Annotated in this window: 52 protein-coding genes (1 of these 52 running past the window's edge); 29 read left to right on the forward strand and 23 right to left on the reverse strand. The window is 63.5% G+C overall.

Annotation, left to right across the window (positions count from 1 at the left end; all coding sequences use genetic code 11):
- Positions 1–41 carry the final stretch of a hypothetical protein gene (locus A3AI_RS0113735; RefSeq protein ID WP_024516133.1) on the forward strand. Its footprint begins 139 nt before the window's first position, so the window shows 41 of its 180 coding nt (coding positions 140–180); its start codon lies beyond the left edge, outside the window; the stop codon is at positions 39–41.
- A 1,192-nt stretch (positions 42–1,233) separates the two neighbouring features.
- On the opposite strand, the gene A3AI_RS0113745 is transcribed toward A3AI_RS0113735, so the two are convergent.
- Positions 1,234–2,136, reverse strand: a complete 903-nt coding sequence (locus tag A3AI_RS0113745; RefSeq protein WP_024516135.1) for an alpha/beta hydrolase family protein — start codon at positions 2,134–2,136, stop codon at positions 1,234–1,236.
- Positions 2,137–2,340: 204 nt separating this feature from the next.
- Between A3AI_RS0113745 and A3AI_RS0113750 the strand changes: the two genes are divergently transcribed.
- The 3 genes from A3AI_RS0113750 to A3AI_RS0113760 are packed head-to-tail and all read left to right on the forward strand — an operon-like array spanning position 2,341 to position 5,886.
- Positions 2,341–3,729: a class II 3-deoxy-7-phosphoheptulonate synthase gene (locus A3AI_RS0113750; protein WP_024516136.1), complete on the forward strand. Its 1,389-nt coding sequence runs from the start codon at positions 2,341–2,343 to the stop codon at positions 3,727–3,729.
- Positions 3,730–3,732: 3 nt separating this feature from the next.
- Complete coding sequence (locus A3AI_RS0113755; protein WP_024516137.1) at positions 3,733–4,086, forward strand: diacylglycerol kinase; 354 nt, start codon at positions 3,733–3,735, stop codon at positions 4,084–4,086.
- Positions 4,087–4,128: 42 nt separating this feature from the next.
- Positions 4,129–5,886 carry an NAD+ synthase gene (locus A3AI_RS0113760; protein WP_024516138.1) on the forward strand — a complete coding sequence of 586 codons (1,758 nt, stop codon included), beginning with the start codon at positions 4,129–4,131 and terminating at the stop codon, positions 5,884–5,886.
- Positions 5,887–5,995: 109 nt separating this feature from the next.
- On the opposite strand, the gene A3AI_RS0113765 is transcribed toward A3AI_RS0113760, so the two are convergent.
- Both A3AI_RS0113765 and A3AI_RS0113770 read right to left on the reverse strand, forming a co-directional pair.
- The gene (locus tag A3AI_RS0113765) at positions 5,996–7,186 is read right to left on the reverse strand and encodes a DUF2865 domain-containing protein (protein WP_024516139.1); all 1,191 of its coding nucleotides are present in this window, start codon (positions 7,184–7,186) and stop codon (positions 5,996–5,998) included.
- Positions 7,187–7,311: 125 nt separating this feature from the next.
- Positions 7,312–7,617 (reverse strand): hypothetical protein, encoded by a 306-nt coding sequence (locus A3AI_RS0113770; protein WP_024516140.1) that lies wholly within the window; start codon positions 7,615–7,617, stop codon positions 7,312–7,314.
- Positions 7,618–7,895: 278 nt separating this feature from the next.
- On the opposite strand from A3AI_RS0113770, the gene cysS reads away from it, so the two are divergent.
- From cysS to A3AI_RS0113790, 4 genes are read left to right on the forward strand one after another with little or no spacing between them, the layout of a single operon-like run.
- The gene (gene cysS / locus A3AI_RS0113775) at positions 7,896–9,293 is read left to right on the forward strand and encodes a cysteine--tRNA ligase (RefSeq protein WP_024516141.1); all 1,398 of its coding nucleotides are present in this window, start codon (positions 7,896–7,898) and stop codon (positions 9,291–9,293) included.
- Positions 9,293–9,802 (forward strand): GNAT family N-acetyltransferase, encoded by a 510-nt coding sequence (locus A3AI_RS0113780; protein ID WP_024516142.1) that lies wholly within the window; start codon positions 9,293–9,295, stop codon positions 9,800–9,802. The genes cysS and A3AI_RS0113780 overlap by 1 nt, the downstream gene beginning before the upstream one ends.
- Positions 9,799–11,397, forward strand: coding sequence for a citramalate synthase (gene cimA, locus A3AI_RS0113785; RefSeq protein ID WP_024516143.1), 1,599 nt, complete (start codon positions 9,799–9,801; stop codon positions 11,395–11,397). The genes A3AI_RS0113780 and cimA overlap by 4 nt, the downstream gene beginning before the upstream one ends.
- A gap of 30 nt (positions 11,398–11,427) precedes the next feature.
- A complete protein-coding gene (locus tag A3AI_RS0113790) occupies positions 11,428–11,805 on the forward strand; it encodes a VOC family protein (protein ID WP_024516144.1) in 378 nt (125 codons plus the stop codon).
- Between the two features lie 41 nt (positions 11,806–11,846).
- Here the strand turns inward: A3AI_RS0113790 and A3AI_RS0113795 are convergent, their stop codons facing one another.
- The gene (locus A3AI_RS0113795) at positions 11,847–12,452 is read right to left on the reverse strand and encodes an LOG family protein (RefSeq protein ID WP_024516145.1); all 606 of its coding nucleotides are present in this window, start codon (positions 12,450–12,452) and stop codon (positions 11,847–11,849) included.
- 195 nt (positions 12,453–12,647) lie between these two features.
- Between A3AI_RS0113795 and A3AI_RS0113800 the strand changes: the two genes are divergently transcribed.
- The 7 genes from A3AI_RS0113800 (at position 12,648) to A3AI_RS0113830 (ending at position 22,391) form a co-directional block, all read left to right on the forward strand.
- Positions 12,648–14,600, forward strand: a complete 1,953-nt coding sequence (locus A3AI_RS0113800) for an ABCB family ABC transporter ATP-binding protein/permease (RefSeq protein ID WP_024516146.1) — start codon at positions 12,648–12,650, stop codon at positions 14,598–14,600.
- Positions 14,590–15,324, forward strand: a complete 735-nt coding sequence (locus tag A3AI_RS0113805) for a phosphatidylserine decarboxylase (RefSeq protein WP_283807234.1) — start codon at positions 14,590–14,592, stop codon at positions 15,322–15,324. Before A3AI_RS0113800 ends, A3AI_RS0113805 begins: the two co-directional genes overlap by 11 nt.
- A gap of 74 nt (positions 15,325–15,398) precedes the next feature.
- On the forward strand, positions 15,399–16,271 hold the full coding sequence (pssA, locus tag A3AI_RS0113810) for a CDP-diacylglycerol--serine O-phosphatidyltransferase (protein WP_024516148.1): 873 nt from the start codon (positions 15,399–15,401) through the stop codon (positions 16,269–16,271).
- Between the two features lie 144 nt (positions 16,272–16,415).
- Positions 16,416–17,135 (forward strand): RraA family protein, encoded by a 720-nt coding sequence (locus A3AI_RS0113815; protein WP_024516149.1) that lies wholly within the window; start codon positions 16,416–16,418, stop codon positions 17,133–17,135.
- Between the two features lie 17 nt (positions 17,136–17,152).
- Positions 17,153–17,977 (forward strand): SDR family NAD(P)-dependent oxidoreductase, encoded by an 825-nt coding sequence (locus tag A3AI_RS0113820; protein ID WP_024516150.1) that lies wholly within the window; start codon positions 17,153–17,155, stop codon positions 17,975–17,977.
- A 244-nt stretch (positions 17,978–18,221) separates the two neighbouring features.
- Entirely contained in the window at positions 18,222–21,296 is a 3,075-nt protein-coding gene (locus A3AI_RS42685) for a bifunctional diguanylate cyclase/phosphodiesterase (RefSeq protein WP_024516151.1), read from the forward strand.
- A 3-nt stretch (positions 21,297–21,299) separates the two neighbouring features.
- Positions 21,300–22,391, forward strand: coding sequence for a DUF2336 domain-containing protein (locus tag A3AI_RS0113830; protein WP_024516152.1), 1,092 nt, complete (start codon positions 21,300–21,302; stop codon positions 22,389–22,391).
- A gap of 86 nt (positions 22,392–22,477) precedes the next feature.
- Here the strand turns inward: A3AI_RS0113830 and lon are convergent, their stop codons facing one another.
- Together lon and A3AI_RS0113840 are read right to left on the reverse strand one after the other, a co-directional pair.
- Positions 22,478–24,835 (reverse strand): endopeptidase La, encoded by a 2,358-nt coding sequence (gene lon, locus A3AI_RS0113835; RefSeq protein WP_051382410.1) that lies wholly within the window; start codon positions 24,833–24,835, stop codon positions 22,478–22,480.
- A 67-nt stretch (positions 24,836–24,902) separates the two neighbouring features.
- Entirely contained in the window at positions 24,903–25,310 is a 408-nt protein-coding gene (locus tag A3AI_RS0113840; protein ID WP_024516154.1) for an Hsp20/alpha crystallin family protein, read from the reverse strand.
- 310 nt (positions 25,311–25,620) lie between these two features.
- Here A3AI_RS0113840 and A3AI_RS0113845 point away from each other — a divergent pair, with 310 nt between their 5' ends.
- The 6 genes from A3AI_RS0113845 to A3AI_RS0113870 all read left to right on the forward strand — a co-directional run bounded on the left by A3AI_RS0113845 (position 25,621) and on the right by A3AI_RS0113870 (position 32,179).
- Complete coding sequence (locus A3AI_RS0113845) at positions 25,621–26,394, forward strand: motility protein A (protein WP_024516155.1); 774 nt, start codon at positions 25,621–25,623, stop codon at positions 26,392–26,394.
- A 41-nt stretch (positions 26,395–26,435) separates the two neighbouring features.
- On the forward strand, positions 26,436–27,266 hold the full coding sequence (locus A3AI_RS0113850; RefSeq protein ID WP_024516156.1) for an OmpA/MotB family protein: 831 nt from the start codon (positions 26,436–26,438) through the stop codon (positions 27,264–27,266).
- A 247-nt stretch (positions 27,267–27,513) separates the two neighbouring features.
- Positions 27,514–29,436, forward strand: coding sequence for a potassium transporter Kup (locus tag A3AI_RS0113855; protein ID WP_024516157.1), 1,923 nt, complete (start codon positions 27,514–27,516; stop codon positions 29,434–29,436).
- A gap of 166 nt (positions 29,437–29,602) precedes the next feature.
- Positions 29,603–29,881 (forward strand): rhodanese-like domain-containing protein, encoded by a 279-nt coding sequence (locus tag A3AI_RS0113860; RefSeq protein WP_051382411.1) that lies wholly within the window; start codon positions 29,603–29,605, stop codon positions 29,879–29,881.
- 7 nt (positions 29,882–29,888) lie between these two features.
- Positions 29,889–31,067 (forward strand): aminotransferase, encoded by a 1,179-nt coding sequence (locus A3AI_RS0113865; RefSeq protein ID WP_024516159.1) that lies wholly within the window; start codon positions 29,889–29,891, stop codon positions 31,065–31,067.
- On the forward strand, positions 31,064–32,179 hold the full coding sequence (locus A3AI_RS0113870; protein ID WP_024516160.1) for a polyamine ABC transporter substrate-binding protein: 1,116 nt from the start codon (positions 31,064–31,066) through the stop codon (positions 32,177–32,179). The genes A3AI_RS0113865 and A3AI_RS0113870 overlap by 4 nt, the downstream gene beginning before the upstream one ends.
- A 44-nt stretch (positions 32,180–32,223) precedes the next feature.
- Here A3AI_RS0113870 and A3AI_RS0113875 read toward each other — a convergent pair whose 3' ends face one another.
- The 7 genes from A3AI_RS0113875 to A3AI_RS0113905 all read right to left on the reverse strand — a co-directional run bounded on the left by A3AI_RS0113875 (position 32,224) and on the right by A3AI_RS0113905 (position 37,975).
- Positions 32,224–33,156 (reverse strand): lipid A biosynthesis lauroyl acyltransferase, encoded by a 933-nt coding sequence (locus A3AI_RS0113875; protein ID WP_024516161.1) that lies wholly within the window; start codon positions 33,154–33,156, stop codon positions 32,224–32,226.
- Positions 33,157–33,166: 10 nt separating this feature from the next.
- Positions 33,167–34,444, reverse strand: coding sequence for a beta-ketoacyl-ACP synthase (locus A3AI_RS0113880; protein ID WP_024516162.1), 1,278 nt, complete (start codon positions 34,442–34,444; stop codon positions 33,167–33,169).
- Between the two features lie 19 nt (positions 34,445–34,463).
- Positions 34,464–35,672, reverse strand: coding sequence for a beta-ketoacyl-ACP synthase (locus A3AI_RS0113885; protein WP_024516163.1), 1,209 nt, complete (start codon positions 35,670–35,672; stop codon positions 34,464–34,466).
- Complete coding sequence (locus A3AI_RS0113890; protein WP_024516164.1) at positions 35,669–36,139, reverse strand: 3-hydroxyacyl-ACP dehydratase FabZ family protein; 471 nt, start codon at positions 36,137–36,139, stop codon at positions 35,669–35,671. Before A3AI_RS0113890 ends, A3AI_RS0113885 begins: the two co-directional genes overlap by 4 nt.
- Before the next feature lie 9 nt (positions 36,140–36,148).
- Positions 36,149–36,436, reverse strand: a complete 288-nt coding sequence (locus A3AI_RS0113895; protein WP_024516165.1) for an acyl carrier protein — start codon at positions 36,434–36,436, stop codon at positions 36,149–36,151.
- A gap of 217 nt (positions 36,437–36,653) precedes the next feature.
- Positions 36,654–37,019, reverse strand: a complete 366-nt coding sequence (locus tag A3AI_RS0113900) for a hypothetical protein (RefSeq protein ID WP_502685745.1) — start codon at positions 37,017–37,019, stop codon at positions 36,654–36,656.
- A 59-nt stretch (positions 37,020–37,078) separates the two neighbouring features.
- Positions 37,079–37,975: an ion channel gene (locus A3AI_RS0113905; protein WP_024516167.1), complete on the reverse strand. Its 897-nt coding sequence runs from the start codon at positions 37,973–37,975 to the stop codon at positions 37,079–37,081.
- Between the two features lie 132 nt (positions 37,976–38,107).
- On the opposite strand from A3AI_RS0113905, the gene A3AI_RS0113910 reads away from it, so the two are divergent.
- The 3 genes from A3AI_RS0113910 (at position 38,108) to A3AI_RS0113915 (ending at position 40,284) form a co-directional block, all read left to right on the forward strand.
- Positions 38,108–38,734, forward strand: a complete 627-nt coding sequence (locus A3AI_RS0113910) for a ParB-like protein (protein ID WP_024516168.1) — start codon at positions 38,108–38,110, stop codon at positions 38,732–38,734.
- Positions 38,735–39,096: 362 nt separating this feature from the next.
- Positions 39,097–39,348, forward strand: coding sequence for a hypothetical protein (locus tag A3AI_RS47510; RefSeq protein ID WP_156927773.1), 252 nt, complete (start codon positions 39,097–39,099; stop codon positions 39,346–39,348).
- A gap of 297 nt (positions 39,349–39,645) precedes the next feature.
- On the forward strand, positions 39,646–40,284 hold the full coding sequence (locus A3AI_RS0113915) for an HD domain-containing protein (protein ID WP_024516169.1): 639 nt from the start codon (positions 39,646–39,648) through the stop codon (positions 40,282–40,284).
- Positions 40,285–40,408: 124 nt separating this feature from the next.
- On the opposite strand, the gene A3AI_RS0113920 is transcribed toward A3AI_RS0113915, so the two are convergent.
- Positions 40,409–40,939: a DUF2380 domain-containing protein gene (locus A3AI_RS0113920; RefSeq protein ID WP_024516170.1), complete on the reverse strand. Its 531-nt coding sequence runs from the start codon at positions 40,937–40,939 to the stop codon at positions 40,409–40,411.
- A gap of 953 nt (positions 40,940–41,892) precedes the next feature.
- On the opposite strand from A3AI_RS0113920, the gene A3AI_RS0113930 reads away from it, so the two are divergent.
- Positions 41,893–43,065 (forward strand): patatin-like phospholipase family protein, encoded by a 1,173-nt coding sequence (locus tag A3AI_RS0113930; protein ID WP_036048359.1) that lies wholly within the window; start codon positions 41,893–41,895, stop codon positions 43,063–43,065.
- Positions 43,066–43,116: 51 nt separating this feature from the next.
- On the opposite strand, the gene A3AI_RS0113935 is transcribed toward A3AI_RS0113930, so the two are convergent.
- The gene (locus A3AI_RS0113935) at positions 43,117–44,814 is read right to left on the reverse strand and encodes a methyl-accepting chemotaxis protein (RefSeq protein WP_024516172.1); all 1,698 of its coding nucleotides are present in this window, start codon (positions 44,812–44,814) and stop codon (positions 43,117–43,119) included.
- A 237-nt stretch (positions 44,815–45,051) separates the two neighbouring features.
- Positions 45,052–45,276: a GDCCVxC domain-containing (seleno)protein gene (locus tag A3AI_RS49310; RefSeq protein ID WP_084800914.1), complete on the reverse strand. Its 225-nt coding sequence runs from the start codon at positions 45,274–45,276 to the stop codon at positions 45,052–45,054.
- Between the two features lie 35 nt (positions 45,277–45,311).
- Here A3AI_RS49310 and A3AI_RS0113940 point away from each other — a divergent pair, with 35 nt between their 5' ends.
- Together A3AI_RS0113940 and A3AI_RS0113945 are read left to right on the forward strand one after the other, a co-directional pair.
- Positions 45,312–45,593: a hypothetical protein gene (locus A3AI_RS0113940; RefSeq protein WP_024516173.1), complete on the forward strand. Its 282-nt coding sequence runs from the start codon at positions 45,312–45,314 to the stop codon at positions 45,591–45,593.
- Positions 45,594–45,847: 254 nt separating this feature from the next.
- Positions 45,848–47,287 (forward strand): caspase family protein, encoded by a 1,440-nt coding sequence (locus tag A3AI_RS0113945; protein ID WP_024516174.1) that lies wholly within the window; start codon positions 45,848–45,850, stop codon positions 47,285–47,287.
- Positions 47,288–47,336: 49 nt separating this feature from the next.
- Here the strand turns inward: A3AI_RS0113945 and A3AI_RS0113950 are convergent, their stop codons facing one another.
- The 6 genes from A3AI_RS0113950 to nagA form a co-directional block, all read right to left on the reverse strand.
- Positions 47,337–48,149: a carbohydrate ABC transporter permease gene (locus A3AI_RS0113950; RefSeq protein ID WP_024516175.1), complete on the reverse strand. Its 813-nt coding sequence runs from the start codon at positions 48,147–48,149 to the stop codon at positions 47,337–47,339.
- A gap of 15 nt (positions 48,150–48,164) precedes the next feature.
- A complete protein-coding gene (locus A3AI_RS0113955; protein WP_051382390.1) occupies positions 48,165–49,055 on the reverse strand; it encodes a carbohydrate ABC transporter permease in 891 nt (296 codons plus the stop codon).
- 48 nt (positions 49,056–49,103) lie between these two features.
- Positions 49,104–50,390, reverse strand: coding sequence for an ABC transporter substrate-binding protein (locus A3AI_RS0113960; RefSeq protein ID WP_024516177.1), 1,287 nt, complete (start codon positions 50,388–50,390; stop codon positions 49,104–49,106).
- Complete coding sequence (locus tag A3AI_RS0113965; protein ID WP_024516178.1) at positions 50,387–51,511, reverse strand: ABC transporter ATP-binding protein; 1,125 nt, start codon at positions 51,509–51,511, stop codon at positions 50,387–50,389. The genes A3AI_RS0113960 and A3AI_RS0113965 overlap by 4 nt, the downstream gene beginning before the upstream one ends.
- 173 nt (positions 51,512–51,684) lie before the next feature.
- Positions 51,685–52,047, reverse strand: coding sequence for a VOC family protein (locus A3AI_RS0113970; protein ID WP_024516179.1), 363 nt, complete (start codon positions 52,045–52,047; stop codon positions 51,685–51,687).
- Positions 52,044–53,252 carry an N-acetylglucosamine-6-phosphate deacetylase gene (gene nagA / locus A3AI_RS0113975; RefSeq protein WP_051382391.1) on the reverse strand — a complete coding sequence of 403 codons (1,209 nt, stop codon included), beginning with the start codon at positions 53,250–53,252 and terminating at the stop codon, positions 52,044–52,046. Before nagA ends, A3AI_RS0113970 begins: the two co-directional genes overlap by 4 nt.
- A 240-nt stretch (positions 53,253–53,492) precedes the next feature.
- On the opposite strand from nagA, the gene A3AI_RS0113980 reads away from it, so the two are divergent.
- Both A3AI_RS0113980 and A3AI_RS0113985 read left to right on the forward strand, forming a co-directional pair.
- Positions 53,493–54,389, forward strand: coding sequence for an N-acetylmuramic acid 6-phosphate etherase (locus A3AI_RS0113980; RefSeq protein WP_024516181.1), 897 nt, complete (start codon positions 53,493–53,495; stop codon positions 54,387–54,389).
- A gap of 20 nt (positions 54,390–54,409) precedes the next feature.
- Positions 54,410–55,432 (forward strand): SIS domain-containing protein, encoded by a 1,023-nt coding sequence (locus A3AI_RS0113985; RefSeq protein WP_024516182.1) that lies wholly within the window; start codon positions 54,410–54,412, stop codon positions 55,430–55,432.
- An 8-nt stretch (positions 55,433–55,440) separates the two neighbouring features.
- Here the strand turns inward: A3AI_RS0113985 and A3AI_RS0113990 are convergent, their stop codons facing one another.
- A complete protein-coding gene (locus tag A3AI_RS0113990; RefSeq protein ID WP_024516183.1) occupies positions 55,441–56,016 on the reverse strand; it encodes a peroxidase-related enzyme in 576 nt (191 codons plus the stop codon).
- Positions 56,017–56,028 lie beyond the last annotated feature (12 nt).

A 56,028-nucleotide genomic window follows, 5' to 3' on the forward strand; every position in this document is an offset into this window, starting at 1 on the left:
CGCGTTCTCTTTGGGCGGGCAGGGCGATGCCTAAGCCCTAGCACCGTTGGTTCAGCTGCGAATATCCGGCAGCTGTGCTGACGCTTGATTGCCCCGAAGGACAATTGCAACCTGCAGCCGGATTGCCTCAAATGGAATCGTGATGGTGGCTTGCGCATCACGCGCTTCCCTCACCGGTGCGGCGGCCCTCGACCCACCCCCTCGGGCCGCCGACGCCGCGTCTGCGGTCATGTACGCGAGCCGTGCAGGCATCGGGGTTCGCTTGGCCACGGCAACGACGGTTGATTTGGATCAATCAGCGGCACCAACAATTCCGTCCTTTTATCGAACATCGAGGGGAACACCGGCATCGCTCTTGGCGTCAGTGTTGACCGTCATTCGCACAGGACCGGCTTGAAACGCCAAAAGCTCGGTTGTGATGCTTCAATCGTTGGGTGAGCGATGCCGCACGTTTGGTACGTTAGTTTCGAAACACACAAACGCGGTCTTTTGCCCAAGCGACGAAATGCGCGCGTTACCAGGACATTTGAAACCGAGACTGAGGCCAAGGACTTCGCACGAGCGAAGTTCGATGAGGGATTGGTCGTCTTCGCCGGTACGCTCAATCCGCATTTGCCGAAACGGCTTATTCCATCGGGCAGCATCCCTCTGTGGCTCGAGGGTGCGCTGCAAGAGCCCAATGACGCTCGCGACGGCGAAAAATAACTCAATGACCTGCGCGGGGCCGAGCGGGCAGCGCTTTGTGCTCGCCGTTTGTTTAGCCCGGGCCGAACTCGGGGGCTTCCTTTTGCCGGATCACCATCCGCACTCATGCGCGCGCTCGCGCAAATTCCTTTTGCGCGGGAGCCCCGGGTGCAGCGGCCGCCACCCGGCCTTGCCTGTGCCCTCATCTTTTGAGGGTGACGATGATGCAAGACTCGGGCGGATGCCGTCGCGAGAACGCGAGCTGACGTCTCTTTCATTATTGCGAGGAGCAAAGCGACGACCGTGTCCGCCGAGGGCGCACTTGCGCGCAGATGGAAGCAATCCAGAGCCGCACGCAGTGCTCTGGATTGCTTCGCTTCGCTCGCAATGACGGACGACGCTGTTTTGAAATTTGAACCGAAATATCCCTGCGCGTCGTCCCGGCGAAGGCCCATAACCACAGGCCGGTGTTTTGCGAAGGTCGTCTGCCACCGGGCCCTACCGAAAGATTCCGCGGTATGGCTCACTGCCTACGCCGAAGCGCCGTTGCTATTCTCCCGCCAGCCATTCCGCCGCCCCACGCCACAGCGTGTCGCAGTGCTCGGGACGGAAAAAACCAAAATGACCGATCTTCTTGGCGCCAAGCTCGGCCGGATTGACCGGGACGATTTCTGCCGCGGCGCCGGAGAGGCCCCTGCAGAGCAGCTCGACCGCCGGCAGCGTCGCCCAGGGATCGTCGGTGAAGGTAAGCGCGCGCAACGCGCCCTTGAAGTTCGGAAAGTTTGGCAGTCCCGCGAGCGTGGCGTCGTCGAACAGATAGCGCGGGCTCATCACCCATCGGGTCCATTGCAGGAACACGCCCTTGGGCAGATCTTCGCCGATGCCGCTGCGGCCGGGCGCATAGCCGAGCAGATAGGTGAGGGGGACGCCGACGAGGCTCATCAGCGCAAACACGCGGTAGCGCTCGGGCGAGGCCATCAGCTTCCAGTAGGCCGCTTGCGCCGAGACGAACAGCGCGCGCGACACCTCGCCATTGTTGGGCAGAAGCCCGAGCGCCTGGCCGCCGAAGGAATGGCCGACATAGGAGAGCGGCAGATCCCGGTAGCGCTCACGCATCCAGCCCACCGCGGCGGTCGCATCGAGCGCGGCCCAGTCGGCCATCGAGGCCTTGAAGCCGGCCAGCGATTTCGGCCGCCTGTTGCCCTCGACCGCGAGGCCCCGGGAACCGCCGATGCCGCGATAATCGTAGGTCAGGACGGCGAACCCAGAATGCGCGAGGTAGCCGGCAAAGCCGCGATAGACCCGACGGGGCGTCGCGGTGGCCGAACTGATGACCACGGCATTGCGCCTGGCGGTGCGGGGCAGAAACAGCGTGGCCGCCAGCGGATAGCCGTCGGTTGCGGGAATGATGATGTCATCGCTTAAGACATCGTCCAGCGTGGCCGTGCTCATTGCGATTTCCCTGCCGGTCTCTCAAGGCGTCCCCGGTCCTGGGGCGTCTTTCGACGTTGCTTGAGCAAAGGAGAATTCAGCTTGTCTCGCAAGGGCTTGTCCCGAAATTTGAAATCGATGGTAGCGGCCCTGCAACAGCCCCTGTATAAGGCGGCGCCTGCAAGTTACGATTAAGTCGCGGTTTTTGCTTGAGGAGTTCACGTGATGTCCGAGCGCTGGTCCCCCGACAGCTGGCGGTCCAAGCCGGTGGTGCAGATCCCCGACTACCCCGACACCAAGGCGCTGGCCGATGTGGAGGCTCAGCTTGCGACGTTCCCGCCGCTGGTCTTTGCCGGTGAGGCCCGCAACCTGAAGAAGGCGCTGGCGCGGGTGGCGGCCGGCGAAGCCTTCCTGCTGCAGGGCGGCGATTGCGCCGAGAGCTTTGCCGAGCACGGCGCCAACAACATCCGCGATTTCTTCCGCGTGTTCCTGCAGATGGCGGTGGTGCTGACCTACGCCGGCGCGGTTCCGGTGGTGAAGATTGGCCGCATCGCCGGGCAATTTGCAAAGCCGCGCTCCTCGCCGACCGAGAAGCTGGACGGCGTCGAGCTGCCGAGCTACCGCGGCGACATCGTCAACGACATCGCTTTCACCGCCGAAGCTCGCGCGCCCGATCCGCAGCGCCAGTTGATGGCCTACCGGCAGTCGGCGGCGACACTCAACCTGCTGCGCGCCTTCGCGACCGGCGGCTATGCCAATTTGGCCAGCGTTCACCAGTGGATGCTGGGCTTTCTGAAGGATTCACCGCAGTCTCGCCGTTACAAAGAGCTGGCTGATCGCATCTCGGAGGCTCTGAACTTCATGCGTGCCTGCGGGCTCGACCTGGAAAGCCATCCCGAGCTCCGCGCGACCGATTTCTACACCAGCCACGAGGCGCTGCTGCTCGGCTATGAGCAGGCCATGACCCGCGTCGATTCCACGACCGGCGACTGGTACGCAACCTCCGGCCATTTCATCTGGATCGGCGACCGCACTCGTCAGCTCGACCACGGCCATATCGAATATTTCCGCGGCATCAGGAATCCGATCGGCCTCAAATGCGGGCCGTCGCTGAAGCCGGACGACCTCCTCAAGCTGATCGACGTCCTCAACCCCGACAACGAGCCGGGCCGGCTGACCCTGATCGGCCGCTTCGGCGCCGACAAGATCGGCGACCATCTGCCGGCCTTGATCCGCAGCGTTCAGCGCGAGGGCAAGGTCGTGATCTGGTCATGCGATCCCATGCACGGCAACACCATCACCTCGACATCAGGCTACAAGACGCGGCCGTTCGACCGCATCCTGGCGGAGGTGAAGAGCTTCTTCGCCATCCACGGCGCCGAAGGCACCCATGCCGGCGGCGTGCATCTGGAGATGACGGGCAAGGACGTCACCGAATGCATCGGCGGCGCCCGCGCCATCACGGATGAGGACCTCAACGACCGCTATCACACGGTCTGCGATCCGCGCCTCAATGCCGAACAGTCGATCGATATGGCCTTCCTGGTCGCCGAGCTGCTGAAGCAGGAGCGGGCAGGCAAGGTGAAGCCGGTGCCGGCGGCCGCGGGGTTTTGAGATTTGGTGCGGTTCTGGCGGGCGACCATCAACTCCTATAACGGCCTGGTCTTCGCGGTCCGCTCCGAGCAGGCCATTCGCGAGGAGCTCGTCGCGCTGATCCTGTCGCTGCCGGCCGCCTGGCTGGTCGGGGCGACGGTGATGCGCGCCGTCGAGCTCGTCGCCACGGTGGTGCTGGTGCTCACCGTGGAATTGCTCAACACCGCGATCGAGAAGCTCGCCGACCGCCTGACCATGGAGCACGACACCAAGATCAAGCATGTCAAGGACATGGGATCGGCGGCAGTCGGAGTCATCCTGATCATGGCCGGCATCTTCTGGCTGTTCGCCATCGCCGAGCGCTTAGGTGTGTTCTAATTCAGCATTGCAGAGGGGGCGGCGCAGCTACACCTTAATTCCATGACCGAACGCACCAACCAGTTCATCATCACGCTCGCCCAGCTCAATCCGACCGTGGGCGATGTCGAGGGCAATGCTGCGAAAGCGCGCGCGGCGCGGGCGAAGGCGGCTGCCGATGGCGCCGATCTTGTCGTCTTCTCCGAATTGTTCATCGCCGGCTACCCGCCGGAGGACCTCGTGCACAAGCCTGCCTTCCAGGCCGCGTGCCGGACAGCAATCGAGACGCTGGCGCGGGAGACCGCCGATGGCGGGCCGGCGATGCTGATCGGCACCCCCTGGGTCGACGACGGCAAGCTTTATAACGCCTGCGCGCTGCTCGACGGCGGCCGCATCGCGGCCATCCGCTACAAGGCGAACCTGCCGAACTACGGAGTGTTCGACGAAAAGCGCCTGTTCGCACGCGGGCCCGCTGCGGGGCCTGTGACCATCAAGGGTGTGCGGGTCGGTGTGCCCATCTGCGAGGACATCTGGCTCGAGGAGTCCGAAGACTACGAGAACGTCGTCGAGTGCCTGGCGGAGACAGGCGCGGAGATTCTTGTGGTGCCGAACGGCTCGCCCTACGCCCGCGACAAAAACGACGTGCGGCTGTCGGTTGCGGTGGCGCGTGTCACCGAGAGCGGGCTGCCGCTGATCTATCTGAATGAAGTGGGCGGCCAGGATGAGCTTGTGTTCGACGGCGCCTCCTTTGCGCTGAATGCCGATCTCTCGGTCGCAGCGCAACTGCCGGCCTTTGCCGAGAATATCACGACCCTGCGCTGGGTCCGCGACGGCGACAGCTGGCGCTGTAGCGCACCGATCACGCCGCTGCCCGAGGGCGACAAGGCCGATTATGCGGCCTGCGTGCTGGGCCTGCGCGACTATGTCCGCAAGAACGGCTTTCCGGGCGTGCTGCTCGGCATCTCCGGCGGCATCGACTCTGCGCTGTGCGCGGCGATCGCGGTGGACGCGCTCGGCGCCGACCAGGTGCGGGGCGTGATGCTGCCCTATCGCTTCACCGCGCAGGTGTCGCTGGACGATGCGGCGAAGCTCGCAGGGCAACTCGGCATCCGCTACGAGGTGCTGCCGATTGCGACAGCGGTGGAGGGATTCGAGGCGATCCTGTCGGACCCCTTTGCGGGGCTGCCGCGCGACATCACCGAGGAGAATCTGCAGGCGCGCGCCCGCGGCACGTTGTTGATGGCGATCTCCAACAAGACCGGCGCCATGGTGGTGACGACGGGCAACAAATCGGAAATGTCGGTCGGTTACGCCACGCTCTATGGCGACATGAACGGCGGCTTCAACCCGATCAAGGACATCTACAAGACCGAGGTGTTCCGCCTCTCGGCGTTGCGCAACGGCTGGAAGCCGCAGGGCGCGCTCGGTCCGTCGGGGGAGGTCATTCCGCCCAGCATCATCACGCGGCCGCCGACTGCGGAGCTGCGCGAGAACCAGACCGACCAGGATTCGCTGCCGCCTTACGACGTCCTGGACGGCATTCTGGAACGGCTGGTCGAGCGCGATGAGCCGCTGGCCGCGATCGTCGCGGCCGGTTTCGATCGCGAAATGGTGGCCCGCATCGACCGGCTTCTGAACATTGCCGAATACAAGCGGCGGCAGGCAGCGCCGGGCGTGAAGGTGACCGGCCGGAATTTCGGCCGCGACCGCCGCTATCCCATCACCAACCGGTTCCGCGACTCCGGCAAGGCGTTACCCGAGCCCGATCAGAGCTTGGTTGCGCGCGCGGGCCGCGCCTCCGCGGAGTCGTTCGACGGCTAGCTTCAACCAGCAGATGACCCTAAAGCATGATCCGGAAAAGTGTCCGAAGAGATCATGCTCAATCAAAGACCCAAAGCACGATGACGATTGAACTCAATCTCATCGCGCTTTAGCGCGCCGGGATAAAGGTCGGTCCCACCGTGCGGATCTGCTTGTTGTCGGAGGCGGGCGGCGTGGTATCGGCGGGCGCCTGCGCGGTCGTGTCGGGGCCGGTGGCCGGCGCGGTCGCCGTCGTCGCGCCCTTCTTGGCGGCAGAGGCAGGCGGCTGCCTGGTCAGCGGCCGCTGCATCTTCTTGGCGCTCTCTTCGGTGACGATGATGTCGCCCTGCTGCTGGGCCTCGGCCTTGTCGTCGACCGACTTCAACGCATCCGCCCAGCTCTGGCCCGGCGCACGGCAGGCGCAGGACGGGTTGAACTCGCTGCGGTAGCGGAAGGCGTTGGGCAGGGCGGTATAGGGCTGGCCATTGACGGACACCGCCTGGTTGATGTCCTCGCCCGGGTTGCGATAGGCGTAGAGGTTCGCTTCGGTGGCCGGGCACAGCGCCTTGCAGCTCTTTTCGTCGTCGGGGAATCGCGCAGGTACGGTTGCAAACGAGATCGGGAAATAACCGCCGTCGCAGGTGCGGACACAGACGGTGCGATAGGTCCCAGAGGGCGGGCCCATGTCGGGGCCGCCCGGCGGCGACATGATGCTGCCGCTCGGATTCGGATTATTGTTGCCGAACAGATTGCTCAGGAAATTGCCGGGACCACCGCCGCCGCCGGCATTGGCAAACTGCGCGTATTGCGGGCCGCAATTGTTCTGGCCGAGCGCGATCAGGACCGAGCGGCGCTGGTTGTCGCGATCTGCACCGAGCCCGCCGCCGCGCAGCCGCTCCAGGCTCGACGTCATCTGGTCGAGATTGGTGCGCATCTGCTGGATCTGGTTGTTGATCGGGCCGCATTGCGCCGACTGGCCGGAGAACAGCGAGAAGAAGCCGGAGGAGTCGCAGCCCATGTGCCGCGCTTGCGCAGTGAGGCGGTCGAGCTCGGACTGCTGCCTGGCAGCGGCATCCTGATAGCGGCGGATCTGCTCATCCTTGCCGGGATCGTTGCTGCCGCCACGGTCGATGGTGGCGAGCTGGGCCTCGAGCCGCGGACAGACCGGGTTGACGGCACCACCGGGTGGCGGCGGTGCGCCTTGCGGACCCGGCGGCGGCTGCATCTGCGCCGATGCAACTCCGCTCAGCAGCACGCTGCTTGCGAGCGCAGCGCAGGCAAGGAACCGTCGGGTCGAGAATGCAGAGAAGAGATGGAGCATATCAGGCCGTCAGAAGGAGTTCGCAGCCCACCGGCCGCAGGCGCCTCCCATAGCCGCTTCTTCCGGCAAGGTCACGTCGTTTCCGCGGCACCGGGGCGGCGCGGAGGATTGCGAAACCAAGCGCTTCAGCGCTGGCAGGTGATGGCGACGTATTCGTTGCAGCCGCCGCGCGGGCAGTGTCCGGCCGCCTTCGGAACCGACCCGGTAACTTCGTCGGGGTCGACGCGGCGGTATGAGGAGGCCTCCGCAAAATCGCGTGATCGGCAGTAGGAGAGCGCAGCATGCGCGCCGCATTTGTCGCCCTTGGCCAGGCACTGGTCGACGCCGTAGCCGTCGGCTTCGTTGGCGATGATGAAGACCTTGGTTTCGGCGCGCGCAGCCGTGGCTCCCATGAGGAGCAGGCACGCAAGAAGCGTGATGAGGGATCGCATGATGCACCGACGAGCGAGGGGACCGCCTTCATTGAATAAGCCTAAATCCCTAAGAATGATTAACCATGGCGGCGGCGAGGATCGTTTTGGAGCCAAAAAAGGCTTTTTCGCGACCCTTGACGCCAAGCCCCCGCTTGCCCCATGGTGGATTCATGAACGGTTTCCTCGCCATTTGCTGCGTTAGCCGCGAGATTATGAGCTAGCTATTCGCTGGCTGAGGCCGTCTTTTCTCAAAAATCTTGAGATTACTGGACGCCCGGCCGGCAGGGACGGGATCCATGGAATTGCGATTCTACGATACGTTTTCGCGGGACAAGCGAACCTTCAAGCCGCTCGATCCCAACATCGTCCGCATGTATGTCTGCGGACCGACGGTCTACGACTTCGCCCATATCGGCAATGCGCGGCCGGTGATCGTGTTCGACGTGCTGTTCCGCCTGCTGCGTCATCTCTATGGCGCGGATCACGTCACTTACGTCCGCAACATCACCGACGTCGACGACAAGATCAACGATCGCGCATGCCGCGACTTTCCGGAACTGCCGCTAAACGAAGCGATTCGGAAGGTCACGGAAATCACCGACAAACAGTTCCACGAGGACGTCGATGCGCTGGGCGCGCTGCGGCCGACGGTCGAGCCGCGCGCGACCGAGCACATCGCGGAAATGCGCGTGATCATCGAAAAGCTCGTTGCCGGTGGCTTTGCCTATGTCGCCGAGGACCACGTATTGTTCTCGCCGCAGGCGATGAATACGGCGAACACGCTGCTGCCGCGCTACGGCTCGCTCTCCAATCGTTCGCTGGACGAGATGATCGCGGGCGCCCGCGTCGATGTCGCGCCGTACAAGCGGGACGCCACCGACTTCGTACTCTGGAAGCCCTCCAAGCCCGGCGAGCCGTCCTGGCCGTCGCCGGCCGGCATCAAGGCGGAGGGTCGGCCCGGCTGGCATATCGAGTGCTCCGCGATGTCGTGGAAGCATCTCGGCGAGCAATTCGACATTCATGGCGGCGGCATCGATCTCGTGTTCCCGCATCACGAGAATGAGCTCGCACAGAGCTGCTGCGCGTTCCACGAGAACCGCATGGCGAATTTCTGGATGCACAACGGCTTCCTGCAGGTCGAAGGCGAGAAGATGTCGAAGAGCCTCGGCAACTTCATCACCATTCGCGATCTGCTGGCGGACTGGCCGGGCGAGGTGCTGCGCCTCAGCATGCTGAAGACGCACTACCGTTCGCCGATCGACTGGACGCTCAAGAGCGTGGAGGAGAGTGCCAAGACGCTCGACGATTGGTATCGCTTCGCCGCCGATGTCCGCGGCGGCGAGCCGGCCGGCGTCGTCATCGAGGCGCTGGCGGACGATCTCAACACGCCGCAGATGATCGCGGCGCTGCACGGCCTGCGCAATAGCGCCCGAAGCGAAGCCGATCGCGGTGCACTCGCAAGCTCGTTGCGTCTGATCGGATTCCTGGGCGAGAGCGCTGAACAGTGGGAAAGCCGGAAGCGCAGCGCGAGCGGCATCGATGTGGCGAAGATCGAGGCCTTGATCGCTGAGCGCACCGCTGCACGTGCGCGAAAGGATTTCGGGGAGTCCGACCGCATTCGCGACGAGCTCGCCGCGATCGGGGTCGTCATCAAGGATTCCAAGGACGGCACCACCTGGGAGGTCGCGCGATGATGGCCCAATCCATGCCAAGACCCGCTCTGCGGCCGTTCCTGCCGGCCGATGTGCCGATGCTGGCGGCGATCTTCGTTGCCGCCATCCAGGAGCTGACCGGTGATGATTACAGCGAGGCGCAGCAGGAGGCCTGGGCCGAGGTCGCCGAGGACGAGGCGGCGTTTGGCAAGAAGCTGGCTGGCGAGCTGACTTTGATCGCAACCGTGCAGAATTCGCCGGTCGGGTTTGCGTCGCTTAGAGGCAATGACCAAATCGGCATGCTCTATGTGCATCCGAGCGTGGCCGGGCAGGGCGTCGGCGCCATGCTGTGCGACGCATTGGAGAAGCTCGCAGGAGCCCGGGGCGCCAAGAATTTGTCCGTCGATGCCAGCGACAACGCGCTCGATTTCTTCAAAAAACGCGGCTATGTCGCGCAACAGCGCAACAGCGTCACGGTAAACGGCGAATGGCTCGCCAACACCACGATGCAAAAGACACTCGGCGACGGAGAGGCGGGGGGACAACAATGAGCCGCGAGCGCCTCTACCTCTTCGACACCACGCTGCGCGACGGCGCGCAGACCAACGGCGTCGACTTCACCCTCACCGACAAGCAGGTCATCGCGCAGATGCTTGATGACCTCGGCATCGACTATGTCGAGGGCGGCTATCCCGGCGCCAATCCGCTCGACAACGAGTTCTTCGCGGACAAGCCGAAGCTCGATCATGCACGCTTCACCGCGTTTGGCATGACGCGGCGGCCGGGGCGCTCGGCCTCCAACGATCCTGGCCTCGCTGCGCTGCTTGAAGCCAGGGCCGATGCGATTTGCTTCGTCGCAAAATCCTCCGCCTACCAGGTGCGAGTGGCGCTGGAGACCACCAACGAGGAAAACCTCGCCTCCATCCGCGACAGCGTTGCCGCCGCAAAAAAGGGGGGCCGTGAGGTCATGCTCGATTGTGAGCACTTCTTCGACGGCTACAAGGAGAATGCCGAGTTCGCTTTGGCCTGCGCCAAGACCGCCTACGAGGCCGGCGCGCGCTGGGTGGTGCTGTGCGACACCAACGGCGGCACCATGCCGCATGAGGTCGAGACCATCGTCACCGAGGTGACCAAGCACATTCCCGGCGACCATGTCGGCATCCACGCCCATAACGACACCGAGCAGGCGGTCGCCAATTCCCTTGCCGCGGTGCGCGCGGGCGCGCGGCAGATCCAGGGCACGCTGAATGGGCTCGGTGAGCGCTGCGGCAATGCAAATCTCTGCTCGCTGATCCCGACCTTGAAGCTGAAGCCGGAGTTGTCCGACCGCTTCGAGATCGGTGTGTCCGATGAGAAGCTCGCGAGCCTGATGGGCGTATCGCGTACGCTTGACGACATGCTCAATCGCGCGCCGAACCGGCATGCGCCCTATGTCGGCGAAAGCGCCTTCGTCACCAAGACCGGCATTCATGCCTCCGCCGTGCTGAAAGATCCGCAGACCTATGAGCACGTCGCGCCTGAGGCGGTCGGCAACCATCGCAAGGTGCTGGTCTCCGATCAGGCCGGCCGCTCGAATGTGATCGCGGCGCTCGATCGCGCCGGCATTCCCTACGACAAGAGCGATCCGAAGCTGACGCGCCTGGTCGAGGAGCTGAAGGAGCGGGAGGCGGCCGGCTTCGCCTATGAATCCGCTAACGCCTCCTTCGAGCTGCTGGCGCGGCGCACGCTCGGTCATGTGCCGGAATATTTCCGGGTCGAGCAGTTCGACGTTAATGTCGAGCAGCGCTACAATTCCAACGGCCAGCGCGTCACGGTGGCGCTTGCGGTGGTGAAGGTCGATGTCGCCGGCGAGCGGCTGATCTCGGCGGCCGAAGGCAACGGCCCGGTCAACGCGCTCGATGTCGCGCTGCGCAAGGATCTCGGCAAATACCAGAAATACATCGAGGGGCTGAAGCTGATCGATTATCGCGTGCGCATCCTCAATGGCGGCAGCGAGGCCGTGACGCGTGTGCTGATCGAGAGCGAGGACGAGACCGGCGAGAACTGGACCACGGTTGGCGTCTCGCCGAACATCATCGATGCCTCGTTTCAGGCGCTGATGGATTCGCTGGTCTACAAGCTGGTGAAATCGGGCGCGCCGGTATGATATGAGCGGAATAGGCGGAGAAGCCTTCCCATGATCGACCACATCTCCCTCGGTGTCGCCGACCTCGAACGCGCCGCGCGCTTCTATGAGCCTGTGCTTGCCTCACTCGGCCTGTCGCGTCTGGTGACGCGGCCTGCGACCGTCGGCTTCGGCAAGAGCTATCCGGAGTTCTGGATCAACCTGCGCGCTGGCATGGCCAAAGTGGCGCCGGAGAGCGGCATTCATATTTGCCTGCGCGCACGCACCACCGCCGAGGTCGATGCCTTTCATGCCGCAGCGCTCGCTGCCGGCGGCACCTCCGATGGCCCACCCGGCCTGCGCCCGCACGAGCGCGTCAAATATTACGCGGCATTCGTGCTAGACCTCGACGGCAATCGCGTCGAGGCGGTGACGTTTCCGGCAGAGTAATTCAACGAACAGCCAGCGCCTTCGCTGGGACGACGAGAGGTCTACAGCTTGCGCGCGACTTCCGGCGCCATCTCTTTGGCGCTGTCAGGGATCGGCGCGGCCGCGGAGCGCAGCTTGGGAAGGATCTCCTCGACCCGCTCGGCTTTCAGGATCTCGACTGCAAAACCCTGGCGGATGAATTCGGTAGCGCGCATATGCGCAAGCAGGTCGAACAGCGGCTCCCAGAAGCCTTCGATATTGGCGAGCAGCACGGGCTTGGAATGCCGTCCGAGCTGTTGCCAGGTCAGCTGTTCCACGAGCTCCTCCAGCGTGCCGACGCCGCCGGGCAGCGCCACGAAGGCATCGGAGCGCTCGAACATTAACCGCTTGCGCTCATGCATGTCGGGCGTGACGACCATCTCCTGGACCCGGCTCAACGCATTCTCGCGCATGGTGAGGAAGTCCGGGATGATGCCGGTGACCATGCCACCATGGTCGAGCACGGCAGTTGCCAGCGCACCCATCAGGCCGACCGAGCCGCCGCCATAGACGAGGCGGATGCCGTTCTCGGCGAATGCCTTGCCCAAGGCCTTGGCGGCTTCAATGTAGCTGGGATTGGTCCCGGGGCCGGATCCGCAATAGACACAGACGGTATTGATTTTGGTCATATTGGCGATGTGGCACTGCAGCGTAAGGGCGTCAAGTCGGAATGATTCGCAATCGTGGTTGATTCTAGCTGTAAATAGCGGCGAAGCGCGAAAGAATTGCCGGGCTTGAGACTGTACGGAGCCTGCAAACATTCTATATGAGCTGCGCATGAACAAGGCAGCACGATCCCAGGTGATTCCCCAGGCTCAGGTTTGATGGCCCACCCCAACCCGTCTCCCCACGCTGGCCATGAGCTGCCTGCTACCCCAAGTTCCGCCGAGCAGGCGACCCTGATCGGGACGCTGGCGCATCTGTGGCCCTATATCTGGCCGAGCGACCGTTCCGATCTGAAGATGCGGGTTGTCTGGTCGTTCGTGCTGCTTCTGGTCGCCAAGCTTGCGACCCTGGCGGTGCCCTTTACCTTCAAATGGGCGACCGATGCGCTGACGGGGAAGGGCAGCGCGCCCGTGCTCGCCTCCGACTGGCTGGTTTGGATCATCGCCTCGCCCCTGATCATGACTGCGAGCTATGGCGGCGTCCGCGTCGTGATGGCGGTGCTCACGCAATGGCGCGACGGTATCTTCGCGCGGGTGGCAATGCACGCCGTGCGCAAGCTCGCCTACATCACCTTCGTCCACATGCACGAATTGTCGCTGCGCTTTCATCTGGAGCGCAAGACCGGCGGATTGACGCGTGTTCTCGAGCGCGGCCGCAACGGCATCGAGACCATCGTGCGCATGGTGATCCTGCAGCTGATCCCGACCATCGTCGAGGTCACGCTGTTGATGGCCGTGCTGCTCTGGGTGTTCGACTGGCGCTACGTGCTCGCCACGCTCTGCATGGTCGTGGTCTATATGTACTACACCTACAAGGCCACCGAGTGGCGGATCGGCATCCGCCGCAAGATGAACGATTCCGACACCGAGGCGAACACCAAGGCGATCGACTCGCTGCTCAACTACGAGACCGTCAAATATTTTGGCGCCGAGGCGCGCGAGGCCGCCCGCTACGACCGTTCGATGGAACGCTACGAGGACGCCAGCGTTCGCACTTATACGTCGCTTACGATGCTCAATGCGGGGCAGGCGGTGATCTTCACCATCGGCCTGACCACGACCATGCTGATGTGCGCCTATGGCGTCCGGCAGGGCCGCAACACGGTCGGCGACTTCGTCATGATCAACAGCATGATGATCCAGCTGTATCAGCCACTGAATTTCATGGGCATGGTCTATCGCGAGATCAAGCAGGCAATTATCGACATCGAGAAGATGTTCGGCGTGCTGGCGCGCCCACCGGAGATCGAGGATGCGCCCGGCGCCAAGCCGCTGGTGGTGAGCGCGGGCAGCGTGCGCTTCGAGGACGTGAGATTTGCCTATGAGCCGGAACGGCCGATCTTGAAGGGCCTGAGCTTCGAGGTGCCCGCCGGCAAGACCGTTGCCATCGTCGGCCCCTCCGGCGCCGGCAAGTCGACGATCTCGCGGCTCCTGTTCCGCCTCTACGACGTCTCGGCAGGCCGCATCCTGATCGATGGACAGGACATCAAGGACGTCACGCAGGCTTCGCTGCGCGCCGCGATCGGCATGGTGCCGCAGGATACCGTGCTGTTCAACGATACCATCCGCTACAACATCCGCTACGGCCGCTGGGATGCGAGCGACGCCGAGGTCGAGCAGGCTGCGCGGCTTGCGCAGATCGATGCACTGATCCGCATGGCGCCGAAAGGTTACGAGACTCAGGTCGGCGAACGGGGGCTGAAACTCTCCGGCGGCGAGAAGCAGCGGGTCGCGATCGCGCGCACGGTGTTGAAGGCGCCGCCGATCCTGGTGCTGGATGAGGCGACGAGTGCGCTCGACAGCCACACCGAGCATGAGATACAGGGAGCGCTCGACCGCGTCTCCCGCAACCGAACCTCGCTCGTGATTGCTCACCGCCTGTCCACCATCGTCGCCGCCGACGAGATCATCGTGCTCGACCAGGGCCGTATCGTCGAACGCGGAACCCATGGCGCGCTTTTGGTAAAAGGCGGGCTCTATGCCAGTATGTGGAACAGGCAGCGCGAGGCGGAAGCCGCGCGCGAGAAACTGGCGCAGATCGACGACGAGAACGACGCGCCGAACCGCGTGCCACAGCCGGTGGACGATGTGATCGCCACTGCTGCGGAATAATCTTCTCAGGACAAGACTTGCGCCCATGTCGATTGCCAACTCCATCCGCGGGCAAATTCCGCCCATCCATCCTGAAGGCTATCCCTTCATCGGCGGCTTTGCGCTCGCAAGTCTGGTGCTGTTCTGGCTATGGACGCCGCTGGGCTGGATCGGGACGGTGCTCACGGTCTGGTGCGTGTTGTTCTTCCGCGATCCGCCGCGGGTCACCCCATTGCGCGACGGCCTCGTGGTGGCGCCCGCCGACGGCCGGGTGTCCATGGTGACGGATGCGCTGCCGCCGGCGGAGTTGGGGCTCGGCAACCGGCCGCTCCCGCGCGTCTCGATCTTCATGAGTGTGTTCAACTGCCATGTGAACCGCAGCCCGGCCGCGGGCAGGGTCGAGCGCATCGCCTACCGGCCCGGGATCTTCATCAATGCCGAGCTCGACAAGGCGAGCGAGGACAATGAGCGCAACTCGCTGGTCATTGCGACGTCCAACGGCCGCATCGGGGTGATCCAGATCGCCGGCCTCGTGGCTCGCCGTATCGTGTGCTTTGTCAAGGAAGGGCAGCCGATCGGCGCCGGCGAGCGGTTCGGTCTGATCCGGTTCGGCTCGCGGCTCGACGTGTTCCTCCCCGAGGGCACCAAGCCGCTGGTCGCCGAGGGCCAGACTGCGGTCGCAGGCGAAACCATTCTGGCGGATTTCAGGCTGAGCGATAACGGCCGCTCGTACCGGACGGATTAACCATCCCCCTTTGCGGCTTAAGTGCCGATTGGCGACGATGGCGCCGGCGTGCGGCCGTTGCTATATCTTGAGCCATGACCTTTGAACCGACCCAGGCCGAATTGCGCCGCCGCCGCTTCCGCCCGATCCCGGTGCGGATGCTGGTGCCCAATGTCATCACCCTGCTTGCGATCTGCGCAGGGCTCACAGCCATCCGCCTGTCGACCGAAGACCGGATGGGGCTGGCCGTCGGTCTGATCGTGTTCGCAGCCGTCCTTGACGGCCTCGACGGCCGGGTCGCGCGTATGATCAAGGGCCAGTCCAAATTCGGCGCCGAGCTCGACAGCCTCGCCGACTTCGTCAATTTCGGCGTAGCGCCCGGCCTGATCCTCTATTTCTGGCAGTTACATGAGCTGCGCAATGGCGGCTGGATCGCGGCGATGGTGTTTGCCATCAGTGGCAGCCTGCGGCTGGCGCGCTTCAACGCCAGCATCGACGATCCCAACAAGCCCGCCTTTGCCGCGAACTATTTCACCGGCGTTCCGGCTCCGGCGGGTGCGATCACCGTGCTGTTGCCGATCTATCTTGCTTTCCTCGACATAAGTAAGCCGCCGGCGGTGGTAACCGCAGCCTATACGCTTTTGGTCGCATTCTTGATGGTATCGCGGCTGCCGGTGTTTTCCGGCAAGACCGTGCGTATGCGCGTGCCGCCGGAGCTGGTGCTGCCGGTCTTCGTCTCGGTGATCTTCTTCATCGCGCTTCTGATCGCCTATCCCTGGTACATCCTCTCCGCCGGCTCGGTGCTCTATATCCTGAGCTTGCCGCTGGGCTGGAAATCCTATCGCGACCATGCGCGCGCCGCGGCCTCGGCGGCGAGCGGCAGCAAGGTCCCGGCATCGAGCCCGCAGGCGCCGTCCTTTCCGCCTGCCGCATCCGAGTCCGAGGAACGGCCAGACCGGCTGCATTGATGCCCAGGGCTGTCCGCATAGTCCGTCCCTCAGATATCTGCCATGAGCAGGCGCTGAGTTGGGTTTGCTGCCAATCTCGGCTATAGGGCAGGGACAATGGGCGGCGCTTGAAACGGTCGCCCGCGATCCCCGGAGAAGACGCCCGTGAACAAGCCTGCCAACGCCCCGCTGCCCGCATCCCTGCTCGAACAGCTTGCGCGCTGGGACACGCCGACGATCTGCAACGCCATGGAGATCGTGGCACCCGAGCGGCGGCTGATCGGCTACACGACCAAGCCGCTGGTCTGCCCGTTTCCCACGCTGCCGCCGATGGTCGGTTACGCGCGTACTGTGAGCATCCGCTCGGTGGTGAAGTCCGGCCTGCCGGCGGCCGAGCAGGGCAAGCGGCGCCTCGAGTATTATGAATATGTCGGCACCGGCTATGGGCCGCGCATCGCGGTGATCCAGGACATCGACGGTCCCGACGTCGGCTATGGCGCGTTCTGGGGCGAGGTACAGAGCAATGTGCACAAGGCGCTCGGCTGCCTCGGCGTCGTCACCGACGGCTCGATCCGCGACATCGACCAATGGGCTGATGGCTTCCAGGCGCTGGCCGGCTCGGTCGGCCCCTCGCATGCATGGGTGCATGCGGAAAGCTTTGGCGGCGAGGTGCGCGTCGCCGGGATGACGGTGCGCTCGGACGATCTTATCCATGCCGACCGCCATGGCGCGATCGTGATCCCGACCGACGTCGCGCCCAAGCTGCCCGAGGCCTGCGAGCTCTGCGCCCGCCGCGAGGCGCCGATCCTGGAGATCGCGCGCTCCAAGGAGTTCTCGCTGGAGAAGCTGAAGGACGCACTGAAGCGCTCGGCCGAGATCCACTAAGTCTCAGAGGGTGCGCCATGAACATGCGCGGCAAGACGGTCCTGATCACAGGCTCAACCGACGGTGTTGGCCGCTATGTCGCAAGGCGACTCGCGGCTGAAGGCGCAAACGTGCTGATCCATGGTCGCGACGAGGCGCGGGGGAAGACGCTGATCGCTGAGATCACCCGCGACGGCCATGCCGCGCCGCGCTTTTATCAAGCCGACCTGTCATCTTTGGCGGGCACGCGCTCGCTCGCCAGCGCCGTGACCGCCGACCACAAGCGGCTCGACGTGTTCGTCAGCAATGCCGGCATTGGATCGCGCAATGGGGGCCCCGAGCGGCGCGAGAGCGCGGACGGCTACGAGCTGCGTTTTGCCGTGAACTATCTCGCGGGCTTCCTGCTTGCTCATCTCTTGCTCCCGCTCGTCAAAGCGGCGGCGCCCTCGCGTATCGTCAATGTCGCTTCGCTCGGGCAATACCCGATCGATTTCGACGACGTCATGCTCACCAAGAACTACGATGGCGGCCGCGCTTATGCCCAGAGCAAGCTTGCGCAGATCATGTTCACCATCGATCTTGCCGATCAGCTCAAGGGAACGGGCGTCACCGTGAACTGCCTGCATCCCGCGACCTATATGAACACCACCATGGTCCGCGCCGGCGGCATCACGCCGATGTCGACCGTCGAGCAAGGCGGCGAGGCGATCCTGCGTCTCATCGAGGGCGACGACGTCGCCGGCCGGAGCGGGCTGTTCTTCAACGGGCTGGGCGAGGCGCAGGCCAACCCGCAGGCCTCTGATGCCAAGGCGCGTGCGCGGCTGCGCACGCTCAGCCTGCAACTAGCTGGTATTTCACTCTGAGAGAGTATTATCGCGGTATCTGGAGCCATCCGTACGAATACGGGTTCTGACAAGCTTCGGTATCTCGTTAATCAATCCCCGACCATGCGCGTGCTTTGATCCCACCGATCTGGCGCGCCCGGCCTATTTTTCAAAGCCCGATGCGGGAACCGCCCGAACGCACGAGACGCCCGTGAATGCGCTGATTTCGCGAACGAATCTATCAACCGAGTAAACGCAAGGGTCGGTCGCTGCAAGTCTACGCATGATGAGATCGAGTTGGCGCACCAAGTGGCGGTTTTGGCGAGGCGGGTCCGGCTGGCGGCCGACTGTCGCAACAGCAACGCTCGGCTTCGTACTGATCGTCTGCACCATCATCGTTGGTCTCGAAACATCGCGCATCCTGGAGCAGCGCGCCGACTATCTTGCCGACGCCAGGCGGGACAATGAAAATCTCCTGAAGTCGCTGATCCATCATGCGGACCTGACCTTCCGCACCGCCGACACGCTGTTGACCGGCGTTGTGGAACGGCTGGAGCACGGCGATCTGGCCCAGGCGGGAGGACGTGAGCGAGTTGCGTCCTGGTTTCAGGACGAGGTGGCCCGAAATCCGGAGCTGCGGGGATTTGCTGTTGTCGATCGACAGGGCGCGCTGATCGCGAACTCGCAGCGCAACTGGCAATCTGTCGACGATTCGGATCGCGAATACTTCCGATACCACGTCAGCAATCCGTCACAGAAGCCATACATCGGCGCGCCGATCCGCGGACGTAACGTCCGGGATTGGGTCATTCCGGTGTCCCGGCGGTTCAACAAGGAGGACGGGAGCTTCGGTGGCGTCGCGGTGGTGCTGATCCGACCGGGTCATTTCCAGGATTTCTATCAGCAACTCGATATCGGCGAGAAGGGCGCCATCCTGCTCGCAACCCGTAGCGGCAGGCTCCTGGCGCGCAGGCCGTTCGACGAAGCCAATGTCGGCAAGGACCTGTCGCAAAGCGGCATATTCCAAGAATTGCAGACATCGAAGTCCGGCTTTGTCGAGGTGAAGTCGTCGACCGATGGCGTCGTGCGCTTTAACAGCTACCAGGAGAGCGAGCTCTATCCGCTGGTGCTCGCGGTCGCCCAGAGCACCAGCGAGCTTCTCGCACCCTGGCGCGCCCGCGCCGAGCGCGAGGCGTTCGGCACTGCGATCATAGTCCTGGTCATTGCGCTGCTCGGATTTTTCGTCCGCAAGATGGCGAGCCGGCTAGGGGAGGTCAACGGGCTGTTCGAGCTCGCGTTGAGCAATATGCCGAACGGCCTCATCATGTTCGATTCGGAGAGGCGCGTCGTTATTTCCAACCAGCGCTTCCGCGACATGTATGGCCTGGGCGACGAGCAGGTGCGACCGGGCACGCCGTTGCGTAGTCTGCTCGAGAGCCATGTGCGCAACGGCCAGACCTCCGATCTGAGTATCGACGACTATATCGATAGCGTCATGCGCATCTCGACGCAGACGCAGCCGCTGGTGGACGGGCGAACCGTGTTCATTCGCCGCAACAAGATTTGCCGTGGCGGCTGGATTGCGACCCACGAGGACATTACCGAGCACAAGCGCGACGCGGATCTGCTGGTTGCGAACGCGGCGACGCTGGAGCAGACGAATGCGCGCTTCGATGCCGCCATCAACAACATGGCCCAGGGCGTCTGCCTGTTTGACGCCGAGCAGAGGGTCGTCGTTTCGAACCGCCGCTACGCCGAAATCTACCACCTCTCGCCCGAGCAGATCCTGCCCGGCGTCAGCCTGCCCGAGATCCTCGAACTTCGTCGTCGGGCGGGCACACATTTCGAGCTCGACCCCGGCGTCTACATGGCGGAGCACACCAAGCAGAAGGCCGAGGTCCGGGAGCTTGCCGACGGCCGCATCGTGTCGATCAGCCGTCACATGATGCCGGACGGCGGCTGGCTGACGACGCATGAGGACATCACCGATCGGGCGCGCAATGAGCAGAAGATCGCCTATCTTGCCGAGCACGATCTCCTGACCGGGCTGCCGAACCGCGCCTTTCTCACCAAGATGCTGGAGGGGCCGATCTTTCGCCGCGACAACGTCGCGACCGATGATTTCGCCGTGTTCATGCTGGATCTCGACAGGTTCAAAAACGTCAACGACACGCTCGGTCACGCCGCCGGCGACCAGTTGCTGATCGAGGTCGCGCGCCGTCTCAAGGCGAGCCTGCGCGACAGCGACATCCTGGCGCGCCTCGGGGGCGACGAGTTCGCCATCATCCAGCCGCTGGAAGGTCATGAAAGCGAACGGGACCATGAAACGACGATCGCGCTCGCGCTTCGGATCGTTGACACCATTGCACGGCCGATCGATCTGGACGGGCATCAGGTGACGGTCGGCACCAGCATCGGGATCGCGCGCTCGCCATTCGACGGACGCGAGCGCAAGGACCTGCTCAAGAAGGCCGACCTCGCGCTCTACGCGGCGAAGGCGGACGGCCGCAACGACTTCAGGCTGTATCGGCCGGAGATGATGAAGAGCGCCGAGACCCACAAGATCATCGAGAACGAATTACGCGAGGCTATCAGCAAGGGGCAGTTCGAGCTGTACTATCAGCCGATTATCGATGTCAGGTCGCAGACGGTGTGCGGCGGCGAGGCCCTGGTGCGCTGGCGCCATCCGCAGCGCGGCCTCGTTGATCCCGACAAATTCATTCCGGTTGCGGAAGCGAGCGGACTCATCATTCCGCTCGGCGACTGGATCCTGCAGCAGGCATGCAAGGACGCCGCCGACTGGCCCGAGCCACTCAGGGTTTCGGTCAATCTCTCCGCCTTCCAGTTCAACAAGGGCAACCTGTTCGACGTCGTGCTCTGCGCGCTGGTCGAATCCGCCCTCAATCCGGAGCGGCTGGAGCTCGAGATAACGGAATCGGCGTTGCTCGACAACCAGTCCTCGCACCTGCAGACCATCCGGCAATTGAAGAACCTCGGCATCACCATGGCGCTGGACGATTTCGGAACCGGCTATTCGTCCGCGAGCTACCTGACCAACTTCCCCTTCGACAAGATCAAGATCGACAAATCCTTCATCCAGGGCGCCGAGCGGCGGCGAGATTGCACGGCCGTGATCGCCTCGGTGCTGGCACTCGCGCGCGGGCTCGAGATGGCGGTGACCGCCGAAGGCGTCGAAACCGAGCATCAGTTCCAGATGCTGCGCAAGGCGGGCGTGGAATACGCACAGGGCTTTCTGTTCGCGCGGCCGGTGCCGCAGGCGCGCTTCATGGCCGAGTTCGCAGCGCCGCTTCGCGCAGCGGTGGTGCCCGCTACACGCGCGGCCGGCGGCCGGGGGTGAGCGATGGACGCATACGAAGGCCTGCTGGATCAGCTTGAGGATGCCGTCGGCAGCGGAAGCCTGTCACGTCGCGCGGACGTGCTGCGCCGGGTCACCGATCTCTTCATGTCGGCGTCGGGCAGTTTCTCCGAACCGCAGCTCGAGCTGTTCGACGAGGTCATGACAAGGCTTGTCCAGGGCGTCGAGTTGGCGGCCCGCGCCGCATTCGGCAGCCGCCTTGCGAGTGCGGTCGATGCACCGTTGAACATCATCAAGATGCTGGCCTTCGATCCCGCGATCGAGGTCGCGGGGCCCGTGCTCTCGCAATCGACGCGGGTCACCGAGCAGATGCTCGTCGAGAACGCCAGGACGATGAGCCAGGATCATCTGCTCGCGATCTCCAGGCGGATGGAGGTCAATGAGAGCGTCACCGACGTGCTGCTTGCGCGGGGTAATCCGGCCGTGGTTGCAAGCACGGCCGAAAACAGCGGGTCGCGCTTTTCAGGCAACGGCTTCTCGACCCTGGTCGACAAGGCGCTCAAGGACAACCGCCTGGCGTTATGCGTGTGGTCGCGCCCGGATATCCCCAGGCACGAGGTGGTCAGTCTGTTCCAGCGCGTCTCGGACGAAGTGAGGGCGGCGCTGGAGGCTGCGAAACCGCGCCAGGCGCATCAGATTCGCGCCGCTGTGGCCGCCGCCAGCGAGCGGCTGCAACACATGGCTCGCGCCGGCTCGGGGATATTTCGCGATGCCAGACACGAGGTTCAGGAGCTGCATGCGCAAGGCAGGCTCGACGAAGCGGGCATTCTCCGCTTTGCCAGGGCGAAGGATTTCGACCGCACCGCGGTCGCGCTCGCCTGTGTCTGCGACGTTTCCATTGGTGTCGTCGAGCGCGCGCTGGTGCAGAAGCGTGTCGAGCAGGTGATCGTGCTCGCAAAGGCTGCCCGCTTTTCCTGGGACACCGCCAAGGCCCTGCTGCTGCTCAAGGCAGCAAAGGCGGACTTCGCCTCTGCCGATCTTGACCAATACTGCGCGAGCTTCAGCCGCCTGCAGGCCAAGACCGCCAACACCGCGTTGCAGTTCTACCGGCTGCGCGACCGGGCGGGGCGGGTTTGAGGGATTGCCCCGGTCATTCCGGGGCGATGCGACAGCATCGGACCCTCATCGAGGCGCCACGGAACGACACCTGACGACTGCCAGCTTCACTCCGCGGCCGCCGCCGGTTGCGGCGCTTCCGCAAGCGCATTGGCGACGGCGTCGTCGACCTGCTCGAGCCAGATGAATTCGAGCTTGTCGCGCGCGGTTTTCGGGATGTCGTCGTAATCCCTGCGATTGCGGGCGGGCAGCATCACGCGTGTCAGCCCCGCGGCTGCGGCCGCGACCACTTTCTCCTTGATGCCGCCGACCGGTAGCACGAGGCCTCGCAGCGAGATCTCGCCGGTCATGGCGGTGTCGCTCCTGACCGTGCGATTGGTGAGCAGCGAAGTTAGCGCCGTGAACATGGCGACGCCGGCGCTCGGTCCGTCTTTCGGCGTGGCGCCGGCGGGGACATGGATGTGGATGTCGCTCTTCTCGAACAGCGTGGGATCGATGCCGAGTTGCGAGGTGCGGCTCTTCACCAGGGTCAGCGCGGCCTGCACGCTCTCGCGCATCACCTCGCCGAGCTGGCCGGTGAGGATCAGCGCACCCCGGCCGGGCACGCGCGTGGCCTCGATGAACAGGATGTCACCGCCGACCGGTGTCCAGGCGAGTCCGGTTGCGACACCGGGCACGCTGGTGCGCAGCGCGATCTCGCCCTCGAAGCGCGGTTGTCCGAGAATGGCGGCGAGGTCCTTGGGCGCGATGGTCACCTTCTGCGTCGTCCCTTCGGCGATCTGCACCGCGGCATAGCGCAGCGCGCGGCCCAGCTCGCGCTCCAGCGAACGGACGCCGGCCTCACGTGTGTACCCCTTGATGATCTGTCGCAGCGCCTCGGCGTCGATCTCGGCCTGTTCGGCCTTCAGGCCGTTCGCCTCGAGCTGTCGGCGCACCAGATAGCGATTCGCAATCTCGAGCTTCTCGTCCTCGGTGTAGCCGGCAAGGCTGATGATCTCCATGCGGTCCAGGAGCGGTCCGGGGATGGTGTCGAGCATGTTGGCGGTCGCGATGAAAACGACGCGGGAGAGATCGAAGGGCACGCCGAGATAATTGTCGCGGAAAGTCGCGTTCTGCTCGGGATCGAGCACCTCCAGCATCGCGGCCGACGGATCGCCCTGAATACCGCGCCCCATCTTGTCGATCTCGTCCAGCATCATCACGCAATTGCGCGCGCCGGCCTTCTTGATGCCCTGGATGATGTTGCCGGGCAGGGCCCCGATGTAGGTGCGGCGGTGGCCGCGGATTTCAGCCTCGTCATGGAGGCCACCGAGACTGACCCGGACGAAAGGCCGTCCCATCGCACGCGCGATCGATTGTCCGAGCGAGGTCTTGCCCACGCCCGGGGGACCCGCGAAGCACAGGATCGGCGCCTTGCCCTGCGGCGCAAGCTTGCGCACCGCCAGATATTCGATGATCCGGCTCTTGATCTTCTCGAGCCCGAAATGATCCTCGTCGAGGATGCGGCGCGCCTCCGTGATGTCGATGGGTTTCTCATCCGGCAGCGCCCAGGGCAGCTCGATCAGCCAGTCGAGATAGGAGCGCACCATGCCGGCCTCGCCCGCCGCCTCAGGCATGCGCTCATAGCGGCGCAGTTCGCGCACCGCCTGGCTTTCGGCTTCCGGCGGCATCTTGGCCTTGGCGATCGCCGCGGTGAGCTCGGTGACTTCGGCCGCCTTGCCGTCGCCTTCGCCGAGCTGGCGCTGAATGGTCGCCATCTGCTCGCGCAGGATCGCCTCGCGCTGGCGCTCGTCGAAGACGGCCTTGGTCTTCTGGCCGATCTCGTTGGTCAGGCGCAGCACCTCCAGCCGCTCGGCCAGGAATGCGGAGACCCTCTCCATTCGCTTGGCCAGGTCGACGGTCTCCAGGATCTCCTGCTTGTCCTGCAGCTTGATGTCCATGTAGGCGGCCGCCATGTCGGCAAGCGCACCGGGCGCGGTGGTCGACTGGAAGGCGGCGACAAGCTCGGGCGGCGCCTGCGGCAGCAACTGCACCGCCTCGATCGCCTGGCGCTGCAGGTTGAGAAAACGTGCCTCGATCTCCGGCGAGTTATTGCTCGGCTCCGGGATATTTTGCACGCGCGCTGCCAGGAAGGGCGTGCCGGGCAGATAGTCCAGCACGCGGGCGCGCGACACGCCCTGGCAGATGACGTGATGGGTCTCGTCCTGGCCAGTAATGTAGCGTACGATGTTGGCGATGGTGCAGACGCGGTAGAGGTCTTCCGGGCCAGGATCGTCCAGCTCCGGGTCGCGCTGCAGCAGGATACCGACCGGCCGCTGCTCGCGCAGCGCCTGCTGGGCGGCGGCAATCGATTTGGCGCGGCCAACGGTGATCGGGGCGATCACGCCCGGAAACAGCACGATGTTGCGGACGGGAACGATGATCAAGGCATCGTCGGGAATGCGAATGGCGGTGGTGTCTGACATAATGTTGGAGGTATTGGCGTTGGAAGTCGCTTGTCCGGAGTCGGGCGGCATTTGGCGATCTCCGTTTTCAGGATTTGGCGAGACGGAAGGCGATGCAGCCGTTGACGGCGAAGCGGCTGACGGCATAGCGGCCGGACGGCAAAGCGATGCGGCGCTCGAATCGTCCCTGCGGCAGCTCCAGCCGGTGGATGCGGGCGTTGCGCAGTTCGGCAGGCAGTGTCCGCTGCCCGCTGATGGTGAGTACGCCGTCGCCCTCGATGACCGCCTCGACCCTTTCCGGGTCGACACCGGGCAAGGCCACCAGGATGAGGATTTCCTCATCCGTCTCCAGCACGTCGATCGGCGGCTCCCAGCAGGCTTCTCGCGGCCCCGCCTGCGACTGCAGGACAAAAAACTGCTGACGCAGCCGCTCGGCCCGGGTTAGTGAGTCGATCGCCTCGGACAGCATCCAGTTGATGGGATCTCTATTCGACATTGTCTGCCTCGACACCCCGCGTCTGGGGTCTGGAACGCGCCTGAAGGGATCAGGTTGCTGGGGACGGTGGAAATACGACCCGCTTTATATGGTTAGCGGAACGTTGATGTCACGCCCGTATCGCGGTCCTTTGGCCGCAACCCGCCTCGCGCCGGCCGCATGACCCTGCACCGTTCATCGCGATGCGGCACAACTGCGTTTAACCTTTACGCCTCTTTAATGGCGGCCATCTAGGGTCTTCCAACGTGGTCCAAGTCGGGCCGCGCGCCGTCAGGACGACGGTGGGTTCGCGTACGCGTTGGAGTCTCTCATGGATATCACGACGGGCGTAGGCCTGGTTGCCGGCACAATCGTCATCGCGACATTGATGCTACTCGGCGGCGACCTCGAGATGTTCGTCAGCGAGCACGCCGTCATCATCATCTTCGGCGGATCGATCTCGGCGACCATGATCCGCTTTCCGCTCGGCGTGATCCTGCATGCCCTGCCGCTGGGGCTCAAATACGCTTTCACGATGAGCCGGCTCTCAGCCCGCGACCTCGTCGACGAACTCGCCCGCATCGCCGAGATCGCGCGCAAGCAGGGGCCGGTCGGACTCGAAAAGGTCGAGACCGACGAGCCGTTCCTGGCAAAGGGCATCCGCTACGTCGCCGACGGCTACGATCTCGAATTCATCCGCGACAATCTCGAGCGCGACCGCGACAATTTCCTGATGCATCTGGACGAGGGCAGCAAGATCTACCGCGCCATCGGCGACTGCGCTCCCGCCTTCGGCATGATCGGCACGCTGGTCGGCATGGTGCAGATGTTCGCCAACATGACCGACCCGTCCAAGCTCGGTCCGTTCATGGCGACCGCCTTGCTCGCGACGCTGTACGGTGCGCTGGTCGCGAACCTGTTCTGTCTGCCGATCGCCGACAAGCTGCATGGCAAGCTTTTGGACGAGGAAACCAATCGCACCCTGATCATCGACGGCATTCTGATGATCCGCGATTCCAAGAGCCCGGCGCTGGTTCGCGAGATGCTGCTCGCCTACCTGCCGGAGAAACATCGCCATGAGGAAGGCGAGCCGGTGCCGGCCTAATGGAGCTGGCATAGCAGGGCGAATGGGGCGGAGTTGACGCGATGGCCAAGAAGAAACGCGGCGACGCGCATGGCGGCGGTCACGGCTGGTTCGTGACCTTCGCCGACCTGATGGGGCTGATGATGAGCTTCTTCGTGATGCTCGTCGCCTTCTCCACCCAGGACACCAACAAGCTCAAGGTTGTCGCCGGCTCGATGCGCGACGCTTTCGGCGTGCAGTCGGATGCGCGCTATTCCGGCGTCCTCGAGACCGACGGGCTGCCAACCCGCCCGAAGATGAAGAACACCGATCACATTCAGCCGGACGAAGCTTCCAATACGCCGAGCCCGGAGCAGCAGGAGCGCAACAAGCTCAATGGCGCGAAGCTGAAGATCGACCGCGAATTCGCGCTCGCCTCGGCTTCGCTGCGACAGGCCCTGCAGGACATGCCGGAACTCACCGAAATCTCCAAGCATGTCATCTTTGAGGAAACCAAGCTGGGCCTCAATCTCGAGATCGTCGACCAGGACGGCCGCTCGATGTTCGCCGACGGCTCGAAGGAACCCTATGAGCGCACCAGGCGCCTGATCGAGAAGCTCGCGATCCCGCTCAAGCAGACGCCCCTGCGCATCTCGATCGCCGGCCACACCGCAGCCGGCTTCATCCCGGCGCGCAGCAACTACGGGCCCTTCGATCTGTCTGCCGACCGCGCCAATGCCGTGCGCGCGATCCTTGAGCATGAGGGCCTGCCGGCGTCCCACATCTTCGCGGTCGCGGGAAAGGCGGACACCCAGCCGCTGTTTCCCGACGATCCCTCACTGTCGGCCAATCGCCGTGTCACGATCACCCTGATGCGGGAGGATCCGGCGCTGCCGCCCGATTTGAAGCCTTAGGTGCTTCCTCACTATGATACCTCAATTACCGACCCCTCGTGCGCTATGTGGGCGGGGAACGCGGTTTCCCGATCGCTGCTCCGAGGCCCGGAATCAACTTCCGCGCAAGTGGTCAGCAGTTCGAGAAATTATGCGTTTTCGCATGCCGCCGTCGCAGATTCAGGCTAGGCTCTATGCCTGACGCAGGACTATAAGCGCGGCTCACTTTGCCAACCGTGCAGTGAAAGCCTTTGAGGCTCCAGTTCCCATGACCAGTGATATTACAGCTCCCGCCCCGGAAACGAGGGTGGCCAACGGCCATGCCGATGCGCATTCGACGGCCGGCTTCGCCGCGCTGACCCTGGGTAGCATCGGCGTCGTCTATGGCGACATCGGCACCAGCCCCCTTTATGCACTGCGGGAGGCCGTGGCAGCCGCCAGCAGCGGAGGAGAGGCGACCCCGTTGGCCGTCATGGGAGTCACCTCGCTGATCCTTTGGGCACTTATCGTCGTGGTGACCCTGAAATATGTGGTGATCCTGCTGCGGGCGGACAATCACGGCGAGGGCGGCACCTTGGCGCTGATGGCACTGGCCCAGCGCGCGGTGACCAAGGCGGCCGGAACCATCGTCCTGCTCGGCATCATCAGTGGCGCGCTTTTCTATGGCGACGCGGTGATCACGCCGGCGCTGTCGGTGCTCTCGGCGATCGAAGGCATCAAGCTCGTTACCTCGTCGCTCGACCCATATGTCGTGCCGGTCACCGTGATCATCCTGGTGGCGCTGTTTGCCGTACAATCGCGCGGCACGGCGCGCGTGGCGGCGTTCTTTGGACCCATCATGCTGGTCTGGTTCCTCGTGATCGGTATTGCCGCGCTGCCAGCGATCGCACGACGGCCCGAGGTGCTGCTCTCGCTCAATCCGTTCTACGCCGTCTCCTTCATGCTGCATCATGGGATCATCGGCTTCGTCACCCTGGGCGCGGTTTTCCTCGCCGTGACCGGTGCGGAAGCGCTCTATGCCGACCTGGGCCATTTCGGCAAACGGCCGATCCAGACCGCGTGGCTCTTCATCGTCCTGCCGTCGCTCGCGCTTAATTATCTGGGGCAAGGCGCTCTTGTCATACGCGACGCCAAGGCGGTGGAAAATCCATTCTTCCTGATGTTTCCGGATTGGGCGCTGTTGCCGATGGTGGTTCTCGCCACCGTTGCGACCGTGATCGCGAGCCAGGCCGTGATCAGCGGCGCCTATTCGCTGACGCGTCAGGCGATCCAGCTCGGGCTGATGCCGCGCTTTGAAATCCGTCATACCTCGGAGGCGCAGTCGGGGCAGATTTTTATTCCACGCATTAACCGGATGCTGCTGATTGCCGTGCTGCTGCTGGTTTTCATGTTCAAGTCGTCGAGCGCGCTGGCCTCGGCCTACGGCATCGCGGTTACAGGCACCATGGTCGTCACCGCCATGATGGGGTTTGTGGTGATCTGGAAGGTGTGGCGCTGGTCGCCGCTGGCTGCCGCTGCCCTGATCGCGCCGTTCCTGTTCCTCGATCTCACCTTCCTCGCCGCGAATTTGTTGAAAGTCTGGGAGGGCGGCTGGGTGCCGCTCGCGCTCGGCGCCTGGGTGATGCTGTTGATGTACACGTGGCGGCGCGGCAGCCGGCTGCTGTTCGAGAAGTCGCGCAAGCTGGAGTTCCCGCTCGCCGAGTTGGTCGCCATGCTGGAGAAGAAGCCACCGCAGCGGGTCTCGGGCACCGCCGTGTTCCTGACCAGCGACCCCAACAGCGCGCCGACCGCGCTCATGCACAGCCTGAAGCATTACAAGGTGCTGCACGAGAAGAACGTCATTCTCACCATCGAATCCGCGCCGAGGCCGCGGGTCGATATCGCCGAGAGGGTGAAGCTCGAGCAGGTCAGCCCGACCTTCGCCAAGGTGACGCTGCGCTTCGGCTTCATGGAGACGCCCAACGTGCCCAAGGCGCTCGCGATCGCCCGCAAGCTAGGCTGGCAGTTCGACATCATGTCGACCTCGTTCTTCCTGTCCCGCCGTGCGCTCAAGCCCGCCGCGCATTCGGGCATGCCGCGCTGGCAGGATCATCTGTTCATCGCGCTAAGCCGGACCGCCAACGACGCCACCGATTATTTCCAGATCCCGAGCGGACGTGTGGTCGAGGTCGGGACCCAGATCACGATCTAAATTCGGTTGCCCGGCTAAGCGCTTGCGGTGCTTGATTTTTGGCGTACGAAGCGCGAGTTTGGGCGCCGTTCGCGGGTCGAGCTCGCGTACTGGATGAGAGTGTTGGAGGAAGTACGTGGCGGATCACAAGGTGCATGATTTGACGCCGGCGGAGGTGTCCAAGGGAATGGCGGAAGGGCGCTATCTGCTGGTCGACGTCCGCGAGCCGAATGAGGTGGCCGTGGAAGCCTATCCCGGCGGCGTCATGGTCCCGCTCTCGACGTTTGATCCGGGTGCGCTTCCGGATCCGCAAGGCAAAGAGGTGGTGTTTGCCTGCCGCTCGGGAAAACGCTCGGTGACGGCCTCGCTCGCGGCCCAGGACGCGGGCCTGCCTTATGACAAGCATTTGGCCGGCGGCATCATTGGCTGGAAGGCGGCTGGTCTGCAGACCAGGGCGGGCGGCTGACCCTCCCATGCGCTCCCTGAACAAGGTTTTCGGCACGCTTCCCGTTACGATCTTCGAGGCGATGTCGCAGCTCGCGCGCGACAACAATGCCATCAATCTCGGCCAAGGCTTTCCCGACGATCCCGGCCCTGAGGACATCCGCCGCGCCGCGGCGGATGCGACTGTGAACGGCTACAACCAGTATCCTTCGATGATGGGGATCCCCGAGCTGAGGCAGGCCATTGCGACCCATTATGGGCATTGGCACGGGCTCAGGCTCGACCCCATGACCGAGGTGATGGTCACCTCGGGCGGCACCGAGGCGCTGACGTCCGCGATCCTCGCCGTGGTCGAGCCGGGCGATGAGGTCATCGTCTTTCAGCCGGTCTACGATTCCTATCTGCCGATCATCCGCCAGGCCGGCGGCATCCCGCGGCTCCTCAGGCTCGAGCCGCCGCATTGGCGGCTGTCGGAGGAGATGCTCAAGAGCGCCTTCAACCGCAAGACCAAGGCGGTACTGTTCAACAATCCGCTCAACCCGGCCGCGGTTGTCTATCCGCGCGAGGACCTCGAGCTGCTGGCCCGCTTCTGCCAGGAGTTCGACAGTATCGCCATTTGCGACGAGGTCTGGGAGCACGTCGTTTTCGACGGGCGTGAGCATATTCCCCTGATCACCATCCCCGGCATGCGCGACCGCACCATCAAGGTCGGCTCTGCGGGCAAGATCTTTTCGTTGACGGGCTGGAAGATCGGCTTTGTCTGCGCGGCGCCGCCGTTGCTTCGGGTGGCCGCCAAGGTGCACCAGTTCCTCACCTTCACCACCGCGCCCAACCTACAGGCCGCAGTGGCTTATGGGCTCGGCAAGGCCGACGATTATTTCCTCGACATGCGCAAGGAACTCGCGCGCAGCCGTGACCGGCTCACCGCGGGGCTGGAGAGCATCGGCTTCCCGGTGCTGCGCTCGCAGGGCACCTATTTCCTCACCGTCGACCTGTCGCCGCTTGGCCTGAACGAGACCGACGAGGCGTTCTGCCGGCGCATCGTCACCGACTACAAGGTGGCCGCGATCCCGGTATCGGCCTTCTACGAGCAGGATGCGGTGACCTCGGTGGTGCGGTTTTGCTTTGCGAAGAAGGATTCGACCCTCGATACTGCGCTGGAGCGGTTGTCGGATGCGGTGCACCGCCGCAGGAAGGCGAGCGCATGAGGGATGTGCAACAATCTCTCCGTGGCTTTGCGGCGGCTGCGATCATCATCGCGGCCGTTTTGCTGCCGGGCGCGGCAAGTGCGGCGGAGCGCACGGTCAATTTCTACAATTGGTCGAACTATATCGCGCCCGACGTGCTCGAGAATTTCACCAAGGAGACCGGCATCAAGGTCGTCTACGACACTTTCGATGCCAATGAGACCCTGGAGACGCGGCTGCTCGCGGGCAAGTCCGGCTACGACGTCGTGGTGCCCACTGCGTATTTCCTGCAGCGGCAGATCAAGGCGAATGTGTTCCAGAAGCTCGACAAGACGAAATTCCCCAATTTGGCCAACGCCTGGCCCTTCGTCACGCAGCATCTTGCGACCTACGATCCCGGCAACGTCTATGCCGCAAACTACATGTGGGGCACGACCGGCATCGGCTACAACGTCAAGAAGGCGCGCGAGATTCTGGGGGCCGAGGGCAAGATCGACAGCTGGGATATCGTCTTCAAGCCGGAAAACCTCGCCAAGTTCAAAGACTGCGGCGTCCACATGCTGGATTCCGCAGATGACATCTTTCCCGCTGCGCTCGGCTATCTGGGCCTTGATCCGAACTCAACCAGGCAGGCAGATCTGGATAAAGCAGCCGACCTTATCGGCAAGATCAGGCCCTACGTCCGCAAGTTTCACTCATCGGAGTACTTAAGCGCACTCGCCACCGGCGAGATCTGTCTCGTCGTCGGCTGGTCGGGCGACATCATGCAGGCGCGGGCGCGCGCTGCCGAGGCCAAGAACGGCATCGAGATCGGCTATGCGATCCCGAAAGAGGGCGCTCAGATGTTCTTCGACAATCTCGCGATCCCCGCCGATGCCCAGCATGTCGCCGAGGCCTATGAGCTGATCAACTATCTCTACCGGCCAGAAGTGGCCGCCAGGAATTCCGACTTCCTGTCCTACGCGAGCGGCAATCTGGCGAGTCAGAAGCTGGTCGATCCGAAGATCCTCAACGACAAGAACATCTATCCCGACGACGCGACGCTGCAGAAGCTGTTCGTCATCACCGCCCGCGATCCGGCAACCCAGCGCATCATCAACCGGCTCTGGACCAAGGTGAAGACGGGGAGGTGACTTTTCGTCGCTTCGCTCCTTGCAATGACGGGTGAGGGCGTTTGCTACCGCCATCGCCGATGCAGCCAGAGCCATTGCTCCGGATGCTCGCGGATCCACCCTTCGACCACGGAGGTGACGGCCTGTGTCGTGCCCTGGATGTCGATCTGGCCGTTGGCGTCGCGCACCGGCATCACTTCTTCACTCAGCTCGGCGCGGAAGTGGCGGCCGGGGAGGCGGATGATGCGCACGCCGTGCACCGGACATTCGACCTGCCGCAACAGCCGCGCCAGCATCGGGTTGGCGCGGGTCTTGCGACCGAAGAAGGTGACCTCGACGCCACCGGTCAGGTACTGGTCGACCAGCATGGCGACGTGCTGACCGTTCTTCAGGGCTTCGGCCAGCCGGAGCGGCGCACCGCGGCCGGCGGGTATCAGAGTGCCCATCTTGACCTGCCGGAGCTCCTGGATGATGCGGTCGGCAGAGGCGATGTTGGGCTTGCGGTAGAGGATCGCCGTGTCGAGCCCGTGCGCGACGGCGGCGAGCGCCGGCAACTCCCAATTGGCGAGGTGGCTTGCGAAGATCAGTGCCGGCTTGCCGTCGAGCCGGAGCTTGTGGAACAGCGCCCGCGTCCCCGGTGCGAGTTCGATGCGGCCATCCTCGGGATATTCCTCCTCGAAATCCCAGATGTGATCGAGATGGGCGAACTCGGCGCCCATGCGCCCCAGATTGTCCCAGACACCCGCGAGAATCTTCTCAATCTCCTCGGGCGATTTTTCTGGAAAAGCCGCGGTGAGGTTGGCGCGGCCGATGCGCTGCTCGCGCAACCGCGGCCCGATCAGCTGCGCGACGCGCGCGAACGCATCCGCCGTCCGGTCCGCATTAAAATAGCGGGTGGTGCGCAGCAGACCGACGGTGAGCGCGCCGACCAGCGCTTCGCTGAGCGGCTTGGCGGCGCGGCCGATTCCGGCCTTGGCGCGAGCAACGAGCGAAGCCATCAGGTCCGCATCAGGCCGGTTCGCGCGTGAGGATCAGCGAAGCGTTCTGGCCGCCGAAACCAAAGGAGTTCGACATCACTGCCGTGACCTTCGCATCCCTCGCCTTGTTCGGCACCACGTCGAAGGGGATGGCCGGATCCGGAATCTCGTAATTGATGGTCGGCGGAATCCGCTGGTGCTCCAGCGTGAGCAGCGAGAACACCGCTTCCACCGCGCCTGCGGCGGAGATGGTGTGGCCGACCATCGATTTGTTGGAGGAAATCGGAATCTCTTTGGCGCGCTCGCCGAACACCGTTGAGATACCTAAATACTCCATCTTGTCGTTCTCGGGCGTCGCCGTGCCGTGGGCATTGATGTGGTCGATCTGCTCAGGCGTCATGCCGGCGTCAGCCAGCGCTTTGCGGACGCAGCCGATAATCGGCTTGCCGTCCGGGCTCGAGCGGGTCCGGTGGAAGGAATCAGTCAGTTCGCCACAGCCGGCCAGCACGCCGAGAATCTTCGCGCCGCGGGCCGTTGCCCCCTCATAGCTCTCGAGCACCAAGGCGCCTGCGCCTTCGGCCATGACAAAGCCGTCCCGGTTCTTGGAGAATGGCTTCGACGCCGCCTGCGGCGGCGTGTTCTGGGTGGAGAGGGCGGAGAGTAGCGAAAAGCGGATCAGCGCTTCCGGATTGACCGAGCCCTCGGTCGCAACGCAAAGCGCAGCATCGGTCTCGCCGCGCCTGATGGCCTCGACGCCGAGCTGGATCGCGGTCGCGCCTGATGCGCAAGCCGTGGACAGCGAAATCGGCGAGCCCTTGGTGCCGAAGCGTTCAGCGAGATGATCGGAGATCGAGCCGAACAGGAAGCGGCGGTGCCAGGGCACGAATCGCCCGCCACCGCTGGCAGTCAGAAGGTCATCATACTTGAATTCGGCCTTGCCGATGGTGCGGGCGAGTTCATCGCGCTGCGGCCATTCAAGCTCGATCGGCGCATTCGCCAGAAACAATGGTCCTGGGAAATTGCCCGCACTGCCGATACCGGCCTGGGCGATGGCTTCTTCCGCGACGAGATCGGCGAGCCGCTCGGACAGGTCGGTCGAGGAGAAGGGCTCAATGGGCACGAAATCGATCGTGCCGGCCATGGTGGTCTTCAAGCCGTCGATCGGAAAACGCGTGATGGTGCGGATGCCGGATTCGCCGGCCGTGAGCTTTTTCCAGTTGTCGGACTTGCCGGCGCCAAGTGAGGTCGCAACCCCCATACCGGTGACGACGACGATCGGCCTGCCCAATTTGTCGCGCGGTGCTGCCATGGTTTCCCCCCGTCAGCGGCTAACTGATCGCTTCCACCAGGGCCATGCCTTCGCCCCGCCAGTGGCCGGTCCCGATCACCACAATCTGGGACGGCGGTGCCGACATTTCAATCTCGAAGCCGGATGAATCGTTTGCCGGAAACAGTTCCCCGCGCGAAATCGACAGCGCGGCGAGCGCAAGCCCGATGGGGAATTGCGCCTCCATGGTGTGGCCGAACATCGTTCCCGTCGCCCTGATGGCGCGACCGGGATGCGAGGCGAGGAACGCGTGCTCCTCCGCGGTCGCGGGTTCCGCGCCGGTGGCGCCGGTGATGACCGCGGCCGTATCGCCGGTCAGCTTGAGCTTGTTCCACAGCGCTTCCAGCGATCTGGTGATCTGACCGGGTTGCTTGCGCGGAGCATGATCGCCCAACACCTGGGTCAGCCGGGCAAACGGCTTTGCCCCACGCGCTTCCGCATGCGCTTTCGACTCGATCACCAGGAACGCTCCCGCCGAACCGAGCGCGAAGCCGGGATGTTCGCTGCGCGCCCAGAGCGGCGCGAACTTGTTCTTCAGGTTGAAGTCGCCGAATTCGTAGAGGACCAGAAGGTCTTTGCGCTCGCCGTTCTGCGCCCCGCCGATCAACGCGATGTCGCTCTCGCCATCGACGATACGGGCAAGCGCAATCCGCGCCGCGTCGACTGCCGCCGTCTCTTCGCCCATGAAGGTGCGCGACGTACCGGTCACTCCGTGCACGATCGCGATGTTGCCTGCGAGCAGGTTCGAGAGCTGCGCCAGGAACAGCGTCGGGCGCAGGTCGTTCATCAGCCGCTCATTGAGGAAGCCGGGCGGCACATTGCCTTTGGCCTGCGCGGTGAGGATCGCCTCGTCGACCGCGAGATCGCGCTCGCCGCCGCCGGCGGCCACGATCATGTCCATGCGGGACAGGATTTCCTTGTTGCCCTTGACGCCAGCGGAGTCCAGCGCGAGGCCCGCGGCATAGGTGCCGATGCGCTGCCAGGCCTCCATCTGCCGCTGGTCACCCTTTTTCGGGATCTGGGTGTCGAAATTGACCGGCGCAAACGGGTGCACGATATAGGGCGCGAAGTTCGTCTCGTCGACATTGACGCGCCGGTCCTGCAACCCCTGCCAGTTGGCGTCGAGGCCTTCTCCGAGAGACGTGGCAAGACCGATGCCGGTGATCCAGACTTCCGCCGGACCCCGTCTCGCTACTTTGATTTCAGTCATGACTGGAAGGCCTGCTGGGGAAAGGCGATGCGCTTGGCCACGGCATCCATGTGCACGCGCAGGTCGGGATGCGGGAAGGGGACGTGGCTGAAGGTGAGGGTCGAATTGCAGCGGAGCTTGCCGCCGACCTTGATCTTCGCCTCGGTGATGGCATAGCCCGAGCCCTCATGGACCAGGCTTGCCTCAACCGTGAGCAGCTCGCCCGGGGGCACGAAGCCACGCATCTTGGCCTCCTTGACGGCGGCCAGAAACGGCATGCGCTCGAACTTGAACAGGCCGAGCAGCAGCCAGCCCGAGGTCTGCGCCATGGATTCGATCAGAAGCACGCCGGGCATGATTGGATAGCCCGGGAAATGCCCCTCGAAGATCGTGCTCTCCTGAGGAACCTGGGCCTCGACCTTGATCGTCTTCTCTTCCAGGTTGAGGTCGAGGATCCGATCGATCAGCTGGAAATATTCGATTCTCATGAGCTGAGGTCAGGTACCCGCGTTCTTGGCGGCGACCAGCTCGTCGATACGCGCGCACAGGTTTTTCAACACAAAATATTGCTCCGTGGTCGCCTTGCCGTCGTTGACCTCCTGGGTCCACTTTTCCAACGGCAGCTTGATCCCGAATGCCTTGTCGATGGCGAATGCTATGTCGAGGAAATCGAGGCTGTCGATGCCCAGATCGTCGATGGCGTGGCTATCCGGCGTGATCGTGTCGCGCGGGATGTCGCAGGTTTCGGCGATGATCGTGGCGACCTGATCGAATGTTGAGGACATCACTAAGCCTTTGATATATTGGAGATAAATCCGGATTGCCGCGGCGGGCGGGGGATCCGCGCCTGAGACCAGCCCTCTCATCCCGCCGCCGGGAGTCGAGTGCCCGTATATCGGAGCGCCGCCTTTAGTTCAATGGAGGCGAAAAGGCCACGATCTGCCGAATTTTAGGGCTTTTTGATCGGTCCAAATGGTGAGCCGGCGGCCGGGGCTGCAGCCGCTAGTGGGTCGAGATGCGCACGCAGTCGCGCCGGCCCATCAGCACGCAATCCTGGGTCCTTCGCAGATCGGCGATGCTCATGGCTAGCCAGATGCCGACCGCCGTCAGCGCAACGGTGAAGGCAAAGGCGGCGATATTGGCGAGCATGCGTTGGCGGAAATCGTCGGGCGCCGCTCGCGGCTTCTCGTAACGCGACAGGTCGAGCGGCTCGACCAGCCTGTCCGACCGTCCGGTCTGCGCCTGGACGGAGGGGGCGTGCAACTGGGGGGCGTGGAGGGCGCTGCGCGGCCGGAACGGGATCACACGGTGATCGTCATCTGCTGGGATGGGCCGCTGGGTCTTCACTGCGCCGGCTCCGGAAATCATCACTTAAATATCTAGCACGTGGACCAGAGCTTCCCACAGAAAATCTTGTGAAGGTCATATCAAATCCGCGCATCATCCCTCAAAGTATCATGGAACCTGCTGTAATCGATCCGCACGCGGCCGTCATCGGAGACGCTGAGCACATCCACGTAGCGGTGTCCGAAGCGGATGTCGGAATGCCGATAGGCTTTCCGGGCATGAACGGTTTGCGCCGCAACAACATCATAGCCTGTGACCACCACCGTCAGCGAGACGTTGGAGGCCTCGAGGTCATCCGGGCTCATGCCGTAGAACGGGCTGTTTTCATCGAGGACATGGTGCAGCGTCCAGCTCAAGGCGAGCGCCGGGCTTTCATGACTCAACAAGGGGAGCTCGTGGAAGCGTCGATAGGGCTGGCCTTCGGCGGTGATGGTGTTCTTGAACATCCATAGGCGCGCGGTCGCGTTGCCGATGATGTTCTGCCGCTCGTTGGCGAAGCGGATCATCAGGGTCGGCGCGGCCTCGTGATTCGAAATCACCGGATTATTTGCGAACAGAAGCCGCGCGTTCGGCCGCGAAAAGCGTGCGAAGATCAATCCCGTCATCAACGACGTTGAGAAAATGCCCGTGAACAGCTCGATCGCCGCGACGAAGTGACCGTAGTGGGTCTGCGGATGCATGTCGCCGTAGCCCGCGGTCGAGAGCGTCTCGATCGAGAAATAGAAATAGTCGATGTAGTCGCCGGCGGAGACGTTGGCGATCGGATGGTCTCCGATCCAGTAGAAGCACGCGAAGATCGCGTTGAAGACGAGAAACACCAGCGCCGCGCCGGCGATGAAGGAAGGCCAGGAGGCGGTCATGCAGCGGTGGCTGAGATCGGCCCAGAAATTGAGATGCAGCCCTTCGGTAATGATCTCGCGGCCGCCAATCCGGACGATACGCGGTTTGGCGACCCGTTCGCCATGGCCGTTCAACATTCCGCTCCGATCTCCCGTGGAGGTAGTATGCCCCGCGAGGGCATCCCACTACCCCTGTGATTGCCCTTGTCATCATGTCATAATCGACCGTTTTCCGACAAAGCAATTTGGCAGCTGCCATGGAGGCATCTCATGCACAACACGCGCGAACCCAGAGTTCACCCGATCCCGATCCTGTCGTTGCGCCCGACGCAGATGACAGTCGGCATGCGCGAGGTCAAGGAAAAGCGCAAGCGCTTCAGCGAGCAGACATCCGCGAAAAAGCAGGAGGAGATGATCGGCAAGCACATGGTCCCGGTCGTGTTTGGACCCGACGAGCGCTACTATGTGGTCGATCACCATCACCTCGCGCGCGCGCTGCATGACGAAGGCATCGGCGACATTCTGGTGACCGTGATCGGCGATCTCCGGATGGTGCAGAAGGACGCCTTCTGGAACGTGATGGACAACAAGCGCTGGGTCTATCCCTACGACACCAAGGGCGAGCGCCGTCCGTTCAAGGACCTGCCGAAATCGATCCGCGATCTGAAGGACGATCCGTTCCGCAGCCTCGCCGGCGAGCTGCGCCGCGCCGGCGGCTTTGCCAAGGACACCACGCCGTTTTCCGAATTCCTCTGGGCCGATTTCCTGCGCCGCCAGATGCCGCGCAAGCTGGTCGATGAGGATTTCGACAAGGCGATGGAAAAGGCGCTGCGGTTCGCCAAGAGCCACGATGCGATCTATCTGCCTGGCTGGTGCGGCCCGTCCGAGGAAGGTTAGGGCAGGGATCATGGATTGACCTCCCATCGTATCCTTCAAGGGGCAAATGAGGGAGTTTGAGGGCGGACCAAGCGGACCAGTCTCGCCCAAAACATCTCGCTGGGAGCGCAGAGCGGTATCAACGATCCTCGCTGTTGCCACGAAGCATCGCTCCCGCGCCGCGCCTTGCATATGAGGCCGAGGTGGTCTTTCGTGGCATGGCGCATCGTGCCGACAACGTGAGTAACCGTGAACCCTTATGGGTTGGGAAAACGGTTGGTGCAGCATACCTGATTGGTAACGCTTCGCCTCGACGTGCGGCTTCCTAGTTCGCCCGGCTGAGCCAGTTGACCTCATGGACATCAGCCCATCGGAGCAATCGAATGCGTTCTATTCTGGTGGTTCTAGGACTTTTGATCGCCTCGAGCGCCTCGGCCGACGCTGCAACCATGCATCACTCCAGGACGCGGCATCACCTCTCCCCCAACGTAGCCTCGAGTTTCAACCTCGCTCCAAGTTGGGGCTACGAACGGGCAGCGCCGTCGGTTCGCTACGAATACACGCCGCCGGCTTACAACGATCCCGGCCCGAACAACCGCGGAGGCTTGGTTGGCGGCAACCCCAACGGCGGTTGATCTCGACACCTGGGCGAAGGCGGCTACGGGCATCCTGCACGTTGGTTCCGTACTCCTGAGTCCCGTTAGACTGAGATCGCGCCGGAGCTCCTTGGCCAAATTCCCCGTGAGATAGGCCGCGCATGAATGACATGCTACATTGTCGGATCGGGATGCCAGCCTCAATTATCTCACTGCAACATCTTCATGCAGCAGGGTACTTCCGGTTCACGACTTGCGACCCATGTATTGGGAATTGTTCCCCACGGCGCAGTATGAATTTGCGACGCTGTTGTTGAGGGCAGTAGGAGTTCGAGAATGGCCGACTTGATTTCCGGCGTCAAAATCCCCGACAGCAAGATCGCCCGGGAGGCCGCTGAATTGGTGCGGCAACACGAAACCGAGATGTTGTTCAATCACTCAGTCCGCGTGTTCGTATTCGGCGCGATGAAGGGAATCCGCCAGAACCTGAAGTTTGACTCCGAGCTGCTGTATGTTGCTGCGCTCTTTCACGACCTAGGCCTCGTCGACGCCTATCATACCGAGACAAAGCGATTTGAAGTCGACGGCGCCGATGCAGCGCGAGAATTCCTCAGGGGCCATGGCATCCCTGAACCGAAAGCGGATCTGGTGTGGGAAGCGATCGCGCTACATACCACGCCAGGCATCCCCCAATACATGCGGCCAGAAATCGCGCTCACGAATGCGGGCGTTCTTGTGGACGTGGTCGGGATCGGATATGACGACTATACACCCGAGCAACGCGAGCGACTCATTGCGGCCTTTCCGCGCGGTGATTTCAAGAAAGAGTTTATCCGGGTTCAGACGTGCTCGGCATTGAAGAAACCTCAGACCACATTCGGTACAGTCAACGTCGATTATATCGAAGATCACGACCCCGCATTTCGCAAGCCAAACGCTTGCACCCGGATCCGCAATACTCCGTGGCATAGCTGAACCGTCGTTCCACAAATTCGGAAACTGTGGTTGTGGCTTCGCCCGTCAAGCTTCGACCAAGGTACGGAAGCGGCCTCGTTTTGCCAGCGCGAGTTATTCCGGGTGTGACACAGACGCGCGCGGCCTATTGCTGCGATCTGCTTTCAAGCAGCCGGTCGCGGACCTCCTCCGATACGAAGCGCTGCGCCCGCTGCCATGCCTCGTCGTTGTCGCCGCGAAACGTGAAGTACTTCCGGAACACGACGCGCTGGGATGTTGTATCGATGGCAGCGGTCTGCGCCAGTTGCACCAGTGTGCTCATCTTATGAAGGCCGCCGATGATCAGGATCTGTGCGCCGGCCTGTGACGCCGCGCGCAGCCGATCGCGCAACTCCGGTCCGTCGGTCGGACAGTTTGGTGCGCAGGAGGATGGCACGAGCTCAAAACGGCGGTCTGCCGTGACATCGTCCCGCAGCGCGGTCATGAAAGCCCGCAATCGCTTTTCATGCACGGCCGTCTGATCGGTGGGCTCGTTCGACGTGTCGATATAAATGAAATCGTCGACGGAGATAACCAAGGCGTGGCCGTCGGTCGCGGCGGATGCATCTGAGATGAGGCTGGATCCGAGGAACAGACCGGCTGTGGTAACAGCGTGCAACAGGGAGGCGTGGCGCATGGCGATGGCTCTCCGTGGCTGAATTGCGGTGCGACTAATAACCCTTACCAAGCATCAATTGCTGCATCCCTACCGCTATCCGGCACCGTCGTTCAGACCAAGTCGCGCCGATGTCCAAAGCGGATTTGACCAGAACATTAGAGGTCGCCAGCGGAAAGTCAGCTTACAAGTTGGTCATTCAAGGCTGTTTGAGGTGCCGAACAGGAAAGTCGCGCGGTCGCCTCCGGCGCTGCCCGCGCGTAGCTCCGTTGGGCGCGACCTACACCAAGAAGTCCGAGGCCGCCTACTACCGATCGTCGAGAAGCGAGCATGCTCATGATGCCCCCTCTGCCGAACCAAAGCGATTTCGCGGGGTTTCGCACTCTCTTGCGCACAGCGTCTAATTAGTTGTGAGCGTGCCAAATCGGCGCGACCAGATACGCCCACACCGGTATGTCGCGCAAACCAATCTACCGGCGCGTTCAGTCCGCTGTATTGAGCTCTGCCCGGTAGGTCACTCCGGGCCGGGTTTGCTCACGTCGACTTCTTCTCATTCTGGACCCAACTCGGACATTGACCCCGCCATGCCGCCGTGGCGCACTTCCTGAAAAGGTGTATGCTTGGTCGGCTAGCATTGCCACCTGTCTGGACATGAGGATGCCATGGATCTCCATGGGAAGGTCGCATTGGCATTGCTCGATGCGACCTTGGGGCGCGACATGAGTGCGGCGATCAGCGCGGCCCGATTGCGTTGAGAGACAATCGTCAGGAGCAGCCATTCAATGCCTCCCGAGATGACTGAGCATAGCAGTGGACCAAGTTCGGTGGACGCCACCGTAAGAGCCGAGACGGCTGCCGAGGTCAATCGTGAGCGCCACTTGCCGCTGACAGATTCTACTTCGAAGACTGTCGCGGCAGTGGATCATATGCCGCTCTCGGAAAGACCGCTCGTTCCCAAACCGCGTGCGGCGAGCATGAGCGAGCGCCGGAATCTGCGCGCCCGGCTCCAATTCGATCGCATCGCGCTGCTGCTGCAGGGGGGCGGCGCGCTCGGCGCCTATCAAGCGGGCGTCTATGAGGCGCTGGCGGAGACCGGGCTCGATCCCGACTGGGTCGTCGGCATCTCGATCGGCGCCATCAACGCCGCGATCATCGCCGGCAATGCGCCCGAGACGCGCGTCGACAAACTGCGTGGATTCTGGGAGGAAATAAGCGCTCCTGCCATGGGTTTCGACGCTGACGTCTTCGGCCTCTTTGGACAAGGCGAGGCGGCGCGCTCGAGCGTCAATCAGATGAGCGCTGCGATGGTTGCGTACGCCGGAACGCCGGGCTTCTTCCGGCCGCGGCTTCTCAATCCATGGTTTCATCCGCCCGGCACCATCGAGGCGACAAGCTATTATGACACGTGGCCGCTCAAAGCCACGCTGGAGCGCTTCGTCGACTTCGACCGCATCAACGCCGGTAACAGGGAGACGCGTCTCAGCCTCGGCGCCGTCAATGTGCGTAGCGGCAACCTCGTCTATTTCGACAACGAGACGCAGGTGATCGGACCCGAGCATGTGATGGCAAGCGGCGCGCTGCCGCCAGGTTTCCCCGCCGTCGAGATCGAGGGTGAGCACTATTGGGATGGCGGCCTCGTCTCGAACACGCCGCTTCAGTGGATTATCACGAACAGCCGCGTGACGGGCGAGCACTTGCCTGACGCGCTCGTGTTTCAAGTCGACCTCTGGAGCGCGCGCGGCGATTTCCCGCGCAACCTCGCGGAAGTCGCGACCCGGCAGAAGGAGATCCAATATTCAAGCCGCACGCGCGCCTTCACGGATTTCATCAAGCGGTTGCACAAGGTCGAATACTCCGTCGCAACGTTCCTGGATCAGCTGCCCGATGAGTTCAAGCAAAGCGAGGAAGCCAAGTTCCTGGCGAACTCGGTCGCACAACGCCACGCCTATAATCTCGTGCATCTCATCTATCGTCCGAAAGGCTACGAAGGCGATTCGAAAGACTATGAGTTCTCTCGGTTGTCCATGGCCGAGCATTGGCGTTCGGGCTTCTACGACACCAGGCACACGCTGCACCATCCCGAGGTGCTCGAGCGCGCCGGCAATGGCAACGAGGTCACCGTCTTCGACTTTGCAGGTAACGGCTGAGCCGCCCCAGGCAGCACTGCCTACCTGGAGCCATTGGCAAGCGTGACGAGGCTACGCCGCGCGAACTGTGCCGAGAAAACTCTCGACCTCCTTCTTCAGGTACTCGGATTGCCTTGCGAGTTCGCCGGCCGATTCGAGCACCAGTTCGGCAGCATTTCCCACTTGGCCAGATGCCCGCGTCACGTCGGCGATGTTTTGCATGACTCCCTGCGTGCCCTGCGCGGCCTGCTGAACGTTGCGGGCAATTTCCTTGGTCGATCCGTCTTGCTCCTCCACCGCGGCAGCAATCCTTGTGGCGATCTCGTCGATCTGGCCGATGGTGGCGCCGATCTCGCGGATCGCCTCAGCCGTTACGCCAGTGGCATCGCGGATCGATTGGATCTGATCGGCGATCTCCTCTGTCGCCGTCGCGGTCTGGGTCGACAGCGCCTTCACCTCGCTTGCCACCACGGCAAAGCCCTTGCCGGCCTCGCCAGCCCGCGCGGCCTCGATCGTCGCGTTCAATGCCAGGAGATTGGTCTGTGCGGCGATGTTTTGAATGAGTCCCATCACCTCGCCGATCTTTTGCGTCGCCTTCAGTAACCCTTCCACCATTGTGTTGGTGCGGTTGGCCTGAGCAACGGCGCTTTGCGCTATCGATGCCGAGTGGGCAATCTGACGCGCGATTTCCTGTCCCGAGGTCGAAAGTTCCTCGGTTGCGGCAGCCACGGTCTGCACATTGGCCGAGGTCTGTTGCGCGGCTGCGGCGACGGTGGTGCTCTGCTGCGTCGTCTCCTTCGCGATTGCAGACAGCGATTGCGCCGAGCGCTGCATCTCTGTGGCCGCTGAAGCAGCGCCAGCGACAATTCCGCCCACGCTCTTCTCGAACTCGCCGGCGATCCGATTCATCGCTGACCTCCGTTCCGCCACGGCGCGAGCCGCTGCGTCCTCCCGCTCCACGCGGAGCCGTTCGGCTTCAATCAAGCGATCCTTGAAAACCGCCAGGCTGCGCGAGATGTGGCCGATCTCGTTGCGGTACTCAACGAACGGGACCTCAACATTCAAGTTGCCCTTCGCGAGACCATCCATGACGCCACATATTGCGCCGAGCGGACGAACCAGGCCGCGGCCGAGACCAAACGCGGCCAATCCCGCAATAAGCAACCCGGTCAGCCCACCCCCGGCGATCCAGATCGCCCGATCAAACACGACCGCATCGATATCGTCGATATAGACGCCAGCCTGGATCGCGAGCAGGTTGTCGCCTTCGCCATACCCGCCGGCATAGGAGAGCTTTGGCAGTTCGGGGCCGCCCGTCGCTTTCGGTACCTGGTATTCGAGAAAGCCACCACCGGTGCGGGCTTTGCCAACGATGTTTTGAATCAGCAGCTGCCCCTGATTGTCTTTGTAATCCCAGCGATTGACATTGATGTATTTCGGGTTGGCGTGCACGTAGGTAACGCCTGCGTTGGTGCTGCCGGCGCCGTAGATTCCCAGATAGTCAGCGGATTTACCCCAGCGCATTGCGCCGATCGCTTCGAAAGCAAGCTGCCGTGCGTCCACCGCCGATATCTTGCCGGCCTTGGCCTTTTCCTCGTAATTCGCCAGGATTTTCTTCGCGGCTTCGACCAGCTCGTACACCTTGGCCCGGCGTTCCTCGATGACGGTATTGCGAAGGACCATGACTTGCGCGGCTAGCACTGCGACAAAAACCACGGTCAAGACCGCTATGATCATCGCGAAACGATTGTAAACAGTGAGATGTCGCATGTTGCGGGCCTTCGGAAACAGAAATAATCGCCCGACAGTAACACTGTACCCCTTAAGGTTTTATTGAAAAGGACGTGCGGCCAGAGGTAGGCCAATCGTCGCGCCGACCCGGCCATACCGGCTTTCTCGACGGAAGACGGAGGCGTATGCCCGCCGCAAAGAGACTGGGTCTCCGACGCCTCGACTTAGGGCGTCACGAGGCGCGGCGTCCTTTGCATGACATGGAACTGGACCTCCTTAGGCACAGCATGACGGGGCGCCCGACTCACCGGCGCGCTGGGCCTGAATTGGTGGACACGGCACCGAACCGTAGGAGCAAAACACGCAACAATCGCCTGACTTGGGCTTTAGCTTGGTGCCGCAGCCGGTGCATTCATAGAAGAACTGACAGGCGTTGGTCGGCATCGTCTCCGTTTTTGCAACGGCGCAGTGCGGACAGGTGATCGTCGATTGAAGAAGCATCGGATCAGTTCTCGGGTGCGGACGGATAAGCCGCCTTGGCGGTCATCGCCGTCTTGCAGGACGCGACTTTGGCAACACCGGGACAGGCTTGCAAGCTTCCCTTGACGATGGCGGGGCATGCCGCGCGTCCACGTTCAATGCTTCAGCACGCGATGGCGGCCAATGCTCGTCTGCTCAAGTCTTTCCCTAAGGGCTTTACGCTGGACGAGACGCACCACCCGCACGTCACCATGTTGCAGCAGTTCGTCCTGGCGCGTCCGTCTATCAGCTTGGCAGCTTTGGCACAGCTCGGAAGGAACTCAAGGCGTTACCGCTGACGCCCTGAGGCGAGGCAGGCAAAAAGCCACCGTTGCCCCATCGAAAGCTTGCATTTTTTTGTCATAGCTAGGCCAACTCAGCGGATATGCGGCGTCAGAATGCGAGTTCCGACGAAACGATTTTGTTGGCGTCGCGAAAAGAATAGGAAACACTGGCCTGCCAAACTGACTCGGCAGGGAGCCGACAATGCCACGGAGCAGCTTGGGGTAAGCTTGGTATTCCGGCACCGGGGGACCAGCAGGGAGGACGTGACATGCGCTTCCTCGTTGTCGCTTTCGTCGCCATTGGCATCGCCGCGAGTTCGAGTATGGCCAGAGCCGACAAGCGCGTGGCGTTTGTCGTCGGCAATGGTGCCTACAGGAACGTCGCGACACTTCCCAATCCAGCGGCCGACGCCGCGGCGATGGCCAAGACGCTGCGCGGCGTGGGCTTCGACGTCGTCGAAGGCGTCAATCTCACCCGCGACGGGATGACGGAGAAGCTGCTCGACTTCGGCCAGAAGACGCAGGGCGCCGACATTGCGTTGTTTTATTATGCCGGCCACGGCATTGCGATCAACGGTGTGAACTACCTGCTGCCTGTCGATGCCGACATCAAGTCGGAGATGGACGTCAAGCTTGGTGCTGCGATCAATGTCGATGTGACGCTCGACCAGACCATGGCCGACTCCAAGGTGAAGCTGGTGTTCCTCGATGCCTGCCGCGACAACCCGTTTGCCGCCAGGATCAGATCCGCGTCGACCCGCAGCGTCAACGTACAGGCCGGACTGGCGGAAATGAAATCCGGCGAAGGCACCCTGATCGCGTTTGCGACGGGACCGGGACAGACCGCCCTCGACGGCGAAGCCGGCAGGAACAGCCCGTTCACGCGGGCGCTGATCGCGCACATCGCCCAACCCGGGGCGGAGATTCAGCAAGCCATGACGGAAGTGCGCGCGCAGGTCAGCGAAGAGACCAAGAAGGGTCAGCTTCCCTGGGGCCACACCAATCTGATCGGCTCGGTCTACCTTAATGGAGCCCCCTTGCCGCCGCCGAATACCGTTGGCGCTGCCCCGGCCGGTCCGGCTCTGACCCCGAGATCGGGCAGCACCGATGTTGAACTCGAGTTCTGGCGCTCGGTCAGGGACTCCAACAAGCAGGAGGAGCTGAACGCCTATTTGAACAGCTATCCGAATGGCCAGTTCCGCTCGCTGGCGCAGGCGAGGCTTGCCGCCCTCGAGAGTGGCCAGCAAAAAGATAAAGAGAAGGACATGACGCGCAATCTGACGGCCGTCGACCCCGCGACCTTCACGGAGGAGGCCAACCAGGTCACGGAGGACAAGATCGGGCTCGATCGCGGCCAGCGTCGCGATGTGCAGCGCCGGCTGACCGGTCTTGGCTTCGATACCAAGGTCACTGGCAAGTTCGACGATGAGACCCGTTCGGTGATCAGGCGATGGCAGGCGGCGCGCGGCTATCCTGCCAGCGGCTATCTCAACCAGCTGCAGCACAAGGCCTTGGTTTCGGAAATCGTCGCAACCGTTCAGAGCGGAGCAGCAGAAGAACCCGAAAGTCATTCGAGCCGTCACCACGGGGGCGGAGCTGGCGGCCGCCGCTATTATCGGAGCAGCGGGGGCGGAGGAAATGCAGGTGGCGGTGGAGGGGGCTTTCCCCTGTTCGGCGGCATGATGGGCGGCCTTTTCGGCCGGCACTGAACGAACCGCTCATTGCGACCGGACGCCAGGAATGCGGTGCGCAGCTGGCTTAGCGAATGCCTGCGCGCAAGAAGCTCTGGATGAAGGCGCGCTGGAACAGCAGGAAGGCGATCATCAGCGGTGCCGAGGTCATCAGTGCGGCGGCCGAGATCACGGACCAGTCGATGCCCTGATCGACTGACGCGAATACCTGGAGGCCTACGGTTAGCGGCCTGGTCTCGACCGAATTGGTCACGATCAGAGGCCAGAGAAAGTTGTTCCAGTGATAGCTCACCGAGACGAGGCCATAGGCCACGTAGACCGGGCGCGCTAGGGGCAGGTAGACGCGCCAGATCGTCTGCAGCGTGCTTGCGCCTTCCATCCGCGCGGCATCGTCGAGCTCGCTCGGGATCGACTTGAAGGTCTGGCGCAACAGGAAAATGCCGAACGCCGAGGCGACATAGGGCAGGCCGACGCCGGTCAGCGTGTCGATCAGGCCCATTTGCTTCAGCGTCAGGTAGTTCTCCAGGATCAGCACGTCGGGCGTGACCATCAGCTGCACCAGGATCAGCGCGAACAGCACGCCGGAGCCGACGAATGTCCAGCGCGCCAGCGCAAAGGCAGCCAGGGTGCAGATCACGAATTGCGCGGCCATGATGCCGAGCACGAGCAGGGTGGTGTTGAGGAAGTAACGGGCGAAGGGCGCAGCCGTCCAGGCGCGCGTGAAATTCTCAAACGTCAGGGGGGCTGCGAGATTGAAATGAGTAGCAAAGGCCGAAGGGTGAACCGCGGCCCAGATGGCATAGAGCAGGGGCAGTGCCCAGACGAGCGCGAACAGCCAGACCGCCGCCGTCGAAATGAGTCTGATCGATCGGTCTGACATGGAATCCTGTCCTCCTCAGCGATAGTGGATCTTGCGATCGAGGAGGAAGAACTGCAGGAATGCGATGATTGCGAGCGTCGAGAGCAGGACCACCGACAGCGCCGCGGCGTATCCGGAGTCCCAGAAGCTGAACGCAACCTGGAAGATGTAGAACAGGAGCAGCGCGGTCGCATTATTTGGCCCGCCGCCGGTCATAGCGATCACCTGGTCGACGACACGGAAAGCATTGATCAGCGCATTGACGGCGACGAACAGCGTCGTCGGCATCAGCAGCGGCCAGGTGATGCGGCGAAACACCAGCCAGGACGACGCATTCTCCATGCGCGCCGCTTCATAGAGCACCGGAGGTACCTGCTGCAGCGCCGCCAGGAAGAAGATCATGAAGAAGCCGGCCTCTTTCCAGACCGTCACGGCCATCAATGCAGGTAACGCCGTTGCGGGACTGCCGAGCCAGTTGACGCTCTCGAAGCCGAACAGGCGGATGATCTGGTTTAACAGGCCGTAGTCTGGCGTGTAGAAAAACAGCCAGATGTTGGCGGCCGCGACCATGGGCAGGATGGTCGGGGTGAAGAAGGCGAGCCGCAGTGCCGCGCGCCCCTTGATGCGGCCGTTCACCCACAGCGCCATCAGAAGGGCGAGCGCGATGGCAAGCGGCACGGTGATCAGCGCGTAGAGCAGGTTGTTTCTGAAGGCGAGCCAGAACACCGGATCTGCCAGCATGGTGCGATACTGGTCGAAGCCGATATAAACGGCCGGCCGCTTGCCGTGCGGGGTCGAGAAGAAGCTGTCGATGACGGTCTCGACCGCCGGCACATGGGTGAATGTTGCGAGCAACACCACCGCCGGCAGCACGAGCAGCCAGCCCTGCAGATGGATGTTCAGACGAGATGCGCGAGGTGCGGCCATATGCTCGAAGACGCCGGCCGGCGAATCGTCTCCGGCCGGCGTTTGCTGTCAGTGCTGATAGGTGGTGAGGATGCGGGTGGCCTCCGCCTGCGCGTCGTCCAGCGCGGGCTTGGCCTGCTTGGCTCCGGTCAGGATCGCCTGCAGCGCGTCGTTGAGCGCCTTGGTGACGCGCTGATTGTCATGGGTCGACAATTCCGCAACCGCGTCCTTGAGCTGATCGCGCGCAACCGCGGCCGCCGGGAATTCGGCGGTGTATTTCTTCATCGCATCCGTGTCCCAGGCGTCGGGGCGGGTCGCGACATAGCCGGTGGCGATGCCCCAATCGGCAGCGCGCTCGGGCGCCGACAGGAAGCGGGCGAATTCCAGCGCGGCTTTCAGCTTTGCCTTGTCGTCATTCTTGAAGATGTAGATGTTGCCGCCGCCGGTGGGTGAGCCGCCGCGCGCCTTTGCCGGCATCGCCGCGACGCCAAAGGCAAACTTCGCGTTGGTGCGGACGTTGGTCAGGTTGCCGGTGGTGGTCCACATCATCGCGGTCTTGCCTTCGAAGAAATCTTTCGGCGTCGTGCCCCAGTCGATGATGCCCTTCGGCATCACCTGGTACTTGCCGCTGAGGTCGGCAAAGAATTGCGCGGCCTCGATCACCTTGGGATCGGTATAGGCGACCTTGGTGCCGTCCTGGTTGGCGAGGATCGCGCCGTTCTGGGTGGTCAGCGCCTGGAACAGCCAATAGGGGAAGCCGGAGGAGGGAATCTCCAGGCCCCATTGGGTGACCGCGCCCGATCCATCGCGCTTGGTCAGCTTCTTGCCGAAGTCGACCATCTCGTCCCAGCTCTTCGGCGGCTTCTCGGGATCGAGGCCAGCGGCCTTGAACGCATCCTTGTTCCAGTACTGCACGATGGTGGAGCGCTGGAACGGAATGCCCCAGGTGTGGCCGCCGGCCTGGCTGTTCTCCATGAAGGCGGGATAGAACGCCTTGATCCAGGCCTTGTCGGCGTCGGAGGTCGCGATCGCGTCATAGGGCTCGATCAGCTCGTTGTCGATCAGCGTGAACATGTCGGTCGACAGCAGAATCGCGACGTCGGGCGCGTTGCCGGCCTTGGCCGCGGTCATCGCTTTCACGATCGAGTCCTGGTAGCTGCCGGTATAGACCGGCTTCACGGTGATATCAGGATGCGCCTTGGTGAACTCGGCGGCATAGCCGTCGACGATCTTGGTGATGGGGCCGCCGACCGCGATCGGATAATAGAAGGTGAGCTCGGTTGCCGACGCATGCGAGCCGCCGAGCACGGTGGCCGCCAGCGCGGCGCCGGTGAGGAATCGAGTAAACCTATTCATGCGCGAATCTGTCCTTGATTGGTAACAGTGTGGAGCTGGGGCGACGTCGCTGCGGTGCCGGTGTCGATCGTGAGCCGTTCGCCGCTTGCAGCATCGAACACGTGGCTGGCCGCTGCGTCCCAGGAGAGTCCGACCGCGGTGCCGATCGGCGGCGCGCCATCGCCGCGGGTGCGGGCCTGGATCGCGCGATCGCCGAGGCTGCAGCTGACGAGAGCCTCGCCGCCCAGATATTCGACCGCCGTGACAGTCGCGTGAAACGCTGCGCGCCCGTTCGCGCTATCCACGGCAACATCCTCCGGCCTCAAGCCAAGCACGCGCCCCCGTCCCGGACCAGCAAACAGTGCAGGTCCTGTGCTGCCCGCGATGACTGCGCCAAGGGGCGCGTCATCGAGATCGAGGAAGTTCATTGGTGCGCCGCCGATGAAGCGGGCCGCGAACAAAGTGGCCGGCCGCTCATAGAGTTCGGCTGGACGGCCGTTCTGTTCGATCCGCCCGCCGCGCATCAGGATAACGCGGTCGGCCATGCTCATGGCCTCGGTCTGGTCATGGGTCACGTAGATCATGGTGATGCCCAGCCGCTGTTGCAGCGCGCGGATCTCGCGGCGCAGCTCTTGCCTGAGCTGGGCATCGAGATTGGAGAGCGGCTCGTCGAGCAGGCAGACCGGCGCTTTCGCGATCAGCGCCCGGCCGAGCGCGACACGCTGCTGCTGGCCACCGGAGAGCTGCGCCGGCTTGCGTCGCAACAGCTTGTCCAGGTCGAGCAGGGCGGCGGTCCGCGCCAGCCGCTCGGCCATCTCCTGTTTCGAGGTGCCGCGCACCGACAAGCCAAAGGTGATATTGTCGGAGACGGTCAGGTGCGGAAACAGCGCGTAGGACTGAAACACCATGGCCACCCCCCGCGCCGAGCCGGTGAGGCCTGCGACATCGCGTCCTTCGATCGCGATCATGCCTGTGGTGGGCTCGTCGAGGCCCGCGATCATGCGCAGCATGGTCGACTTGCCGCATCCCGATGGTCCGAGCAGCACGACCAGTTCGCCCTTGGCGACGGAAAACGAGACGTCATCGACTGCGCGCGTCTCGCCCCACGCCTTCGTTACTGATCGCACCTCGACGCTGCTCATATTCCTTTTGTCCAATCGCCCGGCGCATGCCGGAGGCCCCGGATAAAAATGGCTTGTGAATGTTATATGACAGTCGATTTGGCGGCCGGGGGTGCAAATTTGCCGCGAAATCCGCCGCCAAGTCCAGCAGGTGTGCTTCGATAGTTGGTAGGCCTTTGGCCTTGCGCGCGTCGCTATCCCGCGTGGCGCAAGGGCTGCGCAAAGCTGAGCTCGTGGCCGTCGGGGTCGGTCAAATGGAAGTAGCGCTCGCCCCATTCGGCGTCGCGGGGCAGGGTCGAGGGCTCCAATCCAGCCCGCAGCGCCCGCTCATAAAGGGCGTCGACATCGGCGACATGGAAGATGAGACGGCCCCACCACGACCAGTGCCGCTGCTCGGGCTGAGCGATCAGGTTGAGATAATTGGGGCCGGCGCGAAAGCTGGTGAAGGCGGCGGTCTCGCCGCCGTACAGGAGATCGAAGCCGAGCGAGCGGTAAAACCGCACGGCGCTTTGCATGTCGTGGGTGGCGAGCGTGACGGCGCTGATGGCCTCGATCATGACGGCACCTCCCGTTGCTGCGACGCGGCGGCTTGGCTTGATCGTTGGCTTGAGTGGCCGCCGACCCAGGTCTCGACAACCTCGAAGCGGCTGTTGAAGGCGACGAGGTCGGCACGGCAACCCCTGCCGATCGCACCGAGTTCGCGCCCGAGCCCCAGAAACATCGCCGGCGTGCGCGACGCCATCGCCAGTGCGTCGCTGAGATCGATGCCGAGCCACTCAACCGCGTTGTGCACGGCGTCCATCATGGTGAGATGCGCGCCGGCAAGCGTACCGTCCGGCCCGGTCAGGCGGCCGCCGTCGAGCGTGATCCGCCGTCCCTGCAGCAGGAAATCCCGCTGTTCGGTGCCGACCAGCGCCATCGCGTCGGTGACCAGCATCAGGCGGTCAGGGCCTTTGCAACGAAAGGCGAGGCGCAGGCTCAAAGGATCGACATGAAGCCCGTCGCAGATCATCCCGGCAAATAGCCTGTTGTCGTCGAGCGCGGCGCCGACCACGCCGGGGGCGCGGGCGGAAAGCTGCGACATGGCGTTGAAGAGGTGGGTGACCCCGGTCATCCCCCGGTCTGCGGCTTGCGCAATTTGAGCAGCCGTGGCGTCGCTATGGCCCGCTGCGACGCGCAAACCGGCATCGACGAGTTCGCCGATCAGCGTCGGCGGCAAGCATTCGGGCGCCAGCGTCACCAGGGAGCGCCCGCAGCCGGCAAAACTCTTGATCGCGGCGAGGTCGCGCGCGTCGGGCGCACGGATTTCGGCTTCCAGATGGATGCCCTTGCGCGCCTTGTTCAGCGCCGGTCCTTCGAGGTGAAAGCCGAGCACTCCGGGAACCTGCATCGCTGCAGGCGCGCTGCTGGCGAGGGCCTCCATCACATCCACCCGGTCGGTGATCAGCGTCGGCAGCAAGCCCGTTGTGCCGTACCTGCGGTGCGCCGCAGCGATGCGGCGGATGCCGGCCTCGGTCGGCGCGTCGTTGAGGAGGACACCGCCGCCGCCATTGACCTGGATGTCGATGAAGCCCGGCGCGAGGATCGCGTCCTCGGGAAGCGCGACCGTTCCGGCCGGCGCAGCGCCGGAAAAGCTGACCTCGGCGATATGGCCGCTCGCGATCGTGACCCAGGCCGGTCCCCGCAGGGCCGTGCCGTCGAACAGTCGTGGGGCTGCAATCGTGAACGGAGCGGGGGAAAACGGGTCGTCCATGGCGTTCATTGATCGACGTCATCAGCGCTTTTACTGGATAGCCAGTGTAACATCTTCAACCGACGCCGCGTGATGCTACATTGAGGCGTGTTCGCGTCAGTTTGAGCAAAGCCCCGCAGGCCGGATGGACCCGGAACCGGGTTTTGGCGTTGCAACGACAGAGAAGCGGGCGCGTTCGAGCCAAAAGCCGAACGCGCTGCGGTTTTTGAGGTTCCGCATTGTGATCCCCTGAAAGGAGCGGATCGCGTAATGGCTACGGAAGAAGTCGACCCCCGCTTTGCCGATCTCGATGCCTGGGCGCTCGCCTCGGCCATGGAGGCGATGTGGGAGGGCCAGCTCGCCGCCGTCGCCGCGATCGGCCATGCGCTTCCCGCCATGACCGCCGCGACCGAGGCCGCCTATCGCGCGCTCGGCGATCGCGGTCGCCTGATCTATGTCGGAGCCGGCACGTCGGGCCGGGTGGCGGTGCAGGACGGCGCCGAGCTGACGCCGACCTTCGCCTGGCCGCTGGAGCGGCTGCGCTTCATCATTGCCGGCGGTGAGAGTGCGTTCACGACGAGCGTCGAAGGCGCGGAAGACGATATCGACGACGCCGTCAGGCAGATGGCGGCGGCAGAGCCGTCGGCGCATGATGTGGTGATCGCGGTTGCCGCCTCCGGCACGACGCCGTTCACCGTGGGGGCGCTGCGAGAGGCCGGCAGACGTGGCGCTGTGACCATTGGCATGGCCAACAATCCCGACACGCCGCTGCTCGCATCGGCCCGATTTCCGGTGCTGGTCGAGACCGGGCGCGAGCTGATCGCGGGTTCGACACGGATGAAGGCGGGCACCGCGCAGAAGGTGGTGCTCAACCTGATCTCGACCGGCATCATGCTGCGGCTGGGCCGGGTCTATCGCGGCATGATGGTCAACATGCCCCCGACCAATGTCAAGCTGAAGCGCCGGGCCGAGATCATGGTCGCGCGCATCAGCGGCTGCAGCGAGGCGCAGGCGGCGGCTGCACTGGAACAGACCGAGGGCGACATCAAGACCGCGGCGCTGGTGGTGCTCGGTTATGACAAGGCGGACGCCGAGGCGCTTCTGGTCAAATACAGCGGCAATCTGCGCCGCGTGTTCTCTGATCTGTCCGACAGAAGCAGCCGGTGAATCACGGAGCGTTGCGAGCCATGGCCGATCCCGTGTCCTCCGCGATGGCGCGCGAGACTTGCGAAAGCGCCGATGTCGCCGCCCGCATCCTGCACAGCCGGCAGGCGATCGGGGACATCGCACGCCATCTCGATATCGGCGCCATGCCTCTCGCCGTGCTATGCGGCCGCGGCAGCTCCGGCCACGCCGGGGTGTTCATGCGCTATCTGATCGAGACGCGGCTGCACCTGCCGGTGTCGGCCAGCGCGCCCTCGGTGATTACGGCATTTCGCAAGCCGCTGTCCCTTGAGCATGCGCTGTTCATCGTGGTCTCGCAGTCCGGGCAGAGCCCCGATCTGGTCGCGGCGACGCGGTCTGCGCGCGCGTCGGGGGCACGTACCGTCGCGATCGTCAATGTGGTGCCGTCGCCGGTGGCGGAGGCGGCCGAATTCGTGATTCCGATCGAGGCGGGCGTCGAGCATTCCGTCGCAGCGACCAAGACTGTGGTCGGGTCGATGGCGGCAGGCGCCGAGCTCATTGCGGCGCTCGCGGCTGACGAGGCATTGCGCTCGGCGCTTGACCGGCTGCCGGAGCGTCTGAGCCGCGCAGCCGCACTCGACTGGTCCGCGGTCTCCGGCGATCTCGCCGCGGCATCTGCCGTGTTCGTGGCCTCGCGCGGGCTGGGGCTGGGACCGGCGCGCGAAATCGCGCTGAAGCTTGCTGAGATCCTGCGACTTCCGGCGCTCGGCTTTTCCGCCGCCGAGCTGCAGCACGGGCCGCGCGCGGCCCTGTCGGCAAGAACTCCCGTCATCATGATGCGCCTGAACGACGAGACCGCCGCCACCGTGGACCAGCTTGCGGACGATCTGCGCGGGAGCGGGATCTCGCTGCATCTCGCCGGCGGGCCGCGTGCCTCGCTGCCGTGGATCGGCGACGATGACGCGGCGACGGATGCCATCACCATGCTGGTGCCGGCCTATCGCATGATCGAGCGTACCGCACGTGCCTGGGGCTTTGATCCCGACCGGCCGCCGCAATTGAGCAAGGTGACGCAGACCTACTGAGCGTGTCGCTATTTCGGCACGCGGCCCATGAGATAGAACTCGTCATTCGGCCGCATGCCCGTGACATTGGCCATGCGGTTGGACAGGGCGAAGAAGGCTGCGATTGCGGCGATGTCCCAGATGTCGTCGTCGGAAAAACCTTGGGCGCCAAGCGCGGCAAAATCGGCGTCCGACACCACCTGTGCTTCGAGTGCGACCTTCATGGCGAAATCCAGCATCGCTTTCTGGCGCGCAGTAATGTCGGCCTTGTGGTAGTTGACCGCGACCTGGTCTGCTATCAGCGGATTCTTGGCGCGGATGCGCAGGATCGCGCCATGCGCAATCACGCAATACTGACACTGGTTGGCGGCCGAGGTCGCCACCACGATCATCTCGCGCTCGGCCTTGGTGAGGCCGCCCTCCTTGTCCATCAGCGCATCATGATAGGCAAAGAAGGCGCGGAACTCGTCCGGCCGGTAGGCAAGCGTCAGGAACACGTTCGGGACGAAGCCGGATTTTTCCTGCACGGCAAGCAGGCGGGTGCGGATGTCGTCCGGCAGTTTGTCGAGCGCGGGTGCGGGAAAACGTGCGGCGGGCTGGGTCATGGACAACTGTCT

This window comes from Bradyrhizobium sp. Tv2a-2, from assembly GCF_000472425.1.
In the GTDB taxonomy this organism is placed as follows: Bacteria; Pseudomonadota; Alphaproteobacteria; order Rhizobiales; family Xanthobacteraceae; genus Bradyrhizobium.

What these genes read in the sequence shown, in the direction of transcription:
- A3AI_RS0113895 (WP_024516165.1), bottom strand. Translation starts at nt 36,436, where the DNA reads ATGTCCTCAACATTCGATCAGGTCGCCACGATCATCGCCGAAACCTGC.
- A3AI_RS0113980 (WP_024516181.1), top strand. Translation starts at nt 53,493, where the DNA reads ATGGCTACGGAAGAAGTCGACCCCCGCTTTGCCGATCTCGATGCCTGG.
- A3AI_RS0113990 (WP_024516183.1), bottom strand. Translation starts at nt 56,016, where the DNA reads ATGACCCAGCCCGCCGCACGTTTTCCCGCACCCGCGCTCGACAAACTG.
- A3AI_RS0113870 (WP_024516160.1), top strand. Translation starts at nt 31,064, where the DNA reads ATGAGGGATGTGCAACAATCTCTCCGTGGCTTTGCGGCGGCTGCGATC.
- A3AI_RS0113985 (WP_024516182.1), top strand. Translation starts at nt 54,410, where the DNA reads ATGGCCGATCCCGTGTCCTCCGCGATGGCGCGCGAGACTTGCGAAAGC.
- A3AI_RS0113905 (WP_024516167.1), bottom strand. Translation starts at nt 37,975, where the DNA reads ATGTTGAACGGCCATGGCGAACGGGTCGCCAAACCGCGTATCGTCCGG.
- lon (WP_051382410.1), bottom strand. Translation starts at nt 24,835, where the DNA reads ATGTCAGACACCACCGCCATTCGCATTCCCGACGATGCCTTGATCATC.
- A3AI_RS0113745 (WP_024516135.1), bottom strand. Translation starts at nt 2,136, where the DNA reads ATGAGCACGGCCACGCTGGACGATGTCTTAAGCGATGACATCATCATT.
- A3AI_RS0113845 (WP_024516155.1), top strand. Translation starts at nt 25,621, where the DNA reads ATGGATATCACGACGGGCGTAGGCCTGGTTGCCGGCACAATCGTCATC.
- A3AI_RS0113830 (WP_024516152.1), top strand. Translation starts at nt 21,300, where the DNA reads ATGGACGCATACGAAGGCCTGCTGGATCAGCTTGAGGATGCCGTCGGC.
- A3AI_RS0113770 (WP_024516140.1), bottom strand. Translation starts at nt 7,617, where the DNA reads ATGCGATCCCTCATCACGCTTCTTGCGTGCCTGCTCCTCATGGGAGCC.
- A3AI_RS0113965 (WP_024516178.1), bottom strand. Translation starts at nt 51,511, where the DNA reads ATGAGCAGCGTCGAGGTGCGATCAGTAACGAAGGCGTGGGGCGAGACG.
- A3AI_RS0113960 (WP_024516177.1), bottom strand. Translation starts at nt 50,390, where the DNA reads ATGAATAGGTTTACTCGATTCCTCACCGGCGCCGCGCTGGCGGCCACC.
- A3AI_RS49310 (WP_084800914.1), bottom strand. Translation starts at nt 45,276, where the DNA reads ATGCTTCTTCAATCGACGATCACCTGTCCGCACTGCGCCGTTGCAAAA.
- pssA (WP_024516148.1), top strand. Translation starts at nt 15,399, where the DNA reads ATGACCTTTGAACCGACCCAGGCCGAATTGCGCCGCCGCCGCTTCCGC.
- A3AI_RS0113820 (WP_024516150.1), top strand. Translation starts at nt 17,153, where the DNA reads ATGAACATGCGCGGCAAGACGGTCCTGATCACAGGCTCAACCGACGGT.
- nagA (WP_051382391.1), bottom strand. Translation starts at nt 53,252, where the DNA reads ATGAACGCCATGGACGACCCGTTTTCCCCCGCTCCGTTCACGATTGCA.
- A3AI_RS0113915 (WP_024516169.1), top strand. Translation starts at nt 39,646, where the DNA reads ATGGCCGACTTGATTTCCGGCGTCAAAATCCCCGACAGCAAGATCGCC.
- A3AI_RS0113900 (WP_502685745.1), bottom strand. Translation starts at nt 37,019, where the DNA reads ATGATTTCCGGAGCCGGCGCAGTGAAGACCCAGCGGCCCATCCCAGCA.
- A3AI_RS0113780 (WP_024516142.1), top strand. Translation starts at nt 9,293, where the DNA reads ATGGCCCAATCCATGCCAAGACCCGCTCTGCGGCCGTTCCTGCCGGCC.
- A3AI_RS0113930 (WP_036048359.1), top strand. Translation starts at nt 41,893, where the DNA reads ATGAGCGAGCGCCGGAATCTGCGCGCCCGGCTCCAATTCGATCGCATC.
- A3AI_RS0113790 (WP_024516144.1), top strand. Translation starts at nt 11,428, where the DNA reads ATGATCGACCACATCTCCCTCGGTGTCGCCGACCTCGAACGCGCCGCG.
- A3AI_RS0113890 (WP_024516164.1), bottom strand. Translation starts at nt 36,139, where the DNA reads ATGAGAATCGAATATTTCCAGCTGATCGATCGGATCCTCGACCTCAAC.
- cimA (WP_024516143.1), top strand. Translation starts at nt 9,799, where the DNA reads ATGAGCCGCGAGCGCCTCTACCTCTTCGACACCACGCTGCGCGACGGC.
- A3AI_RS0113865 (WP_024516159.1), top strand. Translation starts at nt 29,889, where the DNA reads ATGCGCTCCCTGAACAAGGTTTTCGGCACGCTTCCCGTTACGATCTTC.
- A3AI_RS0113945 (WP_024516174.1), top strand. Translation starts at nt 45,848, where the DNA reads ATGCGCTTCCTCGTTGTCGCTTTCGTCGCCATTGGCATCGCCGCGAGT.
- A3AI_RS0113955 (WP_051382390.1), bottom strand. Translation starts at nt 49,055, where the DNA reads ATGGCCGCACCTCGCGCATCTCGTCTGAACATCCATCTGCAGGGCTGG.
- A3AI_RS0113855 (WP_024516157.1), top strand. Translation starts at nt 27,514, where the DNA reads ATGACCAGTGATATTACAGCTCCCGCCCCGGAAACGAGGGTGGCCAAC.
- A3AI_RS0113840 (WP_024516154.1), bottom strand. Translation starts at nt 25,310, where the DNA reads ATGTCGAATAGAGATCCCATCAACTGGATGCTGTCCGAGGCGATCGAC.
- A3AI_RS0113750 (WP_024516136.1), top strand. Translation starts at nt 2,341, where the DNA reads ATGTCCGAGCGCTGGTCCCCCGACAGCTGGCGGTCCAAGCCGGTGGTG.
- A3AI_RS42685 (WP_024516151.1), top strand. Translation starts at nt 18,222, where the DNA reads ATGATGAGATCGAGTTGGCGCACCAAGTGGCGGTTTTGGCGAGGCGGG.
- A3AI_RS0113970 (WP_024516179.1), bottom strand. Translation starts at nt 52,047, where the DNA reads ATGATCGAGGCCATCAGCGCCGTCACGCTCGCCACCCACGACATGCAA.
- A3AI_RS0113850 (WP_024516156.1), top strand. Translation starts at nt 26,436, where the DNA reads ATGGCCAAGAAGAAACGCGGCGACGCGCATGGCGGCGGTCACGGCTGG.
- cysS (WP_024516141.1), top strand. Translation starts at nt 7,896, where the DNA reads ATGGAATTGCGATTCTACGATACGTTTTCGCGGGACAAGCGAACCTTC.
- A3AI_RS0113765 (WP_024516139.1), bottom strand. Translation starts at nt 7,186, where the DNA reads ATGCTCCATCTCTTCTCTGCATTCTCGACCCGACGGTTCCTTGCCTGC.
- A3AI_RS0113920 (WP_024516170.1), bottom strand. Translation starts at nt 40,939, where the DNA reads ATGCGCCACGCCTCCCTGTTGCACGCTGTTACCACAGCCGGTCTGTTC.
- A3AI_RS0113795 (WP_024516145.1), bottom strand. Translation starts at nt 12,452, where the DNA reads ATGACCAAAATCAATACCGTCTGTGTCTATTGCGGATCCGGCCCCGGG.
- A3AI_RS0113885 (WP_024516163.1), bottom strand. Translation starts at nt 35,672, where the DNA reads ATGACTGAAATCAAAGTAGCGAGACGGGGTCCGGCGGAAGTCTGGATC.
- A3AI_RS0113880 (WP_024516162.1), bottom strand. Translation starts at nt 34,444, where the DNA reads ATGGCAGCACCGCGCGACAAATTGGGCAGGCCGATCGTCGTCGTCACC.
- A3AI_RS0113860 (WP_051382411.1), top strand. Translation starts at nt 29,603, where the DNA reads ATGGCGGAAGGGCGCTATCTGCTGGTCGACGTCCGCGAGCCGAATGAG.
- A3AI_RS0113950 (WP_024516175.1), bottom strand. Translation starts at nt 48,149, where the DNA reads ATGTCAGACCGATCGATCAGACTCATTTCGACGGCGGCGGTCTGGCTG.
- A3AI_RS0113935 (WP_024516172.1), bottom strand. Translation starts at nt 44,814, where the DNA reads ATGCGACATCTCACTGTTTACAATCGTTTCGCGATGATCATAGCGGTC.
- A3AI_RS0113800 (WP_024516146.1), top strand. Translation starts at nt 12,648, where the DNA reads ATGGCCCACCCCAACCCGTCTCCCCACGCTGGCCATGAGCTGCCTGCT.
- A3AI_RS0113875 (WP_024516161.1), bottom strand. Translation starts at nt 33,156, where the DNA reads ATGGCTTCGCTCGTTGCTCGCGCCAAGGCCGGAATCGGCCGCGCCGCC.
- A3AI_RS0113910 (WP_024516168.1), top strand. Translation starts at nt 38,108, where the DNA reads ATGCACAACACGCGCGAACCCAGAGTTCACCCGATCCCGATCCTGTCG.
- A3AI_RS0113760 (WP_024516138.1), top strand. Translation starts at nt 4,129, where the DNA reads ATGACCGAACGCACCAACCAGTTCATCATCACGCTCGCCCAGCTCAAT.
- A3AI_RS47510 (WP_156927773.1), top strand. Translation starts at nt 39,097, where the DNA reads ATGCGTTCTATTCTGGTGGTTCTAGGACTTTTGATCGCCTCGAGCGCC.